The organism is Streptomyces sp. NPDC055254 (assembly GCF_053606025.1).
Map to the genome: position 1 here is coordinate 1 of NZ_JBSGQV010000048.1, position 49,035 is coordinate 49,035.

Here is a 49,035-nt window from a genome sequence, read left to right on the forward strand (position 1 = left end):
GCCCCGGCCCTCCGCCATGCCGCTCCGGCCCCCGCCGGGCTCGCCGCCCTGGCCGCTCGCCCCCGCCCCGGCTCTCCGCCAGCCTGCCGCCCCGGCTGGCCGCCTCGCGCCACCCTGGGTTCCCCGCCGGGCTCGCCGCCCTGGCCGCTCGCCCCCGCCCCCGCCCTCCGCAAGCCCGACACCCTGGCCCCGCCAGCCCTGCCGCTCCGACCGGCCGCCTCGCGCCACCCTGGGCCCCGCCGGGCCCGCGCTCTGGCCGCCCGCCCCCGCCCCGGCCCTCCGCCACCCTGCCGCCCCGGCCGGCCGCCCCGGCCGCCCACCACGTGCCACCCCGGGTCCCCGCCGGGCCCGCCGCCCCGGCCGCCCGCGCCGCCCCGCCCGGCGTCCGGTGCGTCCGTTGGGGCGATCGGCCGGTCCGTTCTGTCTGAGCCGCTCGCCCGGCGGGGGACGAATGGCTTGCGGTCCGAGGTCGTTTCCTACGGATCTTGCCCGACCCGCGCCGCCCGGCACCGCACCCCGCCGCGTTGCCGGGGCACCGGACGACGCGGGCTCCACCGGCAAGATCCGAAAGAGACGACCCGGCGCATCCGTCCGCCCGGTGAACGCCGAACAGGTGGCAAGCACCACTTCACGACACGGAGGACTGCATGCACGCGAAGTCGGTTGCTCGACATCTCGTCACGACCCCCCAGAGGCAGACCACGTACCCGTCCCCGCACACCGCGGCCGCCGCCGTCGACATCGACGTGGCCGCCGCCGTCAACAGGGAACTGGATCTCGTCTGCGGCGAGTTCGCCGAGTACAGCCGCTCGCTCGACGCCGTCTTCGCCACCGACGTCGCCGAGCGCCTCGCCGCCTTCGTCCTCGGCGGCGGCTCGCGGATCCGGCCCCGGTTCCTCTGGTGGGCCATGCGGGCCTGCGGTGGTACGGACTCCCACGCACCCGGAGCCCTGCGCGTCGCCGCCGCGCTCGAACTCATCCAGAGCTGCGCCCTCATCCACGACGACGTCATGGACCAGTCGGCCGTGCGCCGCGGCAGGCCCTCCTTCCACGCCCAGATCGCACTCCAGTACCCGACGGCCGCGGCCCCCGAAGGAACCGGGCCGGCGCCGTTCGCGCAATCGGCGGCGGTCCTCGCCGGGGACCTCGCACTGTCCTGGGCGGACGACCTGCTCGCCGAGGTCGACCTGGAGCCGCCCGTACGCCGGGACGTCCTGCGGATCTGGCGCGCCATGCGGACGGAGATGGTCGCCGGGCAGTACCTCGATCTGCACGGCCAGGCCACCGCCTCCCGTTCGGCCGTCCAAGCCATCCGCACCGTCTGCCTCAAAACGGCCCGCTACACCGTCGAACGGCCCCTGGCCCTGGGCGCGGCGCTCGCGGGCGCCGACGACACCACCGCCCGCGCGCTCACCGCCGCCGGCCGCTGCGCCGGCATCGCCTTCCAGCTGCGCGACGACCTCCTCGGTGTGTTCGGCGACCCCGAGCTGACCGGCAAGCCGTCGGGGGACGACATCCGCTCCGGCAAGGCGACGTACCTGCTGGCCCTGACCCACTCCCGAGCCCGCGCCGGCGGCGCCACCGCCGTCATCGACCTCCTCCAGGCCTGCAGGGGGAGCACCGACCTCTCCGGTCCCACCCTGTCCTCCGTCCGCGAAGCCCTGCGGTCCACCGGAGCTCCGGCCCAGGTCGAACGGCGCATCGAGCGGCTGGTGCGGGCGTCCGAGCGGCACCTGGCCGCGGCGCGCATACACGGCCCCGCCGCGCAGCACCTCGCCCAGCTGCTCAGACAGGTCGCGTCACCCCCACCCCACGCCGGCGCCGCCGCGCCGGCCGACCTGGACCTCCATGGAGACTCCCGATGAGGACGATCACCGGGCGCACCGACCACGTGGTGGTCGTCGGCGCGGGACTCGCGGGCCTCTCCGCCGCCCTCCACCTCCTCGGCGCGAACCGCCGCGTCACCCTCGTCGAGCGCGACCCCGTACCCGGCGGCCGGACCGGCCTCATCGAGCGCGGCGGCCACCGCTTCGACACCGGCCCCACCGTGCTCACCATGCCGCACCTGCTGGAGGAAGCCTTCGCCGCGGTGGGCCAGAAGATGTCCGACCGGCTGACCCTGCACCCCCTGCACCCCGCCTACCACGCCCGGTTCGCGGACGGCAGCAGCCTCGACGTCCACACGGGCGCGCAGGCCATGGAGGCGGAGATCGAACGTTTCGCCGGAGGCCGGGAAGCGGCTGGGTACCGGCGTCTGCGCCAGTGGCTGCACGACCTCTACCGGGCGCAGACCGGCCGCTTCATCGAGTCCAACTTCGACTCGCCCCTCTCGCTCCTGCACCCCGACCTGGCCCGGCTCGCCGCGCTGGGCGGATTCGGCCGCCTCCAGCCGAAGATCGCCCGATTCCTCACCGACGAGCGGCTGCAGCGCGTCTTCTCCTTCCAGGCCCTCTACGCGGGCGTCCCGCCGGCCCGCGCCCTCGCCGCGTACGCCGTCATCGCCTACATGGACACCGTCGCCGGGGTGTACTTCCCCGAAGGCGGCATGCACGCCGTCCCCACCGCCCTGTCCGCGGCCGCCGCCGACGCGGGCGCCACGCTCCTCCACGGCCAGACCGTCACCCGCCTGGAGCGCACCGGCGACCGGATCACCGCCGTGGTCACCGACCGGCAGCGCATCCCCTGCGACGCGGTCGTCCTGACCCCGGACCTGCCCGTCGCGTACGGGCTGCTCGGTGCCCGCCCGCGCCGCCCGCTCGCGCTGCGCCACTCCCCGTCGGCCGTCGTCCTGCACGCCGGCACCGACCGCACGTGGCCCGAACTGGCCCACCACACGATCTCCTTCGGCGCCGCCTGGAAGCGGACCTTCCGTGAACTCACCCGAACCGGCCGCCTGATGAGCGATCCCTCGCTCCTCATCACCCGGCCCACCGCCACCGACCCGGCCCTGGCGCCGCCCGGCAAACACACCCACTACGTGCTCGCGCCGTGCCCGAACACCGTCGTGGGCCCCTCGGCCGCCTCCTGGAAGGACCTGGGCCCCCGTTACCGGGACAGCCTGCTGCGCGAGTTGGAGCGCCGCGGCCTGACCGGCTTCGAGGACGCCATCGACACCGAGGTCCTCGTCACGCCCGCCGACTGGGCGGCCCAGGGCCACGCGGCCGGCACCCCCTTCTCCGTCGCCCACACCTTCCCGCAGACCGGCCCCTTCCGCCCCCGCAACCTCGTACGCGGCGCCGCCAACGCCGTACTCGCCGGCTGCGGCACGACCCCCGGCGTCGGCGTCCCCACCGTCCTCATCTCCGGCCGCCTCGCAGCGGCCCGCGTCACCGGCCTGCCCGGCGCCCGCCACCGGACCGCGACAGCCTCCACCGCAGCGACGAAGGGCGAGCGGGCATGACGCGACGCGAACTCGACGCCGCCGCCATCTCCGACCCCGCCCTGCGCGCGGCCTTCGACCGCTGCCGCCGCCTCAACGCCCAGCACGGCAAGACGTACTTCCTCGCCACCCGGCTGCTGCCGGCGTCCCGACGCCCCGCCGTGCACGCCCTCTACGGATTCGCCCGCCTCGCCGACGACATCGTCGACGACCTGTCCGCCCCCACCGCCCCGGCCGACCGCGCCCAGCGGCTGCGGACCCTCTCGCACGACCTGCGCACGGCGATGGAGGGCGGCCCCGGCGACCATCCCGTCGTGACCGCCGTGGCCCACATCGCGCACCGCTACCGCATCCCCTACCGCCACTTCGACGACTTCCTCACCTCCATGCGCAGCGACCTCACTGTCACCGACTACGGCACGCTGGACGCCCTGCGCCGCTACATGCACGGTTCCGCCGCCGTCATCGGGCTCCAGATGCTGCCCGTGCTGGGCCACACCACATCCCGCGAGGAGGCCGCCCCGCACGCCGCCGCGCTCGGCGAGGCGTTCCAGCTCACCAACTTCGTCCGCGACGTCGGCGAGGACCTCGACCGCGACCGCGTCTACCTGCCCGCCGACCTCCTCGCCGCCGACGGCGTGGACCGGGAACTGCTGCGGTGGAGCAGGCGCACCGGCCGCCGCGACCCCCGCATCACCCGGGCCCTCCACGCCGCCGCCGCCCTGACCCGGCGGTTCTACGCGGCGGCGGAGCCGGGCCTGGACATGCTCGAACCCGTCTCCCGGCCCTGCGTCCGAACCGCCTTCGTCCTCTACGGGGAGATCCTCGACGCCGTCGCCCGCGACGGGTACGCGAGCGTCCACCGCCGCTCCGCCGTCCCGCTCGCCCGGCGGGCGGCCGTGGCCGCGGCCGGCCTCGCCAAGATCGCGGCAGTCCGATGGCGAACCCCCGCCGCCCCCGTCCTTGAGGAGCCTTCCCGATGAGCCCGCGAGCCCCGCACCGCCGTCGCCTCCCGGTCACCCTGCGCCGCGATCCGGTGGCCTGGCACCGGCAGGAGCCGACCTGGCGGGACGCCTCACCCCGGCTCATCGACGCCGCCCTCAAACGGGCGGGGGCCCGACCCGCCGGCAACTGGTACGTGCTGGGCCCGAGCGCCGCCGTCCGCCCGGACGCCGGCTACGGACGCACCGTCGAAGGCACGGAGGTCGTGGCATGGCGCGGCGCCGGCGGCGCCCTCGTCGCCGGCCCGGGCGCCTGCCCGCACCTGGGCGCCCCGCTGGCGCAGGCACCGACCCGATGCGGCACCCTGGTCTGCCCCTGGCACGGACTCGCCCTCAACGGCTCCCCGTTCGCCGGCTGGAATCCGTACCCCGCGCACGACGACGGCGTCCTGGCCTGGGTACGCCTGGACGCCCACGGGGGCGAGGAGCCCCTCGACACCCCGGCCGTACCGCCCCGCCCGTCCGCCGCCGGCTCCCTGACCGCCGTCTACACCGGCACCGGCGTCTGCGAGCCCGAGGACATCGTCGCCAACCGCCTCGACCCCTGGCACGGCGCGTGGTTCCACCCGTACTCCTTCGCCGACCTCACCGTCCTCGACGACGGCGCCGGGAGCGACGTCCTCACCGTGCGCGTCTCCTTCAAGGTGGCCCGGCGCGTGGTCGTACCGGTGACCGCCGAATTCACCGCCCCCGGCCCCCGCACCGTCGTCATGCGCATCACCGGGGGCGAAGGCGAGGGCTCCGTCGTCGAAACCCACGCCACCCCGTTGGGAACCGCTCGCGACGGCCGCCCCCGCACCCTCGTCACCGAAGCGGTCATCGCCACCTCCCACCGCCCCGGCTTCACCCTCGCCCGTACCGCGGCCCCCCTGCTGCGCCCCCTCGTCCGGCGCGCGGCGGGCCGCCTGTGGCAGGACGACCTCGCCTACGCGGAGCGCCGCTGGGACCTGCGCAGCACCGGACGCTTCCCCGGCTGATCCGACCGGCACCGGCCGCCGCCGGTACCGGCGGTGGCACGCGGGCCGGCTACCGCCCGAGACCCGCCAGCACCCGGCCCGCCGCGGAGCGGCCCCGGGCCGGCACCGTCCACAGGGTCTCGCCCCGCACCCCCCACCGCTCCAGCAGGGCGTTCGCCGCCATGAACCCGCTGGTGGCCGCCCGTTCCATCAACGCGACCGGCAGCCCCGTACGCACCAGGTCACCGGCCACCACGACACGCGCGTCACCCGTGCGCACGCCGGGTCGGTCCCGGTAGCCGCCGACGGTGAACAGGGGGCAGTCCTCGCGCCACTCGTGCCGGGCGTCGACGATCTCGGCGCCCGCCGTCTCCGGATACACCTCGCGCAACAGGCGCACCAGCCGCTCCTCCACCTCCGGCCGCCGCTCCGCCGGTTCGACCGCGTACGCGTGCAGTTCCACCACCGAACCGCCGGTCCGCAACGCCCAGCGGTGTGCCTCGCCCTCCCACCGGTCCAGGACGCTCACGTTGTCCAGGCCGCCGAAGCCGCTGGTGCCGAGGAAACCGTGCCGGTCGCCCGCCACCGGACGCGACAGCCACAGCCGCGACACCAGGAACGGCGGCGCCGTCCGCAGCCCGGCGATCCGGGCCCGCCACGCCGGGTCCACCAGCTCCGGCGACGCGTCGACCACCGCCCGCAGCCCGCCGGTGTCCAGGGCCAGCACCACCGCGTCGTACCGCTCGCCCGAGTCTCCCGCGACGACCTCCACCCGGTCCTCGCCGACGGGGCCCACCGCGCGGACCGCCGTGCCCGTACGGATCTCCGCGCCGAGGCCGCCCAGGTGCCGGGCCAGCGGGTCCCACAGGGCCTGCGGGAAGGGTTCGCGCGGCACGTCGAAGAGCAGCCCCTCGCTGGATCCCAAGAAGTAGATGTGGAACATCAGCGCCAGTTCCGCCGCGGAGAAGGTCGCCGGATCGGCGAAGAAGCTGCGTGAGAACACCTCGAAGGCCAGGTGGTGCGCCGCCTCCGGGAAGCGGATCGCGGCCAGGAAGTCCGTGGCACTGACCCCGTCCAGGGACTCGTACACCTGGGGAACGCCGACGTCCAGCAGGGGCAGGGCGGCCCGCGCGTTCATCCGTCCCAGATCCCGCCAACCGAAGGACGGGCTCCGCGCGACGAAGCCGAGGGCGCTGAGCGGCGGCGTGCGCGGCACGCGCGCGAAGCCGTCCTGTCCGCCGTCGCGGTGGCGCAGCGGATAGTCCGCCAGCCCGATCAGGCCGTGGAGGCCCGGATCGGTACGGCGCAGGAGCGCCCGCAGGTTGTAGTACTGCCGGAAGAAGGCGTGGAAGCCCCGGCTCATCGTCACCTCCGAGCCGTCGGCCAGCCGCGTCCCCCATCCCGCCAGCCGGCCGCCGAGCTGCGCGTCCCGCTCGTAGAGCGTGACGCGGCCCCCCCGCTCGGCGAGCACGGTCGCCGCCGACAGGCCGGCGATGCCCCCGCCCACCACGGCCACCCGCGGACCGTCGCCCCCCTCGAACCCTGCCCGCCCGGCTCGCCCGTCGACGCGCACGGCCCGCCGGTCCCGGCCCGGATGCGCCCCGCTCACGCGGCGACCCGCCCGACGAAGGTGTGGGTGATCCCGGTCTGCCATCCCGGCATCGGCAGCACCCGTACGTCCCTGAAACCGGCCGCGCGCATCCGCGCGGCGAAGGCCGGGGCCGTGTCGAAGCCGAGCACGCTGCGCCACAGGTGCTCGTACAGGCCGGCGTCGCCGCCCGCCCGGCCGAGCGGCATGATCACCGCCCGGCACACGGCCGTCCACAGCGCCCGGTGCACGGGCTTGCCGCTGAGCGCGTACTCGTGCACGGCGATCCGCCCGCCCGGCGCCGTCCGGGCGCGCACGGCCGCCAGCGTACGGTCGGGAGTGGGCACGTTGCGCAACAGGTAGGCGGCGAAGACCGCGTCGAACGGACCCTCGACACCGGCCTCGCCCAGCCGGTCGGCCGACGCCTCGACGAAGCGGACGCCAGCCGGCCACTTCTTGGCCGCGGCACGCTCCAGCATGCCTGCCGAGGCATCCACCCCCGTGATGTCGGCCCGTGCAGCGGCCGAGAGCAGCGCGGCCGTCGAGGCGCCGGTCCCGCAGCCCAGGTCCAGGACCCGGGCGCCGCGACCCCGGTCCGGCAGGCCCAATCGGCGGGCCGAGCGGCGCAGGTGCCCGTGGTAGCCGGGACTCGCCGCGACCAGCAGGTCGTAGCGTGCCGCGGCATGGTCGAAGGCAACCGACAGGGCCTCGTCGCGCAGCAGTGACATGTCAGCCTTTCAACGGCGTACCGGCACAGCGGCCGGGACGGATCGGGGAAGCAGCGGCAGTTCCAGCAGTGACCGCAGCATGGGGACGACGGGCGTGCGCAGACCGATGCCGAGGTCTTCCCAGGGCGAGGTCGCGCCGTCCAGGAACCGCAGGACCCGCTCGGCCGGCACCGACGAGAAGAGGTGGGCGAAGAACGGCCCGCCCGCGACCCGCCCGGTGTCCAGCGCGCGCAGCAGCACCGCGTCCATCGCCCGGGCCCGGCGCCCGTGCACGGCCGGCACGCGGGCGGGGGAGCGGCCCGCCCGCACCGCCCCGGCCAGGTGGCGGCTCTGGCGCTGGATCGCCGCGAAGGTGTAGCCCGTCGACGGCCGGGTCGCCCCGCCGGCGGCTCCGATGAGGAAGACCCGGCGCCCGGCGCGGCGGGGGAAGCGGCCGTCGCTCATCGGGATCACCCCCTGCTCGCGCCCTCCCACGGTGTAGTCGCCGAGGCCGAGGGCCGTCGCACAGTAGTGGCGCAGGGCGCGTTCGTAGGCCGCGTCGTCCAGCACGGCCGGCGAGAACTCCGTGTACTCGACCAGCGCTTCGTACCGGCTGAGCGGCAGCACGTAGCCGAAGGCGAGGCCGCGCGGCGGCTGGGGGACCCGGAAGTCCATCAAGGTCGCCGCGCCCGGATCGAAGGCCGGCGCGGGCGCGCGCACGAACCACCCCGTGAAGTGCTGGAGCAGCGTGGTCCGGGCGGCGGGCAACTGCCGCGGCGGCCGCGAGTCGAAGACCAGCCCCGAGCGGAGCACCGAGGGCGCCCCCGACGCGCCGCGACCGCGGACCAGGGCCGCCGCGCCGGCGTCGTGGACCGACTCCACCGCCGTCCGCCGCACCTCGACCCCATACGCGTCGAGCCGCTCCGCCATGGCCGCCTCGAACCGGTCGGAGCGCAGCATCTTGTACCTCAGCGGACCCAGCGGCCGGTCGGCCACCTCCCCGTCGGGGCCGTAGACGCGCAGCCGGTCCCAGCTCGCCGACAGCAGCCCGTCGTACGGACCCGCACCCGCCTCCCAGTAGCACCAGGTCCGAGAGGGCGACCTCAGTGGTCCCGGCGGGGCCTCGACCACGACCACGCGCGGCGCCGGTCCCGCGCCCGGGCGCGGCTCGGAGAGCTCGACCGCCAGTGACAGCCCGGCCGCCCCCGCGCCCACGACGGTCACATCAGCGTCCCAGCTCACCCCGGCCTCCCGCCCCGCGTGCCAACGGCTCCTCTTCCGCGCCGGACACGCCGGCGGATGCAGTGGGGCGCCGGCTTCCGCGCACAGCGAGCCGCGAGGGAACCAGCCGCTCGCGCACCGGCACACCGGTCGCCCGTACGCCGCGGATCAGCTCCGCCACCTCCCCGGGTCGAGAACGGGCGGGCCCACCGGCGACCGGGTGAACAGGGCGTCCAGCACCGCCGGGTCCACGTTCGCCGGGGACGCGCCGCCGCGCCCGCCGGGACGGATCTTCGAGCCCCACAGCGATCACCTCCGCCGTCCACCCTGCCCCACCCGGCACCCCACGGGCCCCGCGCACAGCCGCGCGGTACCCCGATCAGCCCCTGCTCGTCGTCCTCGCCGCCCGAGGCATGAAGACCCGTACGGGCCGCCCGAGGCATGAAGACCGTACGGGCGGAAAGGCGCGTTGGTATGGGGACACCGGGAAGGCGGCCGGTCGTGGAGGGCCGCTTCCGCCACCGCGGGGCCGAGCTGGTGTACGACGACGCCGGCATCGGACCCCTGGCCGTGTACGCGCACGGCGGGTTCGTCAGCCAGGCCGTGGAGCAGCGGATGGACCTGTTCGACTGGGCGCCGGTCCTGCGGGCGGGCCGGCGTCTGGTCCGCTACGACGCACGCGCGCACGGCCGCTCCACCGGCCTGCCCGTCGACGCCGACTACACCTACCCCTCGCTCGCCGACGACCTGCTGGGCCTGCTCGACCACCTGGGCACCGCGGAGGCCGTGGACGCGATCGGCGCGTCGATGGGCTGCGGCACCTGCCTGCACGCCGCCGTCCGGGCGCCGGACCGCTTCACCCGGCTGGCGCTGCTCCTTCCGCCGACCGCGTGGTCGACCCGGGAGGCCTACGCCCGCGCCAACCGGGCCGCCGCCGACACCGTCGAGCGACACGGGGCGGCGGCCTGGCGCGCGGCCCGGGGCGAGCCGCACCGTCCCGCCGTCGTCGCCGACGTCCCGGATTTCCCGCCCACGCCTGCGGAACCGGTCCTGCCGTCCGTGCTGCGCGGATTGGCCCGCTCGGACCTGCCGCCGCCCGCCGCGCTCGCCGCGCTGCGGTGCCCGGCCTTGATCCTGACCTGGGTGGACGACCCCGGCCACCCCGTGTCGACGGCGGCCGCGCTGGCCGACTGCCTGCCGGACGCCGAGCTCCACGTATCCCGGACCCGCGCCGACGTGCGGACCTGGGGCCTGCGCATCGCGGACTTCCTCAGCGGCTTCCCGTCCCGGGTGGACGCCCCCGGCCCGCACGGCAAGGGGCCGCCGAGGCCTCCGGGCGCGAGTGGGGCGCCGGGGGCGGGGCAAGCGGAAGACGAAGGACGGCAGGCAAGCCCGTCCGACCCGCGCTAGGAGAGTGCCATGAACAGTGCCCCGCCGGAGCCCGAGCTTCCGGACCGAGTTCCGGAAAAGCGCGACGCCGTCACCCCTGACCTGCCGCCCTTCGGCCCGGCCGCCCCGGACCTCCCCGCCGCCGCGGCCGAACGGCCCGGGCGGGACGGCTCCGAGACCGAGACGGACACGAGCAAGAAGGGCGCCGGCGAAACGGGCGCCGGCGAGACGGATGCCGAGGAGACGGGCGGCGGGGAGACCGGCGAGCCGCCCGACGCCGGGCCGGGCAACGCCCAGCCCCAGGAGCCGACCGACTGACCCTCCGGCCGGCTGTCGGCTGTCTCCGGCCGACTCACCCCCGTAGCGGCGTCCTCGGTTCATCCGAATGGCCCAACGGGACCGCTCCCCGCACGGCGCCGTGCGGGGAGCGAGCTTTCCCGAGCGGGGTTACGTTGGTGGCTCCGAAGATCGCCGGAATGCCGAATGGGGTGCCTGAGTCGGGGCAGTCGCAGCGTGTCGTCAGTGGAAGCGGCGTGCACGGCGTGTGCGTGCCGCGTTCGATCCCGGAGGTACGCGATGTCCAGTACGGCCCTGACCTCGGCGAGGTTGCCCGGCCGCTTGATCGCGCTCCCCAGCGTCTACCGCCCGCAGGCGGACACCCACCTGCTCGCCGAGGCACTCGCGCACGAGGAGCTCGGCCCCCGTACGGACGTCCTGGAGATAGGCACCGGCACCGGCGCGCTGGCTCTGCACGCCGCGCGCAGAGGCGCCGCGGTCACGGCGGTCGACGTGTCGTGGTCCGCGGTGGCCACGGCGCGGATGAACGCCCTGCTCCACCGCCTTCCGCTGCGCGTCCTGCACGGCGACTTCGCGGAACGCACCGCCGGCCGCCGGTTCGACCTGGTCGTGGCGAACCCGCCGTACGTACCCGCTCCCGGGACGCGGCTGCCCTCGCGCGGCCCCGAGCGGGCCTGGGACGCGGGCCACGACGGACGTATGGTCATCGACCGGATCTGTGCCACCGCTTCTGCCCTGCTGCGGCCCGGGGGCGCCCTGCTGATGGTGCATTCGGGCATGTGCGGGCCCCAGGCGACCGTGGACCGGCTGACCGGGGCGGGCCTGTCGGCCGAGGTCAGGGCGAAGGCCTCCGTCCCGTGGGGCCCGGTCCTGCGTTCGCGACGGGCCTGGCTGGAGCAGCAGGGCCTCGCGAGCGAAGCCGAGCAGTGGGAGGAGCTGGTGGTCATCCGTGCCCAGCACCTCTGACGCAGTCGTACGTATCGAGCGAACCGGTTCGCCGGCCGAGGACAGGAACCCGTGATGCCCTCTCGACACCACCGCCCGAGCCCGGCGGTCACCGGATCATGACGCCCCACGACGAGGGTCCCGACGGTGCCCACCGGCGGCCCGAGGGGGTCGGCGATCTGACGGTGGAGGCCCTGGGGTCCCTCTCGAAGGCACTGGAGACGGTGGAGCGGGCCCGTGGCCACCTCTACGGATTCCACCAGTTGACGGGTACCGCCGACCTGGAGCTGGACCGCGCGGTCAGGCTGCTGCGGGAGGCGGGCCACGGGGAGTGGGCGGATCGCGTCGAGCGCGAGGTCCTGGGACGCAACGTCATTCCCGGGCACTGGACCTTCCAGATCGTCGAGGCGTACAACCGCACCTACTACGAGCCGTTCCGGGACATCGAGCGGCAGGCGCTGCACGACCTGGTCGACGGCAGGGACCACCTCTACGAGGCGGAGATGAAGGAAGCCCGCCGCACCACCGGCCACCCGGACCACACGGCCGGCCCCTCCTGAACCGGGACCCGCGCACGGGCGGCCGCGGCGGCGGGCCGGGGAGGTAGCGGACGCTGCTGTGCCGGCCCGCGGAGTTCGCGGGCCGGCGGGGCAGTGGCGCAGCGCCTGCGCGGTGTGTCAGCCCGCGGCGCCGTCGAGGGCGGTGTCGGGGATCCAGGAGCCGTGCAGTCCGGCGCTCACCCGGTGCGGGAGGTGGACGGTGGCGATGCGGTCGAGGCCGGAGGCGTCGAGGACCAGGAGCTGCGAGGCGTCCTGCTTGAGGTCGGAGATCACGGTGAGCAGGTAGCCGTCGTCCTCGCCGGTGGCTCCGGCGGCGGCGACGAAGACGGCCTCGCCGGGCAGTCGGGCGTCGCCGACGTGGTGGATGCGGCGGGCGCCCGTGGTGCGGTCGTACTTGACGACGCCGTAGCCGCCGAAGCCCTTCTCGTCGGGGAAGGAGATGGCGTACTGGTAGCGGTGCTCGGCGCCGAGGTAGTCCTCGTTCAGAGTGGGGAACTCCACCGCGAGGTCGTCGATGATCTGCTCGTCGACGCTGCCGGCCGTCGTGTCGACGACCCAGCGGCGGGTGTAGGAGCGGGCCACGGGTTCGGTGCCTCGGCCGGGGGCGCCCACCCACCAGTTCCAGGACAGGCGGAAGCCCTCGCGGTCGACGGTGGGGCCTTCCAGGACGATGCGGCCCCGGGCGTCCTCGTAGGCGTTGGCGACGTGCAGCATGTTGCCCGCTTCGATGGAGAACCAGCGGATGCGGCGGGCGCCGTCGCTGCCACGGGGCATGATGCCGATCCGGGAGGGCTGGTCGTCGCTCCAGCCGTACGGGATGCCGGAGTGCTCGGTGGGATCGAAGGTGACGCTGCCTTCGACGAAGACCACGTAGTGGTGGGTGAGGGCGAAGTCGTGCTTGAGGGAGGCGGTCGCCCCCGGTACCTCGGCGGTGTCGACGATCCGGCCCTTGGCGTCGGCGACGTAGTACGTGAGGAAGGGCGGGACGGGGGAGGAGCCGAAGAAGTGGAGCTCCCCGGTGACCGGGTCGGTCTTGGGGTGGGCGGTCATGGCGCTGTGCAGTCTGCCGTCGAAGTCGTGGGCTCCGACGGTTTCCAGGTCCGAAGTCAGTTCGAAGGGCAGGTTCGCCTCGCACAGGGCGAGGAGGCGTCCGGCGTGCTCGACGACGTGGGTGCCCGCGGCGCTGGCCGTCAGGTCGGGGCCGCGCTCGGTCATGTAGGGGGCGCCGTCCAGGGCGGGGGTGTGCACCCAGCGGTTGCGGTACCACTCCGCACGGCCCTCGCGCAGCCGGATCCCGTGGACCATGCCACTGCCCTTGAACCAGTGCGTCGGAGTGACACCGGGCTTCGGGTTGTGGCCGTTGCGGAGCAGCCGGCCGGTCAACTCGGGCGGCAGGCTGCCCTCGACGGTGAGGCCGGTGGCGGTGACCTCGTCGGTGACGGGCGTGTAGTGACCGGTCAGGTACGGCTTGTCGGCATGGGAGAGGTTCATGGCGCACAGACTCGTCCGGGACGGTGTCCACTTTCCAGGGCGGAAAGGGGCCGGGACTGTCCAGTCCTGTCCGCACCTGTCCATCGACCGTGCGCGGCCCGCGCGCCGCCTCGTGCGGGCCGGCTACGAAGCCGTGGGCGGGCCGTGCAGCTCCTGCTGCCACAGGACCTCGCACAGCAGGTCGAGGCCCTGGCGCAGGTGGCGCCGGTAGGTACCGTACGGAAGGCCGAGGCGGCGGGCCGCGGCTTCCTGCGTGGGCGCGCCGGAGAAGTAGCCGGCCGCCAGGGCGTCGCGGGCCCGCACGCCGCGCGGGTCCCGGGCGAGATCGTCGACGGACCGGCGCAGCAGGGCGCGCACCTCCTCGACGGGTTCACTGGAGTCGGCCGCGAGACGGGCCCGCAGCAGTGCGCCGGCGGCGAAGGCCCCCGCGTCGCGCCAGTGCGTCAGGGCTTCCCGTACGGCCTGGTCGAACGCGGTGCGCGAGACGGGCGACGGTCCCGAGCGGACAGGTGCGCCGGTGGCGGACATGAACCGGCGGAGCCACGCCTCCACGGGTTCCTGGCGCCAGTCCACCGCGAACAGCCCGTAGGTGTGCTCACCGACCCGCGGCCGGGCCCCGGTATCGGCGAGCGTGCCCCTGACGCGCTCGGCCCATGTCTCGGCGTCCTGGTAGACGGCGAAACCGTACGCGCGGCCGCGGGCGCGGGCGGATTCCGCCTGGGCGCGGGAGCTGCTCAGGTCGATGACGCGCGAGGGGACCTGGTAGCGCTCCGGGTAGACCGAGAAGCGGCTGACGCCGATGTGTTCGCCGGGGCCCACCGGAGCGGTGGCGGCGGTGTGCTCCCACGCCGCGGCGACCACCGGATCGGTGGCCAGGTCCTCGGGATCCGGAGGAGCCGGCAGGGCGAGTCGGGCCGTGAACGCCACGATGCGGCCCGTACTCACGAGGCGGTAGACACTGAACGCCTGCGGCTGGCGCCGGGCCCAGTAGCGGACCAGTTCCGCGGAGGCCGCCCCCTCGGTCTCGGCCGCCATGCGCAGGACGACGGCGATGTCGCCCGGGTGCAGGGGGCGGTCGTGCACCTCGTCCTCTCGGGACCAGGTGCGCAGCCGCGCCAGGGTCTCGCCCTCCCGGAACAGGTAGAAGAGCTCGTCGGTGACGGTCCACACCCGCTCCTCGGGCGCTTCGCGCAGCACGCGCAGGTACTCCTCCGCCAGGAGCCGGCGCATCGCCGCGAAGGCGGTGGGCGCCCGCCAGCGCAGGTCGGCGGCCAGGGTCTCGCGCGCGGCGTCGTGGGGGTGGAGCCCGCGGTGCGTGGACTCCATGAAGGGCAGGTCCCTCAGCCAGGAGAAGAGGAGGTGCGCGTCTTCCCCGGGCAGCACCGCGCAGAGGAGTTCCTCGGACGTCGCGTACGCCTGCGCCGCCACCTCCAGGGCGCGGCGGTGAGCGGCCGTGGGCACCTCGCCGATCAATCCGGCCAGCAGGGTGCGCAGGACGTCCGCCGACGGGGACCATGCCTCTTCGTCGCAGGCGCCCGCCGACCCCGCGGCGGCCGCGAGCGACAGGGCCAGGGGGTTGCCACCGGCGAACCGCAGTATCCGGTCGCGCACCTCGGGCCGCAGCTGCGCCGAGTCCAGCAGGCTCTGCGCCTGATGCTCGGAGAACGGCTCCAGTTCGCTCACGTGGAGGAGCCCGGTCCAGGCGGGATCGGCGGTCCACTGCGGCTGGGGTGCGAGGCGGCCGGCCAGGACGACCAGGGTGCCGTCCGCGGCGCGGGGCAGGAAGTGGTGCCACAACCAGCTCTCCAGCCACTGGCAGTGTTCGAAGGAGTCCACGACGAGGACCGTGCCGGGGACGTCCAGGAAGGGTCCGGCCGCCCGTTCGAAGTCGGCCGGGTCACGGCTGACGAAGCGGCCGTCGAGCTCCACGAGCAGTCGGCCCGCCGTACGGGCGTGGTCCGCCAGACGGCGCAGGAGCGTCGACTTCCCGATGCCGCCCGGCCCATGGACGTAGAACGCGAACGGCGACTGCTGATCGCCCGCCAAGGCGGCCCTGAAACTTTGGAGTTGCTCTTCCCGGCCGATGAAGGCCCGCCCGCGCGCGGTGCTCAGTCTCTCGCCTACGGACCCCATGACGGCTCCCCCTCTTTCCTGTTCCGGACCGCGGTGTTCGGCATCGTGGAGGGGGTCACCGGATGCGCCCCAGGTTCTCGTCGTCGGAGTGCCCGGTGATCAGCAGGGTGGTCTCCTCGACCCGTTCGAAGCGGCCGTCGGGGGCGAGGCGTGCGAAGAGGTACACCTCGGTGCGCGACGTACGACCGTTGTGCTGGGTGAGGGTGACGGTATGGCGATCGGCGTAGCGCAGCCCGTCGCGGAGTTCGTCGTGGACCTCGATGTGCCCGTCGCGGACCAGGGAGCGGAGCCGCGTCATGTGCTGGATGAAGTCGGCCCGGTCGCTCCACACGCCGTCGGTGCGCTGGCGGTAGTCGGGGGCGAAGTGCCGGTCGACGGCTACCCCGAGGTCGAGGTCCGGGGTGAACAGCAGATCGTTGACGGCTCGGGTGATGTCGGTCGGTGTCATCGCGGTCTTCTCCGTGTGAGGGGTCGGGATGGAGGACGGCCCCGGGCTCCTGGAAGGGGGGCGGAGGCGGAGGTGAGTGGACGCGGAGGCGAGCGGACGCGAGGGGCGTGTCAGCCCCGGTCGGTGCCGCCGCCTTCGCGGACGGGGGTGAAGTCCAGGCAGAGGGAGGCGGGACCGCGGGTGTACAGGCCGGTCTCCCGGTAGCGGAAGCCGGGGCTGTAGCGGACCCGGTCCAGCAGGGGCAGCAGCATCGAGGCGACGGTCTCGATCTCGGCGCGCGCGAAGGCGGTACCGACGCACTGGTGGAGCCCGGTGCCGAAGGCGAGGTGCTGGGCGGCGGCGGTGAAGGATCGGGCGGTGCCCAGGTCGGCGCGGTGGATGTCGAACGTGTCCGGAGCCGCGAAGGCGGCGGGGTCGCGGTTGGCCGCGCCGATCATGCAGAAGACGGTGGCGCCCGCCGGGACGGTGGTACCCGCGAGCACCTCTTCCCGTTCCGCCTGGCGGGGGATCAGCTGGACGGGCGGGGTGCAGCGCAGGGTCTCGGCGATCGCGGCGGGCAGCAGGTTCGGGTCCTCGCGGACCCGTGCCAGTTGCTCGGGATGGTCGATCAGGTGCTTGAAGAGCAGGGCGAGCGTCTTGTCGGCGGGCTCGGTCGCGGCGGCGAGAACGTTGATGACCAGCGCGGTGACATCGCGGTCGCTCATGGCGATGCCGTCGAACTCGGCCGCGCACAGCGTCGATATCAGGTCCCCGCCCGGGTGGCGGCGCCGGTGTTCGATGATCGGGCGGAGATAGGCCTCCATCCGCTCGGCGCAGTCCAGGCAGTGCCGGCGGCGCTCGGGAGTCATGACGATGCTGGTGATGAACTCGGTGATACCGCTGTGCCAGGCGGCCAGTCGCCGCCGGTCCTTCTTGTCCAGGCCGAGGACGTCGAGCGTCACGTGCACGGCGAGGGGTTTGCCGAAATCGTTCACGAGGTCCACCCGCCCCCGTGGAAGGAAGGGCGCGATGAGGTCGGCTGCGTTGGTGCGGACGGCTCGCGTCTGTTCCCGCAGGGCCTGTCCCGTGAAGGCGCGGACGAAGATCTTGCGCTTGGCGGTGTGCTCGGCCCCGCTCATCTGGGCGAGGACGGGACCGCGCATGACCGGCTCGGCGCGCACCTGGAGCGTCTCGGTGCTGAACGTCTCGTGGTCGGTGAGCACCCGCTTGGCGTCCTCGTAGCGGGAGACGAAGTAGCTGTCGACGGCCGCTTCGTAGTGCACGGGGGCGTGGTCCCTCAGCCATGCGAAGGAGCGGTAGGGGTCGGCCGCGAAGCTCTCGGACAGGACGCTGAATCCGGAACTGACCATGGGCATGACGGAGAACCTCGCAAGCCGGGGCGGCGGTTGAGGCGGAGGCTCCGAACTGAAGCCGGTCCACCAGAAGTTCAAGACGACAGACCCGCGCTCCAGGTTGTCTCGGTGGCGAGCGCCCTTGGAAACGCAGTTGCGCCGGCGGGGCCGGTATCGCCGCCGGGCGGCCGGGCCGGCGAGGGGCCGTCGATACCGCGCCGCCGATACCGCGCCGTCGCTTCGTGGTGGGGGGCACGGGCTGCGTGCCGGCGACCGCCGGGGACATCGAGCAGGATCGGAGAAGCGCCGGCGGTCGGACCCCCACTAGCGTGCGGGGCATGGCAATCATCGACAGCGTGACCCTCGAAGTGGCCGACGTCGCGGCCGCCCACCGCTTCTACTCCGAGGCCTTCGGCCTCGGTTCGCAGGTACGCCTGCGCGCCTGCGACGCGCCCACGGTCGGCTTCCGCGGGTTCATCCTGGCGCTCACGGTCGCGCAGCCCGCCGACGTCGACCTGCTCGTGAACGCGGCTCTCGCCGCCGGGGCCACGTCCCTCAAGCCCGTCGCGAAGTCGCTGTGGGGCTACGGCGCAGTGGTCCAGGCCCCCGACGGGACGATCTGGAAGATCGCCACCTCGGCGAAGAAGAACACCGGCCCCGCCACCGGGGCCGTCGATGAGATCGTCCTCCTGCTGGGTGTCGAGGACATGGCCGCCAGCAAGCGCTTCTACGTGGCCCAGGGGCTCAAGGTCGCGAAGAGCTTCGGCCGCATGTACGCCGAGTTCGAGGCCGGGTCCGGCCCCGTCAAGCTGGCCCTGTACCGGCGCCGCGCCCTGGCGAAGGACGTCGGCGTCCCGCCCGAGGGCACGGGATCGCACCGCCTGCTCCTGGGCGGCGGCGCCGGCGGCGGCCAGGACCCGGACGGTTTCGTCTGGGAGAGCGCCGTCTCCCCGGCCCTTGCCCCCTGACGCGCGCTTTTGGGGTCACTTGACGGGGCCGGGGACGCCGGTCCGCCCCGCTCCGAATCCGGGACATCGCCCCCCCCGCCACCGTCGGTAGTCGAAATAATGCGAAGAGTCACACCGCATGCCAAGCTGATGCCGCAGGATCCCCAACCCCACGCATCAAGGAGTAACCGTCATGGGCGGTAGGCAGGACAAGCGCCAGGAGCCGGGCAAGGGCCGCGAAGAGCAGACGCGGCCGCAGCGGCCCGGGCAGGACCCGGTCCATCCCGAGCCCGGCAACCCGTCCCGCGCGGGACAGCGTCCCGACGAGACGCAGCGGCGCCGCGAGGAAGACCTGCTGCGCGACGGACGCGACCGGGTCTGACCGAGCGGTACCCACGAACGCAGAGCCCGGCCGGACCGTAGTCACCGGCCGGGCTCTGTCACGTCCCCTCGCCGGTCCGAGGCGCCGCCTCGCGCCTCGCGCCGGTCACCGGCGTGGGCCCCGTAGCGGGACGGCGACCAGGGCCCTCGCCGCGGGAACCGCGTCAGCGGACGACGTCGAAGACGTTCTTCTGCAGGCCGTTCGCGTAGGCCTCGTGCTCGACCAGCTCCAGCTTCTGCGTGTCCTTGTCCGTGTCGCTGAAGAGCCGCTTGCCCGCACCGAGCAGCAGCGGGAAGACGAGCAGGTGGTAGCGGTCGATAAGGCCGGCGTCCGAGAGGGCCCGGTTCAGGGAGGCGCTGCCGTGGACGATGATCGGCCCGCCCTCCGTCTCCTTCAACGCCGCGACCTCGTCCAGGGAGCGCAGGATGGTCGTCCCGCCCCAGTTCGCCACCAGGTCGTCCTCGGTGAGAGTGGTGGAGACGACGTACTTCGGCATCTCCTTGTAGCCGGCGAAGTCCTCCATGTCGGGCCACACCTGGCTGAACGCCTCGTAGCTGGTCCGGCCCAGCAGCATCGCGGTGGCTTCCTCCTGTTCCCGGCCCTTGATCTCGAACGCCTCGGGAAGGAACTCGACGTCCTTGAAGGTCCAGCCGGAGTTGCGGTACCCGGGCTCGCCGCCCGGGGCCTCCACGACGCCGTCGAGCGAAACGAAAGCGGTGCTGATCAGAGTGCGCATCTCAGGTCCTTGGTGTCTCGTGTCTGTTTCCCCGGCGGGTGCGGCCGGTGCTCCGCCCGCCCGGGCGGCCGTGGTGCCCCCACGCATGATCTATGACTGCGGATCGCGGAGAAACTCATCGTGGACCTGCTCGACTCCGCGCCGGGCGTCCGGCGTCTCCTCGGCGGTCGGCAGGAATGTCGTCCGAACGAGCTGAGCGCGCCGCTGTCAGGGACCGACGGCGGCGTCTCTGTCGGGGTACAGCGGGAAGATCTGGTCGAGGCCGACGATGCGCAGGATGCGCAGCGTGTTGGCGGGGACGGCGGCGAGTGCGAAGTCGGCTCGCGCGGCCTGGGCGTGATTGCGGGCGGCGATCAGGGCGGTGATGCCGCTGGAGTCGCAGAATTCCAGCTCGATCAGGTCCAGGACGAGGCGCTGCCCGGGCTGGAGGGTGATCGTGGGGACAAGTTCTCGCAGCTCGGGAGCCGTGTTGTAGTCGAGGTCGCCGATGATCTTCAGGACGGGGCCGGTCGCCGCGTCTCGGGTGGTGATCTTCAGTGGGCTCATCGCGGGTTCTTCGGCGTAGGGTCGGCGGCGGGGACGCCGACGGCGAGCAGGGCGGTGTCGTCGTCGAGGCCGTCTCCGAAGTCGTCCAGCAGGCCGGTCAGGGCCTTGACGAGGGTGCGTGGGGCAGTGCCGGCGTGGTCGGCGGCGAAGGCGCGCAGAGCCTCGTCCCCGTACAAGTCGGTGCGCCCTTCGCCGGTGCGGGCTTCGGTGAGGCCGTCGGTGTAGAGCAGGAGGGTGTCGCCGGGGGCGAGGACGGTGGTGGCGGAGGTGAAGGGCGCCGACTCCATGATGCCGACGAGGAGGCCGCCGGGGGTGGGCAGGAAGTCGGCCGTACCGTCGTCCCGCAGGACGAGGGCGGGCGGGTGGCCGCCCGAGGCGAGGCGGACGGTGACCCGTGCCGTCGCGGGGTCGGGGTCGAGGATGCCGAAGATCGCCGTGCAGTAGCGGGGGTCGCCACCGCTGTAGCGTTCGTGGAGCACCCGGTTGAGGGTCGACAGGGCGGAGACGGGGTCGGGGTCGTGCAGGGCCGCGGTGCGCAGGGTGTAGCGGGTCAGCGAGGTGACCGCGGCGGCCTCGGGGCCCTTGCCGCACACATCGCCGAGGAAGAAGGCGAAGCGTCTGCCGTCGATGGGGAAGACGTCGTAGAAGTCGCCGCCGAGGCGGTCGGGAGAGGCCGTGCGGTAGTGGGCGGCCGTCTCCATGCCGGGTATCCGCGGCAGGATGTCGGGCAGCAGGGACTGCTGGAGCACGGCGAGGGCGTCCTGCAGCCGGGCGCGGTCGCTCTCCGCCTGCGCGCGTGCCTCCTCGGCCGCCTTCCGGGCCCGCAGCAGCTCCTCCTCGTAGGCGCGGCGGTCGCGGGCGTTGAAAACGGTGGTGCGGATCAGCAGCGGCTCGCCCGTGGCCCCGCGCTTGAGGACGGAGGAGACCAGCACCGGCATCCGGGCGCCGTCGGCCTGCCTGAGCTCCAGGGCGACGCCGCCGATCTCGCCCTGCATGCGCAGCAGCGGCGCGTAATGAGTCTCGTGGTACAATCTGCCGCCCACGGTCAGCAGGTCGGTGAACCGCATCCGGCCCACCACTGCCTTCCGCTCCAGGCCCAGCCAGTCCAGCAGCGTGGTGTTGATCTTGGCGATGGTGCCGTCCATGAGCGTGGAGAGGTACCCGCACGGCGCCCTTTCGTACAGCTCCTCGGCGCTGTCCTCCAGCAGGCCCGCGAACGCCGCGTCCGAGGTCTCCCCACCGCCCGCGCCGGGGGGTTCGGGCTGCGGCCCGGTACGGGACATCACCGCAGGTCCGCGAGGAAACCGGTGATCGCCTCGTTGGTCGCCTCGGGCGCCGACAGGTGCGGGCAGTGCCCGGTGGCATCGAGGGTGACCAGGGTCGAGCCGGGGACCGTCCGGTGGACGAAGGCGCCCACCTCCCGGGGGGCGATGGCGTCCTGGGTGCACTCCAGCACCAGCGTCGGCACGCTCACCTTCTTCAGGTCGTCCCTCGAATCCGACAGGAACGTGGCCCGGGCGAAGACGCGCGCCATGTCCGGGTCCGTGGCGCAGAAGCTGTTCGTCAGCTCCTGGCCGAGCTCGGGCCGCTCCGCGTTCCCCATGATCACCGGTGCCATCGCCGCCGACCAGCCCAGATAGTTCGCCTCCAGCGACTCCAGCAGCTCGTCGATGTCCTGCGCGCTGAACCCGCCGCGGTAGCCGTCGTCGTCGATGTACCGCGGTGACGGGGCGACCATCACCAGCGCCCCGATGCGCTCCGGAGCCTTGTCGGCGGCGAGCACGCCGATCATCGCGCTGACCGAGTGCCCCACGAACACCGCGTCGCGCAGCTCCAGCGCCTCGCAGATGTCGACGACGTCCTGGGCGTAACCGTCGAGGGAGGAGTAGCGGTCCGCCGAGAACGCGGACAGGTCCGAACCGCCCGAGCCCACGTAGTCGAACAGCACCACCTTGTGGTTCGCCACCAGAGCGGGCACCGTCAGCCGCCACATGTTTTGATCACAGCCGAACCCGTGTGCGAGCACCACTGCCGGCCCCTGCGGGTTACCGGTGACGGTGACGTTGTTCCTGCGATCGATATCCATACCAGCAGTCTCGCAGGCCCCGCCTGCGGCTTCCCTTCCGAATCGCCCCCTCCGGACCCCCGCCGCGACCGCGCGCGCGTCGACGGCGCCGTGCACGGCGCCGGGCGGAGCGTCCGGTACCGCGTCACGATGGGCGCATGGAGAGCTTCACCACACGGACCGTCGAGATCACGACGGGTAGCACGGAAACCGTTCACGATCTGACCGAGACCTGCGCCGCATTCCTGCGCGAGGCGGCCCGGGGGCGGGACGGACTGCTCAACGTCTTCACCCCCCACGCGACGGCGGGCCTCGCCGTCATCGAGACGGGGGCGGGCAGCGACGAGGACCTGCTCGACGCGCTGCGCTCGCTGCTCCCGCCGGACGACCGCTGGCGGCACCGGCACGGTTCGCCCGGCCACGGGCGGGACCACGTCCTGCCCGCGCTGGTACCGCCGCACGCCACGCTGCCGGTCGTGGGGGGCGCGCTCGCGCTGGGGACCTGGCAGTCGGTGGTACTGGTGGACACCAACCGGGACAACCCGCACCGCACGGTGCGGCTCGGCTTCCTCGGCTGAGCCCCCGGCCCGGCCGGCGGGAGCCTGACCGCGTCCGCGAGCGTCGTTCCGGTACGGCCGGGTAGGCGCGGTCAGCCGGAAGAGTACGCCGAGCGGTTCGACCGGGCGGTCGAGGAGAGGCGGGCAGGCCATGGCGGAGCGAGGCACGTCGAGTCAGGGCGGGTCGAGCGGCGGGCAGTCCGGTCCGCCGCGCGCGCAGGGTCAGGAGGCCGCGCGATCGCGGCCACACCGGCCGGGGGGCGTGGCCGAGTTGCCCGACGAGGGCGCGGAGGTCGACGAACACGGCCGTGCCCCCGGGGTGCCCTCGCGCACCGGGACCGGATCCGGGGCGCCGCCGGCCGATCCGGAACGCGTCGAGCGGGCCGCCGGACCCGCCCCGGCCGGGAGCGAGCGCACGTCCTCCCCCGAAGCCGCGGACGAACGCCCGGACACCGACCGGAACGGCTAGTCGGACGGGTACGGGTACGCGACCGGTACGGGTACCGACCGGTACGCCAACGCACCGGCCGGTACCCGTACGCACCGGTCCCGCCGGGGAGCTGCGCCGTCCTCGGCGGGACCGGTGCGCGGAGTGCTACTGGGCGGGAGCGGGAGCTCCCGCGGGCGGCTCGGCGGTCTCCGGGCCGGGCGTCGGCTCGCTGAGCAGCTCGCGCAGGTAGTTCCAGACCACCGCGATCAGCGCCGCCACCGGCACCGCCAGCAGGCTGCCCACCACTCCGGCCAGGCTGCCGCCCAGCGTCACGGCCAGCAGGATCACCGCCGCGTGGAGGCCGAGCCCGCGACTCTGGATCATCGGCTGGAACACGTTGCCCTCAAGCTGCTGCACCCCGACGATGATCGCCAGCACGATCAGCGCGTCCGTCAGGCCGTTCGAGACCAGCGCGATGAGCACGGCGACCAGACCGGCGAACAGGGCTCCCACGATCGGCACGAACGCCGACACGAAGGTCAGCACCGCCAGCGGCAGCACCAGCGGTACGCCGACGATCCACAGGCCCAGACCGATGAAGACGGCGTCGAGCAGCCCGACGAACGCCTGGGAGCGCACGAACGAACCCAGGGTGTCCCAGCTGCGCGCGACCACGACCGGGACGTGGGTGGCGAGCCGCCCGGGGAGCTGACGGGTCAGCCACGGAAGGAACCGCGGGCCGTCCTTGAGGAAGAAGAACATCAGGAAGAGCGCCAGGACGGCGGTGACCAGGCCGTTGAGCACCGTGCTCACGCCGGTGACGACCGTGGAGACCGCGGTGCCGACGCTGTTCTGGATGCGGGCGACCGCGGCGTCGAAGGCTCCGGTGATCTGGTCGTCGCCGATCTTCAGCGGCGGCCCGGCGGCCCACTCGCGCAGCCTCTGGATGCCCTCGACCACGCCGTCGGCCAGCTCGCCGAACTGCGACGCCACCGGTACGGCGATCAGCGCCACGACGCCCGCGGCGAGGACGAGGAACAGCACGGTCACCGACGACGCGGCCAGGGCGGGGCGCCATCCGCGCCGGCGCAGGAAGGCGGCCAGGGGCCACGTCAGCGTCGTGAGGAACAGGGCAACTATGAGCGGCCACACGACGGACCACATCCGGCCCAGAACCCACAGCGTCACCGCGGCCATCACGAGAACCAGCAGCGACTGGGCGGAGATTCGTGCGGATACCCGCAGCGCGGCTGCCGTTTTTCTGGAACTCAGCGTGTCAGACATGGGTTCACCCTAGGGGCACCGCGTCCGCGCCCCGGATCCGTGCCGCGGTCCGCCGCGCAGACGGTGCGCGTCAACACGGCGACCCGGTCCTCATCCTCCGGGGCGAGGCGATCGGTGCGGCGGGCGCGGCCGGGGCCGAGTCCGCCCGGTGGCCCGGGGAATCGGGGTCCGACGCCTCCCGGCGGGGGCGGGCGCGGCCCGGGGAGGCCGAGCCGGGACGGCCGCCGACCTCGTGAGCGCGCGAAGTGGATCATTTCGGGTGCCACCATGCCTGGCGGAAGCCGGGCACGCGGTGGAAGTGACCGCACAGCGATGAGAGGGAAGACCGTGACGCCTCATCAGGTGGTCGACGAAGCAGCTCACCCCATTCCGGGACAATCGAGGCCGGCCGTCGACACCCCCGGCGCCGCACCCGGCCCGGGCGGGACCGCGGCGGGGCGTCCCGACGCGCACCTCCTGATCGCGGCGTCCGTTCTGCTGGCGGACGCGGCCATCACCGCGAAGCAGACCGGCGCGGAACTGACGGGCGCGCTGAGCAGTTGGCGGTTCGGCCTGGCCGCCCTGCGCCGCCCCGCCTGGGCACTGGGTACGGCGGTCTCCTGCGCCAAGGCGCTGACCAGCCCCTCCGGGCTCGGCTTCGCCCCCAACGGTGGAGTCCTCGGGGAACTGGCCCGGATGGCGGGGAGCGTGACCTACCGCCGCCCGGCCGCCGTGGCCATGGCCGTGGACGCCTTCGCGCTGCGGATCGAGGCGGCGGCGGTGGAGCACCCGAACCTCGACTCCGCACTGGCGCGGCGGCTCACCGACGCCATGGTGGAAGGAAACCGGTGGGAGGCCCTGCGGGCGCTCCACGCGCTGGTCGAGCGGCTGGGCCTGACCCGCGCGCTGACCACCGTCAGCCCCGTGATCATGGAGTTGCTGGCCCTCCTGGGTCTGCTCGACGAGAACCCGGTCAACGACAGCTTCTCCTGGGTGACCCTCGCCGGCGGCGTCCCGACCACGGATCCCTTCCTCGGACTGCCGAGTTCGGTGCTCCGGTACCTCAACCCCGGCCCCGGACGCGCCGAGCGGATCGAGCCCGACTCCATCCTCGCCCAGGTCCTGACGACGTCCCGCAACGACATCGTCAGCTACGTCAACGACATCGGCACGCTCGGCAACCACGGGCTGGTGCTGCTGCGACGGATCGCCTGCGCCGACGGAAACGTCCGGTACGTGCTCCTGCTGCCCGGTACGAGCTTCGGGCTGCCGAGCAACAGCACCCCGCAGGACCTCGTCGGCGCGTTCGACGGATGCCTGCGCTCCGACACCACCTACACCCGGGCGGTACGGCAACTGCTGCGCCGGGCGGGAGTGCCGGCCGGGGCGGAGCTGATGTTCGTCGGCCACAGCCTCGGAGGGCTCACGGCGATGAACCTCGCGACGGACGTGGAAGTGGCGTCCACCTACCGGATCACACACGTGGTCGCGCTCGGCTCGCCCGTCGACAGCAAGCGCCCGGCCGACCACACCACGCAGGTGATCAGCCTGGTCAACCAGCACGACGTGATCCCCATGCTCGACGGGCGCGGGCCCGCCGCCCCTCACGACATCCCCGCGAACTGGGTCGAACTGTCCTGGCTGGACGCGTCGTACGACTACCCGCTGTCGCACGCCCCGCAGGCGTACTCCGACGCCCTGCGCGGGGAGATGGCCCACCACCGGGACCGGGTGAACGGACTGATCGCGGCCTACGACGGCGAAGTCGTCGGGAACCAGCCCTACATGCTCCGCGACAAGTGACCACGTGACCACGAGGGAGACCGACCGATGACCCCTGCCGACGGCACGGCCACGACGACGGCGCGGCCCCAGACGGCCCACCCCGTGGAGAACCTCCTGTTCAGCGCCGCACTGGTGGCCCGTCGCCTGCCCTGGGCGGACCTGCCCGCGCGCACGCTGGGTCTGGACGCGCTGACCCGCGAAGGTCTCACACGCCGGTTGATGACGCACCTGCGGGACGGCCGCCGCGGTGGACCGGCGCGGCTCCGTACGCCCTTCGGCACCTTCCTCGTGCCGGTGACCCGGGCGGACGCGGAGCGCCTGCTGACCCGCGCCGACGCGGCGGGCGCGCTCGGCACCGCGTCCGGTCTCGCCGCCGACGGGAGTCGGTACGGCCTGTCGCCGCACGCGCCCCCGGCGGGAGCGTGGGACGTGCTGACGGAGGACGAACGCGACGGGCTGACCGCCCGGGTGACCGAGCACCTGCTGCCGGTGCTCGGTGCCCGGCGGGAGGACGGCACCCTGGACGGGGACCACTGGCACGCGGGCATGCTGCGGCTGAGCCGCAGCGTCGTACTGGGGCGCGGCGCCGCCGAGGACACCCTTCTGAGCGAGATGGCCACGGCGGTGGCGGGCGCCTCGGGCAGCCGTGCGTACGAGGAGCGGGCGGCGGCTCTGCGCCGACGGCTGGCCCCGTACCTCGCGGAACCCGATCCGGGCTCCCTCGCCGGTCGGCTGGCCGCCCGGGCCCAGGGCGCTCCGGAGGGGGACCTGGCGATCGCGCACGCGCTGGCCCTGGTGTCGACGGCCACCAGCGCGTCGGCGCTCCAGGCCCTGGCCCTCCTCGCCGCCGGATCCGCCCCCGTCACGGGCGCCGCCACGGGCGCCGCCACCGGGACCGCCACGTCGGCGGAGGCCGCCGTGGACCTCGCCCTGGAGCTCTACCCCCCGCTGTCCGCCGTCGTGTACCCGGTGCGCGCACCGCTCGACGCCGACGGCGCCGTCCTCGTCCCCGGCGACGAAATCCTCTACACCGCGGGGCTGTTGGAGCGGCGCACCCCGGGGGAGCGCGCCGACCCGGCATGGGCGCTGTGCGGCCGCCCGTCCGGCTGCGCGGCCGCACGCTTCGCGGCCCTCGTCGGCCGGGAAGTCGTCCGCGGGGCCACCACCGGCGTGCGCCCCGTCCTCGTCGCTCCGCGGTTCACCGCGGACCGGCTGCCGGACACCCTCGGACCCCGGACCGTGGTCGTGGCCCTCGCCGCGTCCGACGGCCCCGGCGGGGCAGCGGGCGGGCACGGCGGGACGTGCGCCGCGTACGGGGCGCGCGGGCAGGCCGGCGCGGACCGGTTGGACCGCCACGCGGAGCGCCTGTCGGCCTGCGCCGCCGACACCGGCTGGAACGGGAGCGAGGCCGGGGAGCGGTTCCGGATGGCCCTGCTGGCACACGCCGACCGGTGCGCGGACGCGGCCTCCGACGTCCGTCGGGCCGCACGGCGGCTGTCGGACTGACCTCCACCACGCGGCCGCCGTCCGTCCCGGGCGCTCGAACGGACGACCTCGTTCCTTCCGTCCCGACCAGCCGTGATCAACAGCCCCCATGGGCGTTGCACCGGTGGGAACCCGTCAGGTCGACATTCCGTCGACGACCAGCGATGAGAGAGTGAGGTCCGAGCGTGCGGGACAGTGTGGCCGAGATGATCAAGGCGGCCGGGGCTGAACTCGGCTCCGCCAGGCGCGTGCTCGGGGAAGCCGGCGAGGTGGCGTGGGACCGCCTCCTCGACTGGCTCGTCGACGACTACTTCCGGGTGGTCGCCCTCGGCCTGGAGAACATCCCCGCGGAGGGTCCGGCCGTGATCGCCGTCAACCACTCCGGTGCCTGGGGTCTGGACGCGTTCGTCCTGGACAAGGTCCTCGGCAGGGCACTGGACCGCCGGGTGCGCTTCCTCGCCGCCCCGTTCGTCTTCCGCACCCCCATCCTGGGCAGGCACGCCCGCCGCCACGGCGCGCTCCCGATCGGTCCCACGGCCGGGGTCGACCACCTCAACGCGGGCAAGCTCGTGGGGGTGTACCCGGAGGGAATCGCCGGTCTGGAGAAGCCGTTCACCGAGCGGTACCGCCTGCGGTCCTTCAGTCCGGGCTTCGCGGTCGCCGCCATCCGGTCCGGGGCCCCCGTGGTGCCGGTGGGGATCGTCGGCGCGGAGGAGGCCTGCCCCAAGCTCGGCGAGGTGCCGACCCTCGCCCGCCTCCTCGGGGTGCCGTACTTCCCGGTCACCACGCCGTTCCCGCTGCCGTCCAACTGGACGATCACCGTCGGGGAACCGATCCCGGCGCCGCCCCGGCCCGAGGGCCTGGCCGCCCGCCGTGACGCCGCCCGGCTGCTCGGCGAGACCACGCGCGCCGCCGTCCAGGAACTTATCGACCGCGAACTGGCCGAGCGGGAGTACCCGTTCGACTGATCCGGCCGTACGCGCCCGGGCCGGCCCGGGCGCGTACGGGGCCGGTGGGGGCGACTCGCGGGGACGCTGCGGGTCCCCGTACCGCAGTCCCCGTACCGGATCGCGTGCAGGGACGCGCCGGTGGGAACGGCGCGCCGGGACGGTTGACCTCGGCCGGATGTGGGCAGCCGCCGGCCGTGACCCGGAAACCCGAGCCCGACACCACCCCCGACGGGCACCACGTCGTCATCCACGGCCGTCGCTGGAGGGCCACCGACCCGGCCGTCCCGGCCGAGGCCGGGGCCCGGCTGCGCGTCCACCTGATGGCGGCCCGGCGGGCCGTCGCGGCCGCCCGCCGCTCCGATGACCCGCAGGCCGAGCGCGCCGCCCGGGACCGGGTGCAGACGGCAAAGGTGGCGCTCGGGGAACGCGGCGTGCCGTGGTGGGAGCAGAGCGCCGAGGAGCGGCGGGCCCGCTGGACGGACGGCCTGACCGCGCTCGACGCATGAGCAGCGCCAAGGAGGGCATCGACGCATCCTCGACGCGTGTGCGGCCGAGCCCGCCTGCACGAGCCGCTACCCGGACGTCCACCGTACGTTGGCCCAACAGGTGCGCAGGCCGGAGGCACAGCCGCTGACGCCCGGCCGCCGCGCGGGGGAGACCCGGTGAAGGTCGTCCTCGACGGGGGCGCCCCGGTGAACCTGCTCGTCGCCAACGCCGTGCCGGCCGCCGACGTACCGGCAGCGCTGGAGGGGCTCGCCAGTTGCCGTCCGGACCGCTTCGCGCCGTCGGCGGCCCCGCCGAGACGCAAGGATGCCGCTTGAGGTGGGTTCATGAGTCGCAGACCCGGCGTCCGCCCCGGCGCCCGGTGTCAGTGCCATCCGGTTGGATGAGGGCGTGACTGTCTATGACGTGGCCCGCCGGCTTCCCGCCCTCGCCGATCTGCGGAATCTGTGCCGCGCACTGGCGATGCTCGACGCGATCCTGAGCCCGGACTGGGAGAGCCGGTATCACTCTTTCAACGCCGGTTGGGCTGCCGGCGAGGAGATGGCCTCGATGCGCAACGGGTCGGGGGACGAGTACTCCATCGTGTTCTCGGCAGCCGGAGGCTACGTCCGTGGCTTCGGCCATGAATCGGCGATGAGTCCCTACAGCAACGACGGCGAGCCCTGGCCGGGGGTGATCGACGAAGTCCCCGAGGCCTTTCGGCCCTTCGTGGAGGAGCCCGCGTTCACCGACGAGGACGGTGTGCCCGTCGTGACAGCCTGCTTGTGGCGGAGCGGGAGCGACGATCAGTGGCGCCACGGGACGATCGACTTTCCCGTGGGCCGTGCCGACCCTGATGGGACGACCGGACTGTTCGAGCTTCTGGTCGACCGTTCTCCGCAAGCGTTCCAGAGCTTCGCCGAGGACTACTACGAGGTCGCCGTGGACCTGGGAGCCGTGAGCGCCGTGTACGCCCTGCGCCCGCTGGAGCAGGAACTCGTATCGTCGCTGAACGCAGAGGTCGCCTTGGCGGACCTGGCCCAGGACATCTCCGAGATCGGCTATCCGCAGCACGATGGACCCTCGGCGGACCCTGCACCGGTCTCGTGACGTGGTGCCAGGTGGTGTCAGGTGGTGTCAGGTGGCACCACTTGGCGCCACGGAAGGCCCGTGATGTCAGGGGATTGCGTGTGGTGCCATGCTGGCGCGAGCCGTTGCCGTTCCGTTTTCCCAGGTCAGCGCGTTGTTCGTGCGTGGATTCCGGCGGGCGGGGTCAGAGGGCTTGCGGGTGGCGCCATAGTGGTGCCATGATGGCGTCATGGACCTGACCCCGTATGTCGACACCCTTCGTCGCGAGCTCGCGGTGGCCGCCGCGGCCGGCGGGGAGGATGCCCGCGAGCTGGCCGAGCGGCTGACTGCCCCCCTGGAGTCGGCGACCCGGCTGACCATGCTCAACGTGCTCTCGGCGGCGATGAACGAGATCACCCGCGAGCTGGCCCCCGGCTCGGTCGACGTACGGCTGCGCGGAGTCGACCCCGACTTCGTGGTGACACTGCCGCCCGCCGCCACCGGCCCCGCCGGGCCGACCGCGGCCGCCGAGCCGGTCAGGGCGCAGGCGTCCGCCGACACCGACGAGGGCGGCAACACGGCCCGCGTCAATCTGCGGCTGCCGGCCCACCTCAAGGCCCGGGCCGAGGAGGCCGCTACCCGCGAGGGTCTGTCGGTCAACGCATGGCTGGTCCGCGCCGTGTCGGCCGCCGTCGACGGCGGCCCCCGGCCGCGTCCCGCGGAGAAGACCCAGACCATCGGACAGAGCTTCACCGGCTGGGTGCGCTAGCCGCACTCCCGCCGCACCGGTTCACCCACACCACGTCCCACCAGCGGGGACGTTCCAAGACCCAAGAGGACGGGACAGCCATGCCTTCTTTCGACACTCCCGAACCGATCTCGACCACGGCACGGGTGGAGGCCGGTTCCATCCGGTTCTCCGCGGGCGACCGCACCGACACGGTCGTCGAGGTGACGCCTCGCGATCCGAAGAAGGACCTGGACGTGCGGACGGCCGAGCAGACCGAGATCACGTACGCGAGCGGCGTCCTGACCGTCAGGACCCCCAAGTCCAATCTGTTCGGCCGCACCGGCACCGTCGACGTGACGGTCGAACTGCCCACGGGCTCCCGCGTCGACATGACCGGTGCCTGGGCCCAGGTCCTCGGTGAGGGGCGGCTCGGTCAGGTCCGTGTGAAGACCTCCTCCGGCGACGTCCGCCTCGACACGACCGGGCCGCTCCAGCTGACCGCCTCCCACGGCTCGATCACCGTCGACCGCATCGAGGGCACGGCCGAGATCAGCACCAGCTCCGGCAGCCTGCGCGTCGGGTTCGTCGACGGCTCAGCCGTCCTCAAGAACTCGCACGGCACCACGACCGTCGGCGCCGCGACCGGCGACCTGCGGGTGAGCGGCGCCAACGGCGACATCGACATCGCGCGCGCCGAGGGCTCGGTCACCGCGACCACCGCCCACGGCACCCTGCGCGTCGCCGAAGTCGCGCGCGGCGCCGTCCAGTTGGAGACGTCCTACGGCGCCATCGAGGTCGGTGTCCGGGAAGGCACCGCCGCCTGGCTCGACGTCAACTCCGACCACGGGCAGGTGCGCAACACGCTCAGCGCTTCCACGGCCCCGGAGCAGACCGAGGACACGGTCGAGGTCCGTGCCCGGACCCGGCACGGCAACATCGACGTGCGCCGCGCGCGGCCCTGATCCGCCGACCCGCGAACACAAACCTCCCGCCCCGTCCCTTCACCCTTCGAACGGAGGGCTCCATGCCTTCATCTGTCATGCCCATGCCCATGCCGATGCCCAATTCCCGAGGGGCGGGCGGTCCGCAGTCGTCCGCCGCCGTGTCCGCCCTCGGTCTGCGCAAGTCCTACGGCGGCAAGACCGTCCTCGACGGCATCGATCTGCTCATCCCGGCCGGGACCGTGTTCGCCCTGCTCGGTCCGAACGGCGCCGGCAAGACGACCGCCGTCAAGATCCTCTCCACCCTCATCACCGCCGACGGCGGACAGGCCCAGGTCGCGGGCCACGACCTGGCCGCCGACCCGCAAGCGGTGCGTGCCGCGATCGGTGTGACGGGCCAGTTCTCCGCCGTGGACGGTCTGATCACCGGGGAGGAGAACATGCTGCTGATGGCGGACCTGCATCACCTGCCGCGGGCCGAGGGGCGGCGGACGGTGGCCGCGTTGCTGGAGCGGTTCGACCTCACCGACGCCGCGAGCAGGCCGGCGTCCACGTACTCCGGCGGTATGAAGCGGCGCCTGGACATCGCCATGACCCTGGTCGGCAGCCCGCGGATCATCTTCCTCGACGAACCGACCACCGGCCTCGACCCGCGTTCACGGCACAACATGTGGCAGATCATCCGCGAGTTGGTCACCGGCGGCGTCACCGTCTTCCTCACCACCCAGTACCTGGAGGAAGCCGACCAGCTCGCCGACCGCATCGCCGTACTCAACAACGGAAAGATCGCCGCCCAGGGCACCGCGGAAGAACTCAAGCGACTCATTCCCGGCGGACACGTCCGGCTGCGCTTCTCCGACCCCGCCGCCTACCGAACCGCCGCCGACACCCTTCGCGACGCCGCACCGGACGACGACGCACTGGCCCTGCACGTCCCCAGCGACGGCACCCAGCGCCAACTCCGCACGATCCTCGACCGCCTGGACACCGCCGGCATCGAAGCCGACGAACTCACCGTCCACACACCCGACCTCGACGACGTGTTCTTCGCCCTCACCGGCACCACCGACCAGCCCGCCCTGCCCAACCAGCCCAACGAGCCCAAGGGGTCCGTCCGATGAGCTCCCTCTCCCTCGCCGTGCGCGACTCGTCCACCATGCTGCGCCGCAACCTCCTGCACGCCCGCCGCTACCCCTCCCTCACCCTGAACCTCCTGCTCACGCCCATCGTCCTGCTCCTGCTCTTCGTCTACATCTTCGGAGACGTGATGAGCGCGGGCATGGGAGGAGGCGGCCGCTCCCAGTACATCGCCTACCTCGTGCCCGGCATCGTCCTGATGACCATCGGCGGCACGGTCGTCGGCACCGCGGTATCCGTCTCCAACGACATGACCGAGGGCATCATCGCCCGCTTCCGCACCATGGCGATCCACCGCGGGTCCGTCCTCATCGGGCACGTCATCGGCAGTGTCCTGCAGTCGGTCGTCAGCGTGGTCCTCGTCGGCGCCGTCGCCGTCGCCATCGGATTCCGCTCCACGGACGCCACCGCCCTGGAATGGCTGGCAGCCCTCGGACTGCTCACCCTCGTCGCCCTGGCTCTCACGTGGATCGCCGTCGGAATGGGCATGGTCAGCCCCAACGCCGAGGCCGCCAGCAACAACGCACTGCCGCTGATCGTCCTGCCGCTCATTTCGAGCGCGTTCGTCCCGATCGAGGCCATGCCGGGCTGGTTCCAGCCGATCGCCGAGTACCAGCCCTTCACCCCCGCCATCGAAACCCTGCGCGGACTGCTCCTCGGCACCGAGATCGGGCACAACGGCTGGCTGGCGGTCGCCTGGTGCCTGGCTCTCTCCGCGCTCGGCTACTTCTGGTCGAAGGCGGTCTTCAACCGCGACCCGAAGTAACCGGGACGGGCGCGGGTCCCTTCCCGCCCAGGGCGGCGTACTCCGGCACCGCGTCGGAGTGCGCCGCCCGTTCGTGCTGCGCGCGTGCGGCGCCGCAGCCCTTCGCCCGGGTGTCGATCTCGGCGATCAAGCGCTCGACATCGGCGCCCCGGCCCGCTCCGGTGGCTGCGGGCCCCGCGCTACTGCTCCTGCGGTGGCCTGCCCTCCGCCGCGGACACCTCGACGAACTCGACCTGGCCCTTGGCGTTGAGGCGCAGGACGGGGACGGCCTTGTTGCGCGGGTTGCCGTTGTTCTGGAAGGAGATGAACCCGCTGGCCCCGGCCACCTGCTGGGTGCCGTCCATCTGGTGGAACATCCGGGCCACCGCGTCGCCGGCGACCTGCCCCTGCCAGCGCGCCGCCATCTGGATGCCGTGGGCCGCGGCGAGGACCGCGTCATGGCCCATCAGCGCCCCGCCGTCGTCCCGGGGGTCGTGCGGGAACCACTGGTCCAGCAGCCCGCCCGGCTGGAAGTTCTTCGCGGAGGGTGCGGACACCGCCTGCGGTGCCGCGCGGTACATGTCGGGGTGGGACAGGCCGGTGTAGAGCACCTGGACGCCCGTCTCGGCGGCGTGGGCCAGCTGCGCGGGGCTCAGGTTGGTCGTGTCGTCCCCGGCGAACACGGTGAACTGCTGGTCCGTGCAACTGCGGTTGGACAGCGCGTCGAGGAAGTGGGTCAGGTGCTGGCCGCGCCCCGCGAAGTACACCAGCTGGGGACGCTGCTGGCACAACTGGCCCGGCATGTAGCGCAGTTCGTTCTGCCAGGCGCTGCTGACGGAGGAGTCGTAGGTCATGCGCTCGGCGACGAGCCGGTGCTTGTCGCCGTCGTGGAAGGCTTTGGTGAAGGCGGTGCCGAGGGTGGAGGCGTAGAGGTTTCCCTCCGCCACGTCCTGGATGACGACGGCGGTGGCGACGCCGTGCCGCTTGAGATAGGCGGCACCCGCGTACGCCTCGTCCTCGTTGGTGGGGGCGACCCGGACGAAGCCGTTGATGCCCTGGATGTTCGTGGCGGTCATCGTGGCGCCGACCATGGCGATGCCGTGTGCGGAGAACCGCTGTATGGCCGCGAGGTTCTCCTTCGTACTGGGCCCGAGACCCGCGACCGCCACGAGCCGGTCCGGGGAGTCCTTGCGGGCGATCAACGCGTCGACGGTGTGCTTCCACTGCGCGGACCTGCTGCCCGGGTTGGCTATCAGCAGCCGGATCTTGGGGGTGGCGGCGAGGTCGCCCTGGTTGTGCCGGTACTGGGCGAGGTAGGCGCCCTGCAGCTCGTGGCGGACGCCCTCGGGGGAGTTGCTGTCCTCCGCGGAGGTGGTGAAGGAGGTGTAGTAGGCGACGCTGACGTACGGTTCCTTGTCGGCGTTGGCGAGGACCCGGCGGTTCTCCTCCTCGATCTCCGCGCTGACGGCATCGAGGTGCGGCGCGAACACGTAGGAGCCGTCGGTCACTCCGACGCACTCGTCGCCCGGACCCTGCTCCACGACCCCGTCGGCGCATCGGGCCTGGCGTTCCTGCAGCCAGCCGACACCCAGCCAGAGCGCCGCGACCAGGGCGACGGCGGCCGCGGTGGCGAGGGCGACGCGGCGTACGACGTGCAGCGGCCATTCGAGTCTGGGCACGCGCTCAGCCCTCCCAGCCCGCGGTCTGGGGATCGCGCCAGTGACGGTACCGCTCCGCCTCGTTGAACAGGGCCACGATGTCGTTCCTCCTCAATTGGGACAGCTGGGTGTAGCCGTCGGCGATCAGGTCGCCCAGCCGCATGGCCGGATCGGCGAGCGGATCGCTCCACACCCAGCGGGTGGTCACCAGGGTGTGGATCACGGACTCGATGTCCATCACGCGCCCGGGCCGGCGCGGGACGAGCCCGGCGAGGAGTTCCAGCGGTCCGCTGCCGGAGGGGAGGCGGTTGGGCGCCGCGGTGATCGCGTCGAACTCGGAGATCCACTGCGCGGCCGGTACGACGGTGAAGCGACGCGTCAGATGGGCGGTGACCTCCTCGGTGCGCCCCAGGGCGAGCTGGTGGTACATCTCCTGCACCGGCCTGCCCTCCCCGCGGTAGTACTCCGCGAGGAGTTCGTGCACGGCGTCCCACCCGTCGGGACGTGCGGCCAGCCGCCACAGGAGCAGCCTGCGCAGCCACGGGTGCAGTACGGGGACGACGGCGACGGGCCCGGTCAGCAGCCAGCGGGAGCGGATCTCGCCGAACAGGGAGTCGTCGGGGCTCAGCAGCCGCGTGGCGACGGAGAAGTCCCTGGCGGCGGCGCATTCGGCCAGCGCCGCGCGCCGGGTCCCGTCGAAATCGCGCAGCAGGTGGCCGAGCGCGGTGTCGGCGAGGGTGGCGGAGTCCTCCCCGGTGCGCAGCGGCCGGTCGGGCAGGGTGCGCAGCCAGCGGTCCTGCTCGGGGCCCGAGGCCGGCGGCGGCCCGGCCTGGCGCAGTACGTCGAGTACGTGGTGGACGGCGCGCGGCAGTCCGCCGGTGAGCCGGTGCACGAAGGGGGTGAGGCGGGTCAGGGAGGCCAGGTCGCTGTTCCCGCCGAGCTGGAGCTCGATCCGGATCCGTACCTCGTCCAGGTTGAGGTCGCGCAGGCGTAACGGGTACCACCAGCTGTCCTCGCTGTCGCGGGTCGGCCGGTGGGCGTGCCAGTCGGCCAGCGAGGCCCGGTCGGGGCCCCGCAGCTGCCAGGGCCAGGAGTCCCCGGTGGCCGGACCCCAGCGGGGAAGCCACCGGTTGGAGCTGGCCACGACGGTCAGCGGGTCGCTGGCGTGGCCGGCCACGACCGTCTCGTCGTGCCGGGAGCGCAGCAGCAGGTCGAGGAAGCGGCGGCCGTGGTCGGTGTGGGAATTGTCGAGGAGCAGCAGGTAGGAACGGGGCATGAAGTTGCGGGCGGTGTTGCGCCTGAGGTCCTCCAGGAACGCCGAGAAGAGGACGAGGTCGAGCCGCTCCTGTTCGTTCTCGTCGCCCTCGTGGCGCCAGCGGTTCAGCTCCACCAGGGCTTCCATGCGGTCCGCGCTGCGGATCATGGGGTGGCTTCCGTACCAGTGGGCCCCCGCGGTGAGCCGGCTGCCCAGTCTGCCGCCGAGCAGGGCGGGCACGGTCCGGCGGCCGCGTCGCAGCGCGTCCTGGAAGAGGGCGAGCGCGGCGGTGGAGGCGCCTTCGGGCATGCCGACCGCGCCCATGCCCACTTCGAAGAAGGCGGCCAGGTAGTCGCCGTGCCGGGCCTCGTTCTCCTCCTGGAACTGGTCGAGCCGACGCTGCACCGCGCGCCGGCCGTCGGCGAGGCTGCGCATGCGCAGTTCCTGGTCCGAGGCGAGCAGACCGAGGCTGAGCAGCGGGAAGTGGGAGCGGCCGTAGCGGGGCAGTTTGCGTTCGAGCTGGCGGGCCAGGAGCCCGAGGGCGTAGCGCGGCAGCAGGGACTGGGCTTCGCCGAAGTTGACGAAGGCGAAGGGGTAGTCGGGCCCGAAGTGCTCCATGAGCGCGCTGTGCGCCTCGCTGGCGCCGCTGCCGGCCGGACCGAGCAGCATGGTCAGGGGCCGCTCGGCCGCCGGGTCCTCCTTCAGGCACGCGTCGACCAGCGACAGGATGCCGCTGCGGCCCCGCAGGCCCATGCCCGTACCCGGCTCCCTCACGTGTGATCCCCCCCAGGACGACGCTTCCGAGAAGTAGAGCCTGCCATCCGCGGGCGGAGTCAGACAGGGTTTTCCGCTCCTTGATTCATTTCGGTCCGCTCGGCTCGGGTGCCCGGGACGCGTTCGAGGACGCCGCCCGCGAAGACGTCGTACAGGGGGAGGGTCTCCAGGTGGACGTAGCCGATGTGGCAGTCGCAGACGGCGAGCGGGCAGCGGCGGGGGACGAGGGCGGCGCGGTAGGAGCCGTCGTAGAGGTTGCCCAGCTCGGTGCGGACGAAATGGCAGCGGCTTACCGTGCCCTCGCCGTCCACGGAGATGACCGACTCGCCCGTGCGGCACGGCAGTCCGGCCGAGCGGTGGGGGTGGCGGCTGTACGGGAAGAGCGGGTCCAGCTCCGTCCAGGCCGCCGCCTCGGCATCGCTGTACGTACGGCCCTCGGCGGCGTTGACCCACAGGTAGACGTGGTCGGGCAGGTCCGCGCGCAACCGGCGCGCGTGAGGCAGGTTCTCGGGCAGGCCGACGATGCCGACGCTGTGGCGGATGCCCCGGTCGGTGAGGTCCCGGAGCTTGGAGAGGAAGCGTGCGTAGGGCGTCTGGCCGGGGTGGTACGTGCACCACAGGGCCACGGTGGCCGGGTCGGCCCCCGCGAGCCAGTCGGTGCGGCAGCTGAGGTTGGTCTGGATGACGACCCGCTCCACGTGCGGTTGGTGCGAGAGGTCCACCAGGGCGCGGCGGTACCAGGAGCGGACCAGGCCCTCGCCCCACGGTGTGAAGAGGATCGAGAGCCGGTCGCCGCGCTGCGCCGCCGCCCAGGCGCTGAACCGTTCTAGGGCCGCACGGTCGGCGCGCAGCTGCTCGGAGGTGTCACGGCGCTTGGCGAAGGGGCAGTACGGGCAGTCGTAGTCGCAGGAGGCGAGCGGACCGCGGTAGAGGATCGTCAGGTCCACGGCGGCTACTTCGGATCGTAGGCGGCCATGGCCGCCCGTACGGAGGGTGAGAAGAGGGCCGGGCCGAGGGCGTCGGAATGGGCGAGTCCCTCCGGGGTCAGGCGCAGCGTCCCGCTCTGCGCCTCGGCTCCCTCGACCCAGCCGCGGGAGGCGAAGGCGGCGAGTTCCGCGGGGAAGTCCTCGTGCGGATCGGTGCCGAAGCGGGCGCGGTAGTCGGCGAGCGGCATGCCCTGGGCCTGGAGGAGGGACTGCAGGAGGTGGCGGCGGCGCGCCTCGCCGCCGTCGACCTCCCGGCCGTGCACGGCGCGGCCGAAGTCCCCGGTGGCCGTGTAGTCGTCGATGATCGCCCGGATCTCGCTCATGTCGACGGCGTAGTCGAAGGAGTAGTGGAGCGCGGAGGTGTAGGAGCGGGCGCCGCAGCCGAGGCCGATCATGCCGTCCGTCTGGCACGCGTGGTCGTCGGGTCCCTGCGGGGCGGCGCCGGCCCGGCGGAACATGCGCATCGACACCTGTTCGTAGCCGTGGGCGAGGAGGTGGTCGCGGCCCTGGCGGTAGAGGTTCAGCCGCTGTCCGTCCCACTCGGTTTCGGTGTGCGCGGTGCGCCGGGCGAGGCCGGTGAGCGGACGGACGTACAGCGGGTAGAGGTACAGCTCCTCGGGCTCCCAGGCGAGGGCGGCGTCCAAGGAGGTGCGCCAGCTGGCGGGGGTCTGGCCGTCGATGCCGTAGATGAGGTCGATGTTGAGGACCGGGATGCGGGCCTCGCGGATCCGGCCGAGCGCGGCCTCGACGTCGGCACGGCGCTGCGGGCGTACGGCGGCCCGCGCCTCGGCGTCGACGAAGCTCTGGACGCCGATGCTGAGACGGGTGGCCCCGCGCTCGGCGAGGACGGCGAGCCGGTCGGCGGTCGCGGTGGCGGGCGAGGTCTCGACGGAGAGGGGGACGGCGCGCAGGTCCGCTCCCATGCGCCGCTCGGCGATGTCGCAGAGCCGGGTCAGTTCGCCGGCGGTGAGGAAGGTCGGGGTGCCGCCGCCGAAGGCGGCGTTGGCGAACCCGACCGGGCCGTCCTCGCCGAGGGCCTCGCGGACGGCGGCGGCCTGGCGGTCGAGCGCGTCGAGGTAGCGGCCGGTGAGGCCGTCGGGCGCGCCGATGCGGGTGAAGAGGTTGCAGAAGCCGCAGCGGACCTCGCAGAACGGTATGTGGAGGTAGAGGGAGAGCGCGCTCTTGTCCTCGCCGCGCCACAGGTCGCGCAGGGCGGGCCGGTCGGGCAGCGGGCGGTACGCGGTCTTGTGGGGGTAGGCGTAGACGTAGCTCTGGTAGGGGCGGACGCGGGCGCCGGCGGCCACGCCGGCCGCGCTCGCGGTCCCGAGGGCGCTGCTGGTCGCGGCGCCGGCGGCGAAGGCGGTTGCGGGCGCGGTCATGCGGACGACTCCAGGAAGAAGTGGGCGTACGGCACGGTCCACACGGCCTCATGGGCGAGGCGGTGGCCGGTGTAGCCGTCGTCGCCGTAGGTCGTGCCGTGGTCGGAACAGACGATGGCGAAGCAGCGGCGGCGGGAGCTCATCGCGGCGAAGAGCCGGCCGATGTGGCGGTCGACGTACTCCAGGGCGGCCGCGTGGGTGGCACGGCTGTCCCCCGCCTCCCGGGTGGCGCCGGGCAGGTGGAACCAGTTGGGCTGGTGCAGCGCGGACGCGTTGAGGAAGAGGAACAGCCGCTGCTCCGCGGGGAGGGAGCCGACGATCCGCTCGGCCCGCTCGACCTGCGCCTCGAAGGAGGCGGGGGAGGCCACGCCGAACTCCGGTTCCCAGTGGCTCTCCTGGAACATGCCGGGAAGTACTCCGCCCAGCGCGCCCCGCTTGTCGAAGAAGCCGACGCCGCCGACGCACACGGTGCGGTAACCGGCCGCGGCCAGACCGGAGACCAGGTCGGGGGTGTCGAAGACGTACGTGCGGGCGGCGGTGCTCTCGCTGCCGGCGAAGCGCGCGGCGAACAGCCTCGGGTGAGGTCCCGGCGCGGCCGGGGTGGGCAGGAATCCGGCGAACATCGCCTGGTGGGAGGCATAGGTGAAACTGCCCGGGGCGTGCCGCTGCTCCCAGGCGCCACCGGGCAGGTGGCGGGCCAGGTTCGGGATGCGGCCGGCCGCGGCCAGTTCGGCGGCGACGTCGTGGCGGAGGGTGTCGAGGGTGAGCAGGAGGAGGTCGTCGCGGCCGACGACCTCGTTCATGTCCGGCTCGCCGACGTCGGGGCCGTGCCCGTCGGGGCCGTGCGTAAGCGTCCCGGTGGCCGCGGGCTCAGGCTGGTGCATGGTGGTCGTTCCTCGCGTGGTGGTGCGGCTGGGCGCCGCGGTGTCGTACGTACGGCAGTGCGGCGGCGACCTGGGCGGCGTACGTGTCGAGGCCCTCGGCACCGCTGCCCGGCAGGCCGGTCAGACCGGGCAGCAGGTCGCCGAAGGCGTTGACCTCCGCGACGGCGAACCGCCGCCACCCGACGGCGGGCAGCAGGTCCACGCCGACGCACAGGGTGCCGGGGAAGCAGGCCGCGGCCCGCTCGCAGATGTCCAGGGCGTCCGCCCAGCGGGGGCCCGCGGCCTCGACCACGGCGGACAGGTCGCCGCGGCTCCCGCCGAGGTGCAGGTTGGTCATGGGGGAGCGGCTGGTGCGGACCACGACGTGGGTGGCCCGGCCGGCCACGACGACGACGCGCAGGTCGGCCGCGCGGCCCGCCAGGGAGGCCTTGGGCCACCATCGTTCGACGTGCAGGCCGTCCGGGGCGAGCGCGTCGACCAGCGCGGCTATCTCCCGCTCGTCGGTCAGCCGGCGCACGCGCAGGGAGTTGTGCAGCCGTCCGTCCTCGGCCGTCTCGACCGAGGTGGTGGCCCGGACGCGGCCCCCGCCGGCCGTCTCGACGGCGACGACCCCGGACGCGGAGGAGCCGTGGGCGAGCTTCACGAACACGCGCGGCATGCCGTGCAGGTCCATGAGGGCGCGGACGTCTTCCCAGCCGCCCACCGGCGGGCCGCCCCCGGAGGTCGGGGACCGGGGCACGGGCACCCCGGCGGCCTCCAGCGTCCGGTGGCACCGCCGCTTGTCGAAGAGGACGGCCAGCTCGTCGGGGTCGTCGAGCCGTACGCCGCCGGTGAGGCTCCGTACGGCCGCGGTGAATCGCGCGTACCAGCGGGCTCCGCCCTCCACCCGGGTGGAGTCCTCCAGACCGCGCAGAGCCCGGTCCACCTCGATGTTCTCCCCGGGCGAGTCGAGTCGTACGAGCTCGTCGGGGCCGAAGCGGGCGCCGCCCTCGCGCAGGACGGAGGTCCAGGGCACGACGCGGGGCGCGGGCAGCCCGGCGTCGCGGACGGCCCGGACGAAGAGGTCGACGCGGCGGTTCTCCCGGTTGCCGACGACCGCCCAACGCGGGGACGCGTGTTCCGTCATGGCCGCCGCGCTACTCGCCGACGGCGACGAAACGCCAGACGCGGCCGTCCCACTCGTCCTCGTCCGCGTGGTCCCGGTCGAGGAACAGCCGTACGCCGGCGCCCTCCAGGGTGTCCCGGAAGCGCTGCCTCAGCGGTTCGCTGAGGTAGTTGTGGTGGAGGTCGAGGGCGGTCAGGTGGGTGAGGGGCTGGCCGCCGAGCAGCGCGGCGCCGCCCTCGTCGGTGAGGACGCCCATGGACAGGTCGAGGACCTCCAGGCGGGCGACGACGGGCGCGGAGGCCACGGCGGCGGCGATCTCGTCCTGGATGTCGCTGTTGCGCAGGCCGAGGTGGCGCAGGCTGGGCAGGCGGTCGCCGCCCAGGATCGGCTCCACATCGGCCGTTGTGCAGTCGCCGCCGTAGTTCGCCGTGCCGAGCCAGAGGTCGAGGGTGTGGAGGGCGGGCAGGTCGCTGGCGGCGATGTTGCGGACGGCCCGGGCGGGCATGCCGCCGGTCTGGACGGTCAGGGAGCGCAGCCGCCGGTGGGTGAAGGGGGGGACGACCAGGCCGCTGCCACCGCGGACGCCGAACTCCTCCAGGTCGGGGAAGCCGTCGAGGAGCGGACCGACATCACCCTGGTTGATCCAGGAGATCTCGCATTCCTCGGACTCCATGTCGCCGAGGAACAGGGCCCGCAGGGCGGGCAGTCCGGGGCGGGCGGCGAGGAGCGCGGCGATGATCTCCTCCGGGCCGCTGTCGTACGCCTCCTCCCACGCGCCGACCACGATCGCCCGGACGCGGGTGGTGTCGACGGCCGCGGTGAACCGGGCGAACGCCTGGGGCCAGCTCTCCTGGGCGTCGTAGGGGTCGGAGGAGATCCGCCACGCGACGGCATCCGCCTCGGGCAGGAGGTCCATGTCTTTCTCGTCGTCGGACTTCGGGAAATCGAAGACGGGCAGTCCGTACGACTCCCGCAGATGGCTCGCAAAACTCATGGTCCCCGCCGTTCCTCGCCTGTCTCGTCCGGTGCTGTGCCCGGTCGCCGCGTCCGGTGCGCCTGCAAGTTGTAGCAAGCGGCACTGACAACGGCCGAGGCAGGGCGGCCGCCGGGCCGTTGTCAGAGCCGCGCCCTAACGTCGAAACCGACGCGGCGCACCGGGCGGCGCGTGGGAAGGGGACCCGTATGTACCGGCAAGGGGACGTACTCGTCGTGCCGTTGGAGCAGTCGCAGGTGCCGGCGTACGCCGCGGAGGCGCCTTCGGAGCCGCGGGACGGGCTCGGGCGGCTCGTACTGGCGCTGGGCGAGGTGACCGGGCACGCGCACGCCGTGCTGGGGCCGGGCCGGCTGGTGCGGGAGCAGGGGCCGTTGGCGCCCTCGTTGCTGCATCTGCCCGACGGGGGGCGGGTGGTGCACGAGGAGCACGCCGCGATACCGCTGCCGAAAGGCTGGTACCGGGTGGTGCGGCAGCGGGAGTACGTGCCGGGATCGGTGCGGATCGTGGCGGACTGAGGGCGGGACCGAGTGCGGGACCGAGTGCGGGACCGGGTGAAGGACCGAGGGCTGGACCGAGTGAAGGACGCGGACGTGGTGAGCACGACGGAGGGGGCCCCGGTGGAGGGGACGGACACGGCGCACGACGGGGTCGGCGGATGGCGGGCGGTCGCGGCGGCGACCGGGCCCGCGGACCGCGCCGGGGCGGAGGCGGGCGTACGCCTCGCCTACCGCGCGGCGGGCCTGCCCGAACCGGATCGGATCGTCTGGGCGGACTCCCCGCGGGCCGCAGTGGCCCTCCTGGGAGATCCGGACGGCCCGTGGGGGACGGAGGTCCGGGGGCGGAGCGTGCGGGAGGCGGTCCGCAGCGCGCCGTGGGCGGCCGAACGCGCCCGTGCGCACGAGCGGTCGGGCGGCCGGGGCTGGGGCCGGACATGGGCCCTGACGGGCGCCCGGTTGTGGGAGAACACGGAGCGCCTGGCCGGACGCATCCGCACCGGGCTCGTCGAGGAACTCGCCGAGGACACCGCGCGGGAGGCGCAGGTCCGGCTGCTGCTCCTGGACGCCGTGCTGGGACAGCACGACGCCGCCTGGCTGTGCGCGTTCGACACGGGTCGGGGCGCACCACTGGAGGGGCTCGCCGCGGTGGCCCGCGCGGCGGGCTGGTGGTGGCCGTACGAGCGGCTGGCCGTGGTCTGCGAGCGCCCGGTGGAGCTGCACCGGGACGAGGCGGGCCGCCTGGACCGCGGTGACGGGCCCGCCCTCGCGTTCCCGGACGGCTTCGCCCTGCACGCCTGGCGCGGGATGCCCGTGCCCGCGGACTTCCTGGCCGGCCTGGACGCGTTGACGCCCGAGCGCATCCGGGACGAGGAGAACGCGGAGCTGCGCCGGGTGATGCTGGAGTACTACGGCTACGAGCGCTACCTCGACGCATCCGGCGCCGAACCGGTGCACCGGGACGGGACGGGCGTCCTGTGGCGGATGCCGCTGCCGGGCGACGAGGACGTCGTGATGGTGGAGGTGGTCAACTCTACGCCTGAGCCCGACGGTACGAGCCGCACGTACTGGCTGCGGGTGCCGCCGGACACGCGGACCGCGCGGCAGGGGGTGGCCTGGACCTTCGGCCTCGACGCGGAGGCCTACGCGCCGGTACGGGAGACCTGACGCCGAGTGGCGGCCGTCCGCACGGGAGGGGCAGGCTGGACTCATGAGAGCCCCCGGGCGCTCGCCCCCGGGACCGGGAGCGGGCGGCCACCACAAGGTCCTTTTCACCCTCGCCGAGTGCTTGCCCTTCGCGCTCGCCCTGCTGGTGCTCCTCATCGAGCTCACGCCCGCCCACTTCCTGTACACCGGCCCCCTGCTGGTCGCCACACCCGCCCTGGCCGCGGTGTCGATGGGCCCCAGGGGCACCCTCGCCGCGGCGGGCATGGCCTTCGGGGTCAGCGCGATCACCGCCACCCACAACCAGGCCTGGGGCGGTCAGCAGGTCTACACGAACCTGTTCGCGCTGGCCCTGGTGTCGGTGGCGAGCTTCCTGTTGAGCCGCGCGGTCCGCACGCGCCGGGAGAACGAGCTCAACCAGGTACGCCGGATCGCCGTGGCCGCCCAGGAGGTCCTGCTGCGGCCCGTGCCGGACCGGCTGGGCTCCGTACGGGCGGCCAGCATGTACCTGGCGGCCGAGGCGGGGGCGCAGATCGGAGGCGACCTGTACGACGCGGTCCAGACCCGCTACGGGGTCCGGATGATCGTCGGGGACGTCCGGGGCAAGGGGCTGCCCGCCGTACGCGCCGCCGCTGTCGTGCTCGGCGCGTTCCGGGAAGCCGTGCACTACGAGGACGACCTGGTCGAGGTCATCAACCACTGCGGAGCGGCCCTGCGCCGGGACGCCGCCATCGTGGGCGCGGGCGGCGAGGACCGCGACGACGCCCTCCTGGAGGGGTTCGTCACCGCGGTCGTGGCGCAGGTCACGGACGGCCCCGGTATCGAGATGATCAACCGGGGCCACCCGCCACCCCTGCTGCTGCGCGACGGCACGGTCCGGCACCTGAAACCCACGGCGCCGCTGCCGCCGCTCGGGCTGGAGGAGTTCATCAGCGGACCGGCCGGGTGGACGGACACCTATCCGTTCGAGCCGGGGGACCGGCTGCTGCTGCACACCGACGGCGTCATCGAGGCCCGCGACGACGCCGGCACCTTCTTCGACCTGCCCGCGGCCATGGCGGCGATGCGGGACCACTCCCGGCCCGGGTTCCTGGAGGGTCTGCGCAAGGCGTTGATCGGCCACACCCAGGGAGCCCTGGCGGACGACGTGGCGGTCATCCTGGTCGACCGGCTCACACCGGACCGACGGGACCGCGCCGGCCCGGGAGGGAGACGCGCGACATGACAGAAGGCCCCGGATCCTGATCAGGATCCGGGGCCTTCCACGTGGTAGCGGGGACAGGATTTGAACCTGCGACCTCTGGATTATGAGCCCAGCGAGCTACCGAACTGCTCCACCCCGCGTCGTTGAACCCCACTGTACGCCACTCCGGGCCCTGCCTGCACCCGTCTTTCCTGCTCAGGCCCGCACCACTCGTGACCGGGTGGGCGGTTTCCTCGTCCGGCGGGCCGTCAAGCGGGCGCTCGACCGTCGGCTCCACGGCCCCGGACCCCGAGGCGGGCAGGGACGGCTCCTTCCGGTACGGCGGGCCTCGGACCGCCGTGTTCCGGTCAAGCTGCATGGCCGTTCGATGAATCGCGCACGGCGCGCGGAGCTCGGGGTGCAGGTCGGAGGCCGCCCCGCCCCGGGCCCGCCCCGGCGGCGGGGGCGAGCGCACCGCCCGTGAGCTGCCCGAACGACCATTCGGTAGCCGCTATGTGAACGCTCTGTCCGTAAATCGGTCATCAACATGCAACTCTCCTTCGCATCGGACAGGCTGAGGCATGTCAGGTCGCGATATCGCAAGAAGGTATCGCGCTCAACCTTAGAATCGAAAGTGAGTTCGCTGTGCGTCGCTTCACCACGGTCTCCGCCGCTGCCCTTCTGTGCCTGGCCGGTGCCACCGGCATCGCGGAGGCCGAGCCCGCAAGCCTGTACGCCCCGTCCGCCATGGTCTTCACCGTCGCCCAGGGCGACGACGAGGGCGCGGGCACCGTCGTACGGGCGTCCACCCTCAGCTGTGCCCCGACCGCCCGGGGAACGCACCCCGACCCCGAAGCCGCCTGCGGGGCCCTGAACGCCACCGACGGCGCGTTCGACCGACTGCTGGCCGCGCCGAACCCGGACCGGGCGTGTCCGATGCACTACGACCCCGTCACCGTCACGGCGGACGGTGTGTGGCAGGGCGGCCGGGTCGCCTGGAAGCACACCTTCTCCAACTCCTGCGCCATGTCCGCGACGCTGAACGGGAACGCGGTCTTCGCGTTCTGACCCCGGTACGGCACGCGAGGCCGGGTCCGGCTGCGGGCGAGGGGGCCGCAGCCGACGGGGGACCCGGCCGCGGGCCGGACGGGCGGTACCGCGATGGTCCCGTCGGGGCGGGTGATCGACCGGGCCGCGGTGCGCGAGCCCTTCATCGGGAGAACCACGCCGCCCGGCAGCAGCGGGACGCCGCCGCCCGGCCCGGTCCCGCCGGCTCGGCGCCCACTGACGGCCCCGTCGCAGGCGTGTCACCCGGACCGGGTGACACGACTGGTGATCATCACGGATCGCGGTTTGAGTGGGGGTGCGGCCTGGTCGCAGTCCGCACCGCACCCCGCAGACCCCGGTGGCCGCATGCAGAAGCAACCCATGAGGACCGCGCGGGCCCCACGGACCCTACGGACCCCGGGGCTCGACGTACCCGGCACCCCCGAAGCGCCCGGCACACCCGAAGCGCCCGGCGGTCCGCCGTCCGGGCGCCCGGCGCCGTCCGGGGACCCCATGCTCACGGCCAGATTCGCCGTGCCGGCCGTTCCGAAGCTCCTCGTGCACCGGCCGGACCTGCTGGAGCGCCTGACGAGCGGGGCACGGGGGCCCCTCACCCTGGTGAACGGGCCGGCCGGCTCGGGCAAGACGGTGCTCGCCGCCCAGTGGATCGCCCGGGGGCTCGCACCGCGTTCGGCCGTATGGCTGACCGTCGAGCCCGACGATGCTCCCGGCGCCTTCTGGGCGTACCTCCTGGAGGGCCTCCACCGGGTCGGGGTGGTGCTGCCGGCCGACGTGGGCCGGCCCACCCGCGCGGAAGGAGTGAGTCAGTCCCTCCTCGTGCGGCTGGCGGAGGGGCTGGCCGGGACCGCGCGGCCGACGGTCCTCGTGCTCGACCAGTTCGACATGGCCCGGGCGCCCGCGATCACGGAGGGACTGGACTTCGTGCTCCGGCACGCCGGCGAGGGCCTGCGCACGGTGCTCACCAGCCGAACGGACTCGCTCCTGCCGCTGCACCGCTACCGCGCGGCCGGCGAGATCACCGAGATCCGCCACGCCGACCTCAGGTTCACCGGCGAGCAGGCCGAGGCGCTGCTGGGCGAGCACCGGATCGCACTCTCGGCGGAGGGGGTCCGGCTGCTGGTGGAACGGACCGAGGGCTGGGCGGCAGGGGTGCGGCTGTGCGCGCTGGCGATGCAGCGCAGCGCCGATCCCGAGGCGTTCGTCCGGCAGTTCGCCGCGGACCGCACGACGATCGCCGACTACCTGCTCAAAGAGGTGCTCGACGCGCAGCCGCCCCTCACCCAGGACCTGCTGCTGCGGACCTCGGTCACCGACCGCGTCCACCCGGACCTCGCGGACGCCCTGACCGGCCGGGGCGACGGCGCGGCGACCCTGGCCGGGCTCGCCCGCGACAACGCCTTCGTCGAGGAGATCGACGCGTCCGCCTGGTACCGGGTGCACCCCCTGTTCGCCGAGGTCCTGCGCGCGCACCTGCGCGGGCGCCGCCCCGGCCTGGAGCCCCGGTTGCGCGCGCGGGCGGCACGCTGGCTGGCCCGGACCGGGCGGCTCACCGAGGCCGTGACGCAGGCGGCCGCCGCCGGCGACTGGCCGTTCGCGGCGTCGCTGCTGGTCGAGCAATTGGCGATCGGGCGGCTCTTCACCGGCATCGAGGCGGACCGGCTGGGCCGGGCGTTCGCCGACATGCCGGCTGCGACGCCCGGAGCGGCCGCGGCCCTGGTCGGCGCGGCCTGCCGGCTGGCCGACCGGGACCTCGCCGGGTACGAGGCCGAGCTGCGCCGGGCCGCCCGGGGTCCGACCGCCGCCCCGGATCCGGCGGCGAAGCTCACCCGTGCCTTCCTCGACGTCCTCGCGGGGCGCCTGGCCGGCGACCCGCAGGCCACCGAACGCGCGGCGGCCGAGACCGACCGGCTGCTCCGCGGGACGCCCCCGTCGCTGCTCGCCGCCCGCCCCGAGCTCAGGGCCCTGGTCCTGGCCGCTCTGGGCGCGGCAGAGCTCGGGGCCGGGCGGCTCGTCCGCGCCGGGACCGTCCTCACGGCCGCCGTCGACGCGTGCGGGGCACCGGGGACGGAGTACCCCCACTGCGACGCGCTCGGTTCGCTCGCCCTCGCGGACCTGCTGCGCGGCCGGTTGAGCAGGGCGGCCGGGCACGCCCGGGAAGCGCGCGCCGCCGCCGAGGGGGCGGCGCTCCCGCCGCAGCACCGGACCGGTGTCGACCACTTGGTCCTCGCGGGTGTCGAGGTGGAGCGCGACGACCTCGCCGCCGCCCGCCGCCACCTCGACCTGGCCGCCGCCGCGGCGGGGCCCCGCCCCGAGCCGGTGGTCGCGGTCGTGGCCGCCGTCCTCGGCGCACGGCTCGCGGTGGCCGAAGGGGACGCCCCGGCCGGGCTCGCGGCCC

46 protein-coding genes and 1 tRNA gene are annotated in these 49,035 nt (G+C 73.7%); 27 read left to right on the top strand and 20 right to left on the bottom strand.

Features of this window, described 5'->3' with window-relative positions:
* Positions 1-647 precede the first annotated feature (647 nt).
* The 4 genes from ACWFQ8_RS30075 to ACWFQ8_RS30090 are packed head-to-tail and all read left to right on the top strand — an operon-like array spanning position 648 to position 5,357.
* Positions 648-1,865 carry a polyprenyl synthetase family protein gene (locus ACWFQ8_RS30075; protein ID WP_453789445.1) on the top strand — a complete coding sequence of 406 codons (1,218 nt, stop codon included), beginning with the start codon at positions 648-650 and terminating at the stop codon, positions 1,863-1,865.
* Positions 1,862-3,400, top strand: coding sequence for a phytoene desaturase family protein (gene crtI, locus ACWFQ8_RS30080; protein WP_453789446.1), 1,539 nt, complete (start codon positions 1,862-1,864; stop codon positions 3,398-3,400). The genes ACWFQ8_RS30075 and crtI overlap by 4 nt, the downstream gene beginning before the upstream one ends.
* The gene (locus ACWFQ8_RS30085) at positions 3,397-4,362 is read left to right on the top strand and encodes a phytoene/squalene synthase family protein (protein ID WP_453789447.1); all 966 of its coding nucleotides are present in this window, start codon (positions 3,397-3,399) and stop codon (positions 4,360-4,362) included. Before crtI ends, ACWFQ8_RS30085 begins: the two co-directional genes overlap by 4 nt.
* Positions 4,359-5,357 (top strand): DUF5914 domain-containing protein, encoded by a 999-nt coding sequence (locus ACWFQ8_RS30090; RefSeq protein ID WP_453789448.1) that lies wholly within the window; start codon positions 4,359-4,361, stop codon positions 5,355-5,357. Before ACWFQ8_RS30085 ends, ACWFQ8_RS30090 begins: the two co-directional genes overlap by 4 nt.
* A gap of 49 nt (positions 5,358-5,406) precedes the next feature.
* On the opposite strand, the gene ACWFQ8_RS30095 is transcribed toward ACWFQ8_RS30090, so the two are convergent.
* The 3 genes from ACWFQ8_RS30095 to ACWFQ8_RS30105 are packed head-to-tail and all read right to left on the bottom strand — an operon-like array spanning position 5,407 to position 8,873.
* Positions 5,407-6,990 (bottom strand): FAD-dependent oxidoreductase, encoded by a 1,584-nt coding sequence (locus ACWFQ8_RS30095; protein WP_453789449.1) that lies wholly within the window; start codon positions 6,988-6,990, stop codon positions 5,407-5,409.
* Positions 6,942-7,652, bottom strand: coding sequence for a class I SAM-dependent methyltransferase (locus ACWFQ8_RS30100; protein WP_453789450.1), 711 nt, complete (start codon positions 7,650-7,652; stop codon positions 6,942-6,944). Before ACWFQ8_RS30100 ends, ACWFQ8_RS30095 begins: the two co-directional genes overlap by 49 nt.
* Before the next feature lie 9 nt (positions 7,653-7,661).
* Positions 7,662-8,873: a lycopene cyclase family protein gene (locus ACWFQ8_RS30105; protein WP_453789451.1), complete on the bottom strand. Its 1,212-nt coding sequence runs from the start codon at positions 8,871-8,873 to the stop codon at positions 7,662-7,664.
* A 453-nt stretch (positions 8,874-9,326) separates the two neighbouring features.
* Between ACWFQ8_RS30105 and ACWFQ8_RS30110 the strand changes: the two genes are divergently transcribed.
* The 4 genes from ACWFQ8_RS30110 (at position 9,327) to ACWFQ8_RS30125 (ending at position 12,043) form a co-directional block, all read left to right on the top strand.
* On the top strand, positions 9,327-10,262 hold the full coding sequence (locus ACWFQ8_RS30110; RefSeq protein ID WP_453789452.1) for an alpha/beta fold hydrolase: 936 nt from the start codon (positions 9,327-9,329) through the stop codon (positions 10,260-10,262).
* A 9-nt stretch (positions 10,263-10,271) separates the two neighbouring features.
* Complete coding sequence (locus tag ACWFQ8_RS30115) at positions 10,272-10,559, top strand: hypothetical protein (RefSeq protein WP_453789453.1); 288 nt, start codon at positions 10,272-10,274, stop codon at positions 10,557-10,559.
* A 258-nt stretch (positions 10,560-10,817) separates the two neighbouring features.
* A complete protein-coding gene (locus ACWFQ8_RS30120; RefSeq protein WP_453789454.1) occupies positions 10,818-11,504 on the top strand; it encodes a HemK2/MTQ2 family protein methyltransferase in 687 nt (228 codons plus the stop codon).
* A gap of 98 nt (positions 11,505-11,602) precedes the next feature.
* The gene (locus ACWFQ8_RS30125) at positions 11,603-12,043 is read left to right on the top strand and encodes a hypothetical protein (protein ID WP_453789455.1); all 441 of its coding nucleotides are present in this window, start codon (positions 11,603-11,605) and stop codon (positions 12,041-12,043) included.
* Between the two features lie 117 nt (positions 12,044-12,160).
* Here the strand turns inward: ACWFQ8_RS30125 and ACWFQ8_RS30130 are convergent, their stop codons facing one another.
* From ACWFQ8_RS30130 to ACWFQ8_RS30145, 4 genes are all read right to left on the bottom strand, one after another.
* Complete coding sequence (locus ACWFQ8_RS30130) at positions 12,161-13,534, bottom strand: carotenoid oxygenase family protein (RefSeq protein ID WP_453789456.1); 1,374 nt, start codon at positions 13,532-13,534, stop codon at positions 12,161-12,163.
* A gap of 123 nt (positions 13,535-13,657) precedes the next feature.
* Positions 13,658-15,667, bottom strand: coding sequence for an ATP-binding protein (locus ACWFQ8_RS30135; RefSeq protein WP_453789457.1), 2,010 nt, complete (start codon positions 15,665-15,667; stop codon positions 13,658-13,660).
* Positions 15,668-15,722: 55 nt separating this feature from the next.
* A complete protein-coding gene (locus tag ACWFQ8_RS30140) occupies positions 15,723-16,115 on the bottom strand; it encodes a nuclear transport factor 2 family protein (RefSeq protein ID WP_453789458.1) in 393 nt (130 codons plus the stop codon).
* A gap of 110 nt (positions 16,116-16,225) precedes the next feature.
* Complete coding sequence (locus tag ACWFQ8_RS30145; protein ID WP_453789459.1) at positions 16,226-17,470, bottom strand: cytochrome P450, cyclodipeptide synthase-associated; 1,245 nt, start codon at positions 17,468-17,470, stop codon at positions 16,226-16,228.
* A 314-nt stretch (positions 17,471-17,784) separates the two neighbouring features.
* On the opposite strand from ACWFQ8_RS30145, the gene ACWFQ8_RS30150 reads away from it, so the two are divergent.
* Both ACWFQ8_RS30150 and ACWFQ8_RS30155 read left to right on the top strand, forming a co-directional pair.
* Positions 17,785-18,414 carry a glyoxalase gene (locus ACWFQ8_RS30150; RefSeq protein ID WP_453789460.1) on the top strand — a complete coding sequence of 210 codons (630 nt, stop codon included), beginning with the start codon at positions 17,785-17,787 and terminating at the stop codon, positions 18,412-18,414.
* Positions 18,415-18,586: 172 nt separating this feature from the next.
* A complete protein-coding gene (locus tag ACWFQ8_RS30155; protein ID WP_453789461.1) occupies positions 18,587-18,775 on the top strand; it encodes a hypothetical protein in 189 nt (62 codons plus the stop codon).
* Between the two features lie 163 nt (positions 18,776-18,938).
* Here the strand turns inward: ACWFQ8_RS30155 and ACWFQ8_RS30160 are convergent, their stop codons facing one another.
* The 4 genes from ACWFQ8_RS30160 to ACWFQ8_RS30175 all read right to left on the bottom strand — a co-directional run bounded on the left by ACWFQ8_RS30160 (position 18,939) and on the right by ACWFQ8_RS30175 (position 22,143).
* The gene (locus ACWFQ8_RS30160; RefSeq protein ID WP_453789462.1) at positions 18,939-19,511 is read right to left on the bottom strand and encodes a dihydrofolate reductase family protein; all 573 of its coding nucleotides are present in this window, start codon (positions 19,509-19,511) and stop codon (positions 18,939-18,941) included.
* A gap of 207 nt (positions 19,512-19,718) precedes the next feature.
* Positions 19,719-20,057 carry an STAS domain-containing protein gene (locus ACWFQ8_RS30165; protein WP_453789463.1) on the bottom strand — a complete coding sequence of 113 codons (339 nt, stop codon included), beginning with the start codon at positions 20,055-20,057 and terminating at the stop codon, positions 19,719-19,721.
* Positions 20,054-21,340: a PP2C family protein-serine/threonine phosphatase gene (locus tag ACWFQ8_RS30170; RefSeq protein WP_453789464.1), complete on the bottom strand. Its 1,287-nt coding sequence runs from the start codon at positions 21,338-21,340 to the stop codon at positions 20,054-20,056. The genes ACWFQ8_RS30165 and ACWFQ8_RS30170 overlap by 4 nt, the downstream gene beginning before the upstream one ends.
* Positions 21,340-22,143 (bottom strand): alpha/beta fold hydrolase, encoded by an 804-nt coding sequence (locus ACWFQ8_RS30175; RefSeq protein ID WP_453789465.1) that lies wholly within the window; start codon positions 22,141-22,143, stop codon positions 21,340-21,342. The genes ACWFQ8_RS30170 and ACWFQ8_RS30175 overlap by 1 nt, the downstream gene beginning before the upstream one ends.
* Before the next feature lie 137 nt (positions 22,144-22,280).
* On the opposite strand from ACWFQ8_RS30175, the gene ACWFQ8_RS30180 reads away from it, so the two are divergent.
* Both ACWFQ8_RS30180 and ACWFQ8_RS30185 read left to right on the top strand, forming a co-directional pair.
* Positions 22,281-22,700, top strand: a complete 420-nt coding sequence (locus tag ACWFQ8_RS30180; protein WP_453789466.1) for a YjbQ family protein — start codon at positions 22,281-22,283, stop codon at positions 22,698-22,700.
* A gap of 241 nt (positions 22,701-22,941) precedes the next feature.
* On the top strand, positions 22,942-23,148 hold the full coding sequence (locus ACWFQ8_RS30185; protein ID WP_453789467.1) for a hypothetical protein: 207 nt from the start codon (positions 22,942-22,944) through the stop codon (positions 23,146-23,148).
* A 126-nt stretch (positions 23,149-23,274) separates the two neighbouring features.
* On the opposite strand, the gene ACWFQ8_RS30190 is transcribed toward ACWFQ8_RS30185, so the two are convergent.
* The gene (locus tag ACWFQ8_RS30190) at positions 23,275-24,393 is read right to left on the bottom strand and encodes an AI-2E family transporter (protein ID WP_453789468.1); all 1,119 of its coding nucleotides are present in this window, start codon (positions 24,391-24,393) and stop codon (positions 23,275-23,277) included.
* A 327-nt stretch (positions 24,394-24,720) separates the two neighbouring features.
* On the opposite strand from ACWFQ8_RS30190, the gene ACWFQ8_RS30195 reads away from it, so the two are divergent.
* The 10 genes from ACWFQ8_RS30195 to ACWFQ8_RS30240 all read left to right on the top strand — a co-directional run bounded on the left by ACWFQ8_RS30195 (position 24,721) and on the right by ACWFQ8_RS30240 (position 33,717).
* Entirely contained in the window at positions 24,721-26,175 is a 1,455-nt protein-coding gene (locus tag ACWFQ8_RS30195; protein WP_453789469.1) for a lipase family protein, read from the top strand.
* A gap of 27 nt (positions 26,176-26,202) precedes the next feature.
* Positions 26,203-27,663, top strand: a complete 1,461-nt coding sequence (locus ACWFQ8_RS30200; RefSeq protein WP_453789470.1) for a hypothetical protein — start codon at positions 26,203-26,205, stop codon at positions 27,661-27,663.
* A 164-nt stretch (positions 27,664-27,827) separates the two neighbouring features.
* Positions 27,828-28,610 carry a lysophospholipid acyltransferase family protein gene (locus ACWFQ8_RS30205; RefSeq protein ID WP_453789471.1) on the top strand — a complete coding sequence of 261 codons (783 nt, stop codon included), beginning with the start codon at positions 27,828-27,830 and terminating at the stop codon, positions 28,608-28,610.
* A gap of 176 nt (positions 28,611-28,786) precedes the next feature.
* Positions 28,787-29,098, top strand: a complete 312-nt coding sequence (locus ACWFQ8_RS30210) for a hypothetical protein (protein WP_453789472.1) — start codon at positions 28,787-28,789, stop codon at positions 29,096-29,098.
* A gap of 156 nt (positions 29,099-29,254) precedes the next feature.
* Entirely contained in the window at positions 29,255-29,413 is a 159-nt protein-coding gene (locus tag ACWFQ8_RS30215) for a hypothetical protein (RefSeq protein WP_453789473.1), read from the top strand.
* 73 nt (positions 29,414-29,486) lie between these two features.
* Positions 29,487-30,185, top strand: a complete 699-nt coding sequence (locus ACWFQ8_RS30220) for a hypothetical protein (RefSeq protein ID WP_453789474.1) — start codon at positions 29,487-29,489, stop codon at positions 30,183-30,185.
* Between the two features lie 208 nt (positions 30,186-30,393).
* Complete coding sequence (locus ACWFQ8_RS30225; RefSeq protein WP_453789475.1) at positions 30,394-30,912, top strand: toxin-antitoxin system HicB family antitoxin; 519 nt, start codon at positions 30,394-30,396, stop codon at positions 30,910-30,912.
* A gap of 80 nt (positions 30,913-30,992) precedes the next feature.
* Positions 30,993-31,835: a DUF4097 family beta strand repeat-containing protein gene (locus tag ACWFQ8_RS30230; RefSeq protein WP_453789476.1), complete on the top strand. Its 843-nt coding sequence runs from the start codon at positions 30,993-30,995 to the stop codon at positions 31,833-31,835.
* A 95-nt stretch (positions 31,836-31,930) separates the two neighbouring features.
* Complete coding sequence (locus ACWFQ8_RS30235) at positions 31,931-32,935, top strand: ATP-binding cassette domain-containing protein (protein ID WP_453789477.1); 1,005 nt, start codon at positions 31,931-31,933, stop codon at positions 32,933-32,935.
* Positions 32,932-33,717: an ABC transporter permease gene (locus ACWFQ8_RS30240; protein ID WP_453789478.1), complete on the top strand. Its 786-nt coding sequence runs from the start codon at positions 32,932-32,934 to the stop codon at positions 33,715-33,717. The genes ACWFQ8_RS30235 and ACWFQ8_RS30240 overlap by 4 nt, the downstream gene beginning before the upstream one ends.
* Positions 33,718-33,896: 179 nt before the next feature.
* Here the strand turns inward: ACWFQ8_RS30240 and ACWFQ8_RS30245 are convergent, their stop codons facing one another.
* From ACWFQ8_RS30245 to ACWFQ8_RS30275, 7 genes are all read right to left on the bottom strand, one after another.
* The gene (locus ACWFQ8_RS30245) at positions 33,897-35,375 is read right to left on the bottom strand and encodes a branched-chain amino acid ABC transporter substrate-binding protein (RefSeq protein ID WP_453789479.1); all 1,479 of its coding nucleotides are present in this window, start codon (positions 35,373-35,375) and stop codon (positions 33,897-33,899) included.
* 4 nt (positions 35,376-35,379) lie between these two features.
* Positions 35,380-37,383 (bottom strand): hypothetical protein, encoded by a 2,004-nt coding sequence (locus ACWFQ8_RS30250; protein ID WP_453789480.1) that lies wholly within the window; start codon positions 37,381-37,383, stop codon positions 35,380-35,382.
* Between the two features lie 59 nt (positions 37,384-37,442).
* Positions 37,443-38,330, bottom strand: a complete 888-nt coding sequence (locus tag ACWFQ8_RS30255) for an STM4011 family radical SAM protein (RefSeq protein WP_453789481.1) — start codon at positions 38,328-38,330, stop codon at positions 37,443-37,445.
* 5 nt (positions 38,331-38,335) lie between these two features.
* Positions 38,336-39,748 carry an STM4012 family radical SAM protein gene (locus ACWFQ8_RS30260; protein WP_453789482.1) on the bottom strand — a complete coding sequence of 471 codons (1,413 nt, stop codon included), beginning with the start codon at positions 39,746-39,748 and terminating at the stop codon, positions 38,336-38,338.
* Complete coding sequence (locus tag ACWFQ8_RS30265) at positions 39,745-40,551, bottom strand: STM4013/SEN3800 family hydrolase (protein WP_453789489.1); 807 nt, start codon at positions 40,549-40,551, stop codon at positions 39,745-39,747. The genes ACWFQ8_RS30260 and ACWFQ8_RS30265 overlap by 4 nt, the downstream gene beginning before the upstream one ends.
* A 67-nt stretch (positions 40,552-40,618) precedes the next feature.
* Positions 40,619-41,758: an STM4014 family protein gene (locus tag ACWFQ8_RS30270; protein ID WP_453789483.1), complete on the bottom strand. Its 1,140-nt coding sequence runs from the start codon at positions 41,756-41,758 to the stop codon at positions 40,619-40,621.
* 10 nt (positions 41,759-41,768) lie between these two features.
* Positions 41,769-42,731, bottom strand: a complete 963-nt coding sequence (locus ACWFQ8_RS30275) for an STM4015 family protein (RefSeq protein WP_453789484.1) — start codon at positions 42,729-42,731, stop codon at positions 41,769-41,771.
* 188 nt (positions 42,732-42,919) lie between these two features.
* On the opposite strand from ACWFQ8_RS30275, the gene ACWFQ8_RS30280 reads away from it, so the two are divergent.
* The 3 genes from ACWFQ8_RS30280 (at position 42,920) to ACWFQ8_RS30290 (ending at position 45,614) form a co-directional block, all read left to right on the top strand.
* Positions 42,920-43,246: a hypothetical protein gene (locus ACWFQ8_RS30280; protein ID WP_453789485.1), complete on the top strand. Its 327-nt coding sequence runs from the start codon at positions 42,920-42,922 to the stop codon at positions 43,244-43,246.
* 102 nt (positions 43,247-43,348) lie between these two features.
* Complete coding sequence (locus ACWFQ8_RS30285) at positions 43,349-44,392, top strand: DUF6745 domain-containing protein (RefSeq protein ID WP_453789490.1); 1,044 nt, start codon at positions 43,349-43,351, stop codon at positions 44,390-44,392.
* Between the two features lie 43 nt (positions 44,393-44,435).
* Entirely contained in the window at positions 44,436-45,614 is a 1,179-nt protein-coding gene (locus ACWFQ8_RS30290; RefSeq protein WP_453789486.1) for a PP2C family protein-serine/threonine phosphatase, read from the top strand.
* 42 nt (positions 45,615-45,656) lie between these two features.
* Here ACWFQ8_RS30290 and ACWFQ8_RS30295 read toward each other — a convergent pair.
* Positions 45,657-45,733: transfer RNA gene (locus tag ACWFQ8_RS30295), tRNA-Met, on the bottom strand.
* Between the two features lie 484 nt (positions 45,734-46,217).
* On the opposite strand from ACWFQ8_RS30295, the gene ACWFQ8_RS30300 reads away from it, so the two are divergent.
* Together ACWFQ8_RS30300 and ACWFQ8_RS30305 are read left to right on the top strand one after the other, a co-directional pair.
* Positions 46,218-46,640: a subtilase-type protease inhibitor gene (locus ACWFQ8_RS30300; RefSeq protein WP_453789487.1), complete on the top strand. Its 423-nt coding sequence runs from the start codon at positions 46,218-46,220 to the stop codon at positions 46,638-46,640.
* A 492-nt stretch (positions 46,641-47,132) separates the two neighbouring features.
* Positions 47,133-49,035 (top strand): helix-turn-helix transcriptional regulator (locus ACWFQ8_RS30305; protein ID WP_453789488.1); only part of this gene is annotated, 1,903 nt, incomplete at its 3' end.

Bases quoted from the DNA above. Each gene is read 5' to 3' on its own strand.
- ACWFQ8_RS30075 (WP_453789445.1), top strand. From the start codon at position 648: ATGCACGCGAAGTCGGTTGCTCGACATCTCGTCACGACCCCCCAGAGG.
- crtI (WP_453789446.1), top strand. From the start codon at position 1,862: ATGAGGACGATCACCGGGCGCACCGACCACGTGGTGGTCGTCGGCGCG.
- ACWFQ8_RS30085 (WP_453789447.1), top strand. From the start codon at position 3,397: ATGACGCGACGCGAACTCGACGCCGCCGCCATCTCCGACCCCGCCCTG.
- ACWFQ8_RS30090 (WP_453789448.1), top strand. From the start codon at position 4,359: ATGAGCCCGCGAGCCCCGCACCGCCGTCGCCTCCCGGTCACCCTGCGC.
- ACWFQ8_RS30095 (WP_453789449.1), bottom strand. From the start codon at position 6,990: ATGGCAGACCGGGATCACCCACACCTTCGTCGGGCGGGTCGCCGCGTG.
- ACWFQ8_RS30100 (WP_453789450.1), bottom strand. From the start codon at position 7,652: ATGTCACTGCTGCGCGACGAGGCCCTGTCGGTTGCCTTCGACCATGCC.
- ACWFQ8_RS30110 (WP_453789452.1), top strand. From the start codon at position 9,327: ATGGGGACACCGGGAAGGCGGCCGGTCGTGGAGGGCCGCTTCCGCCAC.
- ACWFQ8_RS30115 (WP_453789453.1), top strand. From the start codon at position 10,272: ATGAACAGTGCCCCGCCGGAGCCCGAGCTTCCGGACCGAGTTCCGGAA.
- ACWFQ8_RS30120 (WP_453789454.1), top strand. From the start codon at position 10,818: ATGTCCAGTACGGCCCTGACCTCGGCGAGGTTGCCCGGCCGCTTGATC.
- ACWFQ8_RS30125 (WP_453789455.1), top strand. From the start codon at position 11,603: ATGACGCCCCACGACGAGGGTCCCGACGGTGCCCACCGGCGGCCCGAG.
- ACWFQ8_RS30130 (WP_453789456.1), bottom strand. From the start codon at position 13,534: ATGAACCTCTCCCATGCCGACAAGCCGTACCTGACCGGTCACTACACG.
- ACWFQ8_RS30135 (WP_453789457.1), bottom strand. From the start codon at position 15,667: ATGGGGTCCGTAGGCGAGAGACTGAGCACCGCGCGCGGGCGGGCCTTC.
- ACWFQ8_RS30140 (WP_453789458.1), bottom strand. From the start codon at position 16,115: ATGACACCGACCGACATCACCCGAGCCGTCAACGATCTGCTGTTCACC.
- ACWFQ8_RS30145 (WP_453789459.1), bottom strand. From the start codon at position 17,470: ATGCCCATGGTCAGTTCCGGATTCAGCGTCCTGTCCGAGAGCTTCGCG.
- ACWFQ8_RS30150 (WP_453789460.1), top strand. From the start codon at position 17,785: ATGGCAATCATCGACAGCGTGACCCTCGAAGTGGCCGACGTCGCGGCC.
- ACWFQ8_RS30155 (WP_453789461.1), top strand. From the start codon at position 18,587: ATGGGCGGTAGGCAGGACAAGCGCCAGGAGCCGGGCAAGGGCCGCGAA.
- ACWFQ8_RS30160 (WP_453789462.1), bottom strand. From the start codon at position 19,511: ATGCGCACTCTGATCAGCACCGCTTTCGTTTCGCTCGACGGCGTCGTG.
- ACWFQ8_RS30165 (WP_453789463.1), bottom strand. From the start codon at position 20,057: ATGAGCCCACTGAAGATCACCACCCGAGACGCGGCGACCGGCCCCGTC.
- ACWFQ8_RS30170 (WP_453789464.1), bottom strand. From the start codon at position 21,340: ATGTCCCGTACCGGGCCGCAGCCCGAACCCCCCGGCGCGGGCGGTGGG.
- ACWFQ8_RS30175 (WP_453789465.1), bottom strand. From the start codon at position 22,143: ATGGATATCGATCGCAGGAACAACGTCACCGTCACCGGTAACCCGCAG.
- ACWFQ8_RS30180 (WP_453789466.1), top strand. From the start codon at position 22,281: ATGGAGAGCTTCACCACACGGACCGTCGAGATCACGACGGGTAGCACG.
- ACWFQ8_RS30190 (WP_453789468.1), bottom strand. From the start codon at position 24,393: ATGTCTGACACGCTGAGTTCCAGAAAAACGGCAGCCGCGCTGCGGGTA.
- ACWFQ8_RS30200 (WP_453789470.1), top strand. From the start codon at position 26,203: ATGACCCCTGCCGACGGCACGGCCACGACGACGGCGCGGCCCCAGACG.
- ACWFQ8_RS30225 (WP_453789475.1), top strand. From the start codon at position 30,394: ATGGACCTGACCCCGTATGTCGACACCCTTCGTCGCGAGCTCGCGGTG.
- ACWFQ8_RS30230 (WP_453789476.1), top strand. From the start codon at position 30,993: ATGCCTTCTTTCGACACTCCCGAACCGATCTCGACCACGGCACGGGTG.
- ACWFQ8_RS30235 (WP_453789477.1), top strand. From the start codon at position 31,931: ATGCCCAATTCCCGAGGGGCGGGCGGTCCGCAGTCGTCCGCCGCCGTG.
- ACWFQ8_RS30240 (WP_453789478.1), top strand. From the start codon at position 32,932: ATGAGCTCCCTCTCCCTCGCCGTGCGCGACTCGTCCACCATGCTGCGC.
- ACWFQ8_RS30260 (WP_453789482.1), bottom strand. From the start codon at position 39,748: ATGACCGCGCCCGCAACCGCCTTCGCCGCCGGCGCCGCGACCAGCAGC.
- ACWFQ8_RS30265 (WP_453789489.1), bottom strand. From the start codon at position 40,551: ATGAACGAGGTCGTCGGCCGCGACGACCTCCTCCTGCTCACCCTCGAC.
- ACWFQ8_RS30270 (WP_453789483.1), bottom strand. From the start codon at position 41,758: ATGACGGAACACGCGTCCCCGCGTTGGGCGGTCGTCGGCAACCGGGAG.
- ACWFQ8_RS30275 (WP_453789484.1), bottom strand. From the start codon at position 42,731: ATGAGTTTTGCGAGCCATCTGCGGGAGTCGTACGGACTGCCCGTCTTC.
- ACWFQ8_RS30280 (WP_453789485.1), top strand. From the start codon at position 42,920: ATGTACCGGCAAGGGGACGTACTCGTCGTGCCGTTGGAGCAGTCGCAG.
- ACWFQ8_RS30290 (WP_453789486.1), top strand. From the start codon at position 44,436: ATGAGAGCCCCCGGGCGCTCGCCCCCGGGACCGGGAGCGGGCGGCCAC.